This is a genomic window from Polaribacter sp. M10 (assembly GCF_054968445.1).
Window position 1 is genome coordinate 403,701 of record NZ_JBSSBG010000001.1, and the last position, 57,671, is coordinate 461,371.

62 protein-coding genes (2 of these 62 cut by a window edge) are annotated in these 57,671 nt (G+C 31.4%); 45 read left to right on the forward strand and 17 right to left on the reverse strand.

The annotated features are described in order from the left end of the window. From ACWYN7_RS01695 to trkA, 5 genes are all read right to left on the reverse strand, one after another. On the reverse strand, nt 1-729 hold the 5' portion of the coding sequence (locus tag ACWYN7_RS01695) for a phosphoenolpyruvate carboxykinase (ATP) (protein ID WP_462858118.1). It extends 399 nt beyond the left edge of the window; 729 of the gene's 1,128 nt are visible here — the first part of the coding sequence; it begins with the start codon at nt 727-729; the stop codon falls past the left edge of the window. Between the two features lie 95 nt (nt 730-824). Then, nucleotides 825-995, reverse strand: coding sequence for a hypothetical protein (locus tag ACWYN7_RS01700; RefSeq protein WP_462858119.1), 171 nt, complete (start codon nt 993-995; stop codon nt 825-827). Nucleotides 996-1,023: 28 nt separating this feature from the next. Then, nucleotides 1,024-4,350, reverse strand: coding sequence for a lamin tail domain-containing protein (locus ACWYN7_RS01705; protein ID WP_462858120.1), 3,327 nt, complete (start codon nt 4,348-4,350; stop codon nt 1,024-1,026). Nucleotides 4,351-4,551: 201 nt separating this feature from the next. Beyond that, nucleotides 4,552-6,051 (reverse strand): TrkH family potassium uptake protein, encoded by a 1,500-nt coding sequence (locus tag ACWYN7_RS01710; protein WP_462858121.1) that lies wholly within the window; start codon nt 6,049-6,051, stop codon nt 4,552-4,554. Nucleotides 6,052-6,053: 2 nt separating this feature from the next. After that, nucleotides 6,054-7,400: a Trk system potassium transporter TrkA gene (gene trkA / locus ACWYN7_RS01715; protein WP_462858122.1), complete on the reverse strand. Its 1,347-nt coding sequence runs from the start codon at nt 7,398-7,400 to the stop codon at nt 6,054-6,056. Nucleotides 7,401-7,622: 222 nt separating this feature from the next. On the opposite strand from trkA, the gene ACWYN7_RS01720 reads away from it, so the two are divergent. The 4 genes from ACWYN7_RS01720 to ACWYN7_RS01735 are packed head-to-tail and all read left to right on the forward strand — an operon-like array spanning nt 7,623 to nt 12,804. Beyond that, a complete protein-coding gene (locus ACWYN7_RS01720) occupies nt 7,623-9,809 on the forward strand; it encodes a tetratricopeptide repeat protein (RefSeq protein WP_462858123.1) in 2,187 nt (728 codons plus the stop codon). 38 nt (nt 9,810-9,847) lie between these two features. Continuing rightward, the gene (radC, locus tag ACWYN7_RS01725; protein ID WP_462858124.1) at nt 9,848-10,534 is read left to right on the forward strand and encodes a RadC family protein; all 687 of its coding nucleotides are present in this window, start codon (nt 9,848-9,850) and stop codon (nt 10,532-10,534) included. Between the two features lie 56 nt (nt 10,535-10,590). Further along, nucleotides 10,591-11,895, forward strand: coding sequence for a polysaccharide deacetylase family protein (locus tag ACWYN7_RS01730; RefSeq protein ID WP_462858125.1), 1,305 nt, complete (start codon nt 10,591-10,593; stop codon nt 11,893-11,895). Then, on the forward strand, nt 11,896-12,804 hold the full coding sequence (locus tag ACWYN7_RS01735) for a hypothetical protein (RefSeq protein WP_462858126.1): 909 nt from the start codon (nt 11,896-11,898) through the stop codon (nt 12,802-12,804). It abuts the gene before it with no gap. Here ACWYN7_RS01735 and ACWYN7_RS01740 read toward each other — a convergent pair. The 3 genes from ACWYN7_RS01740 to ACWYN7_RS01750 are packed head-to-tail and all read right to left on the reverse strand — an operon-like array spanning nt 12,794 to nt 16,268. Beyond that, nucleotides 12,794-13,405: an acyltransferase gene (locus tag ACWYN7_RS01740; RefSeq protein ID WP_462858127.1), complete on the reverse strand. Its 612-nt coding sequence runs from the start codon at nt 13,403-13,405 to the stop codon at nt 12,794-12,796. The two genes, ACWYN7_RS01735 and ACWYN7_RS01740, sit on opposite strands and share 11 nt — an antisense overlap. Next, entirely contained in the window at nt 13,406-14,989 is a 1,584-nt protein-coding gene (locus ACWYN7_RS01745; protein ID WP_462858128.1) for an asparagine synthase C-terminal domain-containing protein, read from the reverse strand. A 1-nt stretch (nt 14,990) separates the two neighbouring features. Then, on the reverse strand, nt 14,991-16,268 hold the full coding sequence (locus tag ACWYN7_RS01750; protein WP_462858129.1) for a lipopolysaccharide biosynthesis protein: 1,278 nt from the start codon (nt 16,266-16,268) through the stop codon (nt 14,991-14,993). A gap of 36 nt (nt 16,269-16,304) precedes the next feature. On the opposite strand from ACWYN7_RS01750, the gene ACWYN7_RS01755 reads away from it, so the two are divergent. The 4 genes from ACWYN7_RS01755 to ACWYN7_RS01770 all read left to right on the forward strand — a co-directional run bounded on the left by ACWYN7_RS01755 (nt 16,305) and on the right by ACWYN7_RS01770 (nt 19,784). Next, nucleotides 16,305-16,991 carry a YjjG family noncanonical pyrimidine nucleotidase gene (locus tag ACWYN7_RS01755; RefSeq protein WP_462858130.1) on the forward strand — a complete coding sequence of 229 codons (687 nt, stop codon included), beginning with the start codon at nt 16,305-16,307 and terminating at the stop codon, nt 16,989-16,991. Nucleotides 16,992-17,046: 55 nt separating this feature from the next. After that, nucleotides 17,047-17,595, forward strand: a complete 549-nt coding sequence (locus ACWYN7_RS01760) for a hypothetical protein (protein WP_462858131.1) — start codon at nt 17,047-17,049, stop codon at nt 17,593-17,595. 70 nt (nt 17,596-17,665) lie between these two features. After that, the gene (locus tag ACWYN7_RS01765; RefSeq protein WP_462858132.1) at nt 17,666-18,970 is read left to right on the forward strand and encodes a DUF5723 family protein; all 1,305 of its coding nucleotides are present in this window, start codon (nt 17,666-17,668) and stop codon (nt 18,968-18,970) included. 1 nt (nt 18,971) lies between these two features. Beyond that, a complete protein-coding gene (locus ACWYN7_RS01770) occupies nt 18,972-19,784 on the forward strand; it encodes a hypothetical protein (protein WP_462858134.1) in 813 nt (270 codons plus the stop codon). Here ACWYN7_RS01770 and ACWYN7_RS01775 read toward each other — a convergent pair. Next, the gene (locus ACWYN7_RS01775) at nt 19,781-21,052 is read right to left on the reverse strand and encodes a replication-associated recombination protein A (RefSeq protein ID WP_462858135.1); all 1,272 of its coding nucleotides are present in this window, start codon (nt 21,050-21,052) and stop codon (nt 19,781-19,783) included. The two genes, ACWYN7_RS01770 and ACWYN7_RS01775, sit on opposite strands and share 4 nt — an antisense overlap. Before the next feature lie 76 nt (nt 21,053-21,128). Between ACWYN7_RS01775 and ACWYN7_RS01780 the strand changes: the two genes are divergently transcribed. After that, complete coding sequence (locus ACWYN7_RS01780; RefSeq protein WP_462858136.1) at nt 21,129-21,803, forward strand: rhomboid family intramembrane serine protease; 675 nt, start codon at nt 21,129-21,131, stop codon at nt 21,801-21,803. A 56-nt stretch (nt 21,804-21,859) separates the two neighbouring features. Here the strand turns inward: ACWYN7_RS01780 and ACWYN7_RS01785 are convergent, their stop codons facing one another. From ACWYN7_RS01785 to ACWYN7_RS01820, 8 genes are all read right to left on the reverse strand, one after another. After that, nucleotides 21,860-22,498, reverse strand: coding sequence for a peroxiredoxin (locus tag ACWYN7_RS01785; RefSeq protein WP_462858137.1), 639 nt, complete (start codon nt 22,496-22,498; stop codon nt 21,860-21,862). A gap of 137 nt (nt 22,499-22,635) precedes the next feature. Continuing rightward, the gene (gene rlmB / locus ACWYN7_RS01790) at nt 22,636-23,379 is read right to left on the reverse strand and encodes a 23S rRNA (guanosine(2251)-2'-O)-methyltransferase RlmB (protein WP_462858138.1); all 744 of its coding nucleotides are present in this window, start codon (nt 23,377-23,379) and stop codon (nt 22,636-22,638) included. A 79-nt stretch (nt 23,380-23,458) separates the two neighbouring features. Continuing rightward, nucleotides 23,459-24,154 carry a hypothetical protein gene (locus tag ACWYN7_RS01795; protein ID WP_462858139.1) on the reverse strand — a complete coding sequence of 232 codons (696 nt, stop codon included), beginning with the start codon at nt 24,152-24,154 and terminating at the stop codon, nt 23,459-23,461. A gap of 23 nt (nt 24,155-24,177) precedes the next feature. Then, on the reverse strand, nt 24,178-25,635 hold the full coding sequence (locus ACWYN7_RS01800; RefSeq protein WP_462858140.1) for a RagB/SusD family nutrient uptake outer membrane protein: 1,458 nt from the start codon (nt 25,633-25,635) through the stop codon (nt 24,178-24,180). A gap of 12 nt (nt 25,636-25,647) precedes the next feature. Then, the gene (locus tag ACWYN7_RS01805) at nt 25,648-28,746 is read right to left on the reverse strand and encodes a SusC/RagA family TonB-linked outer membrane protein (RefSeq protein ID WP_462858141.1); all 3,099 of its coding nucleotides are present in this window, start codon (nt 28,744-28,746) and stop codon (nt 25,648-25,650) included. A gap of 260 nt (nt 28,747-29,006) precedes the next feature. Beyond that, the gene (locus tag ACWYN7_RS01810) at nt 29,007-30,461 is read right to left on the reverse strand and encodes a SusD/RagB family nutrient-binding outer membrane lipoprotein (RefSeq protein ID WP_462858142.1); all 1,455 of its coding nucleotides are present in this window, start codon (nt 30,459-30,461) and stop codon (nt 29,007-29,009) included. 11 nt (nt 30,462-30,472) lie between these two features. Continuing rightward, complete coding sequence (locus ACWYN7_RS01815; RefSeq protein WP_462858143.1) at nt 30,473-33,637, reverse strand: SusC/RagA family TonB-linked outer membrane protein; 3,165 nt, start codon at nt 33,635-33,637, stop codon at nt 30,473-30,475. A 137-nt stretch (nt 33,638-33,774) separates the two neighbouring features. Continuing rightward, nucleotides 33,775-35,427: a BamA/TamA family outer membrane protein gene (locus ACWYN7_RS01820; RefSeq protein ID WP_462858144.1), complete on the reverse strand. Its 1,653-nt coding sequence runs from the start codon at nt 35,425-35,427 to the stop codon at nt 33,775-33,777. 175 nt (nt 35,428-35,602) lie between these two features. Here ACWYN7_RS01820 and rpsL point away from each other — a divergent pair, with 175 nt between their 5' ends. The 36 genes from rpsL to ACWYN7_RS02000 form a co-directional block, all read left to right on the forward strand. Further along, nucleotides 35,603-35,977: a 30S ribosomal protein S12 gene (gene rpsL / locus ACWYN7_RS01825; RefSeq protein WP_018943587.1), complete on the forward strand. Its 375-nt coding sequence runs from the start codon at nt 35,603-35,605 to the stop codon at nt 35,975-35,977. 27 nt (nt 35,978-36,004) lie between these two features. Continuing rightward, nucleotides 36,005-36,484 (forward strand): 30S ribosomal protein S7, encoded by a 480-nt coding sequence (rpsG, locus tag ACWYN7_RS01830; RefSeq protein ID WP_459483800.1) that lies wholly within the window; start codon nt 36,005-36,007, stop codon nt 36,482-36,484. Between the two features lie 5 nt (nt 36,485-36,489). Beyond that, on the forward strand, nt 36,490-38,607 hold the full coding sequence (fusA, locus tag ACWYN7_RS01835) for an elongation factor G (RefSeq protein WP_462858145.1): 2,118 nt from the start codon (nt 36,490-36,492) through the stop codon (nt 38,605-38,607). 18 nt (nt 38,608-38,625) lie between these two features. Beyond that, complete coding sequence (rpsJ, locus tag ACWYN7_RS01840) at nt 38,626-38,931, forward strand: 30S ribosomal protein S10 (protein ID WP_068363283.1); 306 nt, start codon at nt 38,626-38,628, stop codon at nt 38,929-38,931. Nucleotides 38,932-39,300: 369 nt separating this feature from the next. Then, complete coding sequence (gene rplC / locus ACWYN7_RS01845) at nt 39,301-39,918, forward strand: 50S ribosomal protein L3 (RefSeq protein WP_215992970.1); 618 nt, start codon at nt 39,301-39,303, stop codon at nt 39,916-39,918. Next, nucleotides 39,918-40,547 (forward strand): 50S ribosomal protein L4, encoded by a 630-nt coding sequence (rplD, locus tag ACWYN7_RS01850; protein ID WP_462858146.1) that lies wholly within the window; start codon nt 39,918-39,920, stop codon nt 40,545-40,547. Before rplC ends, rplD begins: the two co-directional genes overlap by 1 nt. A 4-nt stretch (nt 40,548-40,551) precedes the next feature. Then, on the forward strand, nt 40,552-40,842 hold the full coding sequence (rplW, locus tag ACWYN7_RS01855) for a 50S ribosomal protein L23 (protein ID WP_459483796.1): 291 nt from the start codon (nt 40,552-40,554) through the stop codon (nt 40,840-40,842). Nucleotides 40,843-40,853: 11 nt separating this feature from the next. After that, the gene (gene rplB, locus ACWYN7_RS01860) at nt 40,854-41,678 is read left to right on the forward strand and encodes a 50S ribosomal protein L2 (protein WP_462858147.1); all 825 of its coding nucleotides are present in this window, start codon (nt 40,854-40,856) and stop codon (nt 41,676-41,678) included. Nucleotides 41,679-41,684: 6 nt separating this feature from the next. Next, the gene (gene rpsS, locus ACWYN7_RS01865) at nt 41,685-41,963 is read left to right on the forward strand and encodes a 30S ribosomal protein S19 (RefSeq protein ID WP_015482224.1); all 279 of its coding nucleotides are present in this window, start codon (nt 41,685-41,687) and stop codon (nt 41,961-41,963) included. A gap of 6 nt (nt 41,964-41,969) precedes the next feature. Then, on the forward strand, nt 41,970-42,374 hold the full coding sequence (gene rplV, locus ACWYN7_RS01870) for a 50S ribosomal protein L22 (protein ID WP_397447313.1): 405 nt from the start codon (nt 41,970-41,972) through the stop codon (nt 42,372-42,374). Nucleotides 42,375-42,385: 11 nt separating this feature from the next. Then, the gene (gene rpsC / locus ACWYN7_RS01875; RefSeq protein ID WP_462858148.1) at nt 42,386-43,102 is read left to right on the forward strand and encodes a 30S ribosomal protein S3; all 717 of its coding nucleotides are present in this window, start codon (nt 42,386-42,388) and stop codon (nt 43,100-43,102) included. Between the two features lie 22 nt (nt 43,103-43,124). Next, a complete protein-coding gene (rplP, locus tag ACWYN7_RS01880; protein ID WP_068363304.1) occupies nt 43,125-43,556 on the forward strand; it encodes a 50S ribosomal protein L16 in 432 nt (143 codons plus the stop codon). 11 nt (nt 43,557-43,567) lie between these two features. Beyond that, nucleotides 43,568-43,759, forward strand: a complete 192-nt coding sequence (rpmC, locus tag ACWYN7_RS01885) for a 50S ribosomal protein L29 (RefSeq protein WP_015482228.1) — start codon at nt 43,568-43,570, stop codon at nt 43,757-43,759. Between the two features lie 20 nt (nt 43,760-43,779). Beyond that, the gene (gene rpsQ, locus ACWYN7_RS01890; protein WP_015482229.1) at nt 43,780-44,037 is read left to right on the forward strand and encodes a 30S ribosomal protein S17; all 258 of its coding nucleotides are present in this window, start codon (nt 43,780-43,782) and stop codon (nt 44,035-44,037) included. 1 nt (nt 44,038) lies between these two features. Next, nucleotides 44,039-44,407 carry a 50S ribosomal protein L14 gene (rplN, locus tag ACWYN7_RS01895; RefSeq protein WP_068363309.1) on the forward strand — a complete coding sequence of 123 codons (369 nt, stop codon included), beginning with the start codon at nt 44,039-44,041 and terminating at the stop codon, nt 44,405-44,407. A gap of 13 nt (nt 44,408-44,420) precedes the next feature. Next, a complete protein-coding gene (gene rplX / locus ACWYN7_RS01900) occupies nt 44,421-44,723 on the forward strand; it encodes a 50S ribosomal protein L24 (RefSeq protein ID WP_462858149.1) in 303 nt (100 codons plus the stop codon). Nucleotides 44,724-44,731: 8 nt separating this feature from the next. Next, nucleotides 44,732-45,283: a 50S ribosomal protein L5 gene (gene rplE, locus ACWYN7_RS01905; RefSeq protein WP_462858150.1), complete on the forward strand. Its 552-nt coding sequence runs from the start codon at nt 44,732-44,734 to the stop codon at nt 45,281-45,283. A 3-nt stretch (nt 45,284-45,286) separates the two neighbouring features. Then, nucleotides 45,287-45,556: a 30S ribosomal protein S14 gene (gene rpsN / locus ACWYN7_RS01910; protein ID WP_462858151.1), complete on the forward strand. Its 270-nt coding sequence runs from the start codon at nt 45,287-45,289 to the stop codon at nt 45,554-45,556. Between the two features lie 162 nt (nt 45,557-45,718). Beyond that, on the forward strand, nt 45,719-46,117 hold the full coding sequence (gene rpsH, locus ACWYN7_RS01915; protein ID WP_462858152.1) for a 30S ribosomal protein S8: 399 nt from the start codon (nt 45,719-45,721) through the stop codon (nt 46,115-46,117). A 10-nt stretch (nt 46,118-46,127) separates the two neighbouring features. Then, complete coding sequence (gene rplF / locus ACWYN7_RS01920) at nt 46,128-46,673, forward strand: 50S ribosomal protein L6 (RefSeq protein ID WP_462858153.1); 546 nt, start codon at nt 46,128-46,130, stop codon at nt 46,671-46,673. Nucleotides 46,674-46,684: 11 nt separating this feature from the next. Further along, nucleotides 46,685-47,029 carry a 50S ribosomal protein L18 gene (gene rplR, locus ACWYN7_RS01925; protein ID WP_462858154.1) on the forward strand — a complete coding sequence of 115 codons (345 nt, stop codon included), beginning with the start codon at nt 46,685-46,687 and terminating at the stop codon, nt 47,027-47,029. 3 nt (nt 47,030-47,032) lie between these two features. After that, complete coding sequence (gene rpsE / locus ACWYN7_RS01930) at nt 47,033-47,557, forward strand: 30S ribosomal protein S5 (protein ID WP_076686301.1); 525 nt, start codon at nt 47,033-47,035, stop codon at nt 47,555-47,557. 11 nt (nt 47,558-47,568) lie between these two features. Next, nucleotides 47,569-47,751, forward strand: a complete 183-nt coding sequence (rpmD, locus tag ACWYN7_RS01935; protein WP_068363336.1) for a 50S ribosomal protein L30 — start codon at nt 47,569-47,571, stop codon at nt 47,749-47,751. Between the two features lie 10 nt (nt 47,752-47,761). After that, the gene (gene rplO, locus ACWYN7_RS01940) at nt 47,762-48,214 is read left to right on the forward strand and encodes a 50S ribosomal protein L15 (protein ID WP_462858155.1); all 453 of its coding nucleotides are present in this window, start codon (nt 47,762-47,764) and stop codon (nt 48,212-48,214) included. Between the two features lie 13 nt (nt 48,215-48,227). Beyond that, on the forward strand, nt 48,228-49,553 hold the full coding sequence (gene secY / locus ACWYN7_RS01945) for a preprotein translocase subunit SecY (RefSeq protein ID WP_462858156.1): 1,326 nt from the start codon (nt 48,228-48,230) through the stop codon (nt 49,551-49,553). Nucleotide 49,554: 1 nt separating this feature from the next. After that, nucleotides 49,555-49,770 (forward strand): translation initiation factor IF-1, encoded by a 216-nt coding sequence (infA, locus tag ACWYN7_RS01950; protein WP_068206835.1) that lies wholly within the window; start codon nt 49,555-49,557, stop codon nt 49,768-49,770. A 12-nt stretch (nt 49,771-49,782) separates the two neighbouring features. After that, complete coding sequence (gene ykgO, locus ACWYN7_RS01955) at nt 49,783-49,899, forward strand: type B 50S ribosomal protein L36 (protein WP_004568720.1); 117 nt, start codon at nt 49,783-49,785, stop codon at nt 49,897-49,899. Further along, nucleotides 49,899-50,264 (forward strand): 30S ribosomal protein S13, encoded by a 366-nt coding sequence (gene rpsM, locus ACWYN7_RS01960; protein WP_462858157.1) that lies wholly within the window; start codon nt 49,899-49,901, stop codon nt 50,262-50,264. The genes ykgO and rpsM overlap by 1 nt, the downstream gene beginning before the upstream one ends. Before the next feature lie 85 nt (nt 50,265-50,349). Next, nucleotides 50,350-50,733, forward strand: coding sequence for a 30S ribosomal protein S11 (rpsK, locus tag ACWYN7_RS01965; RefSeq protein ID WP_459483773.1), 384 nt, complete (start codon nt 50,350-50,352; stop codon nt 50,731-50,733). Between the two features lie 139 nt (nt 50,734-50,872). Then, nucleotides 50,873-51,478, forward strand: coding sequence for a 30S ribosomal protein S4 (gene rpsD, locus ACWYN7_RS01970; protein ID WP_462858158.1), 606 nt, complete (start codon nt 50,873-50,875; stop codon nt 51,476-51,478). A 97-nt stretch (nt 51,479-51,575) separates the two neighbouring features. Then, the gene (locus ACWYN7_RS01975) at nt 51,576-52,568 is read left to right on the forward strand and encodes a DNA-directed RNA polymerase subunit alpha (protein ID WP_462858159.1); all 993 of its coding nucleotides are present in this window, start codon (nt 51,576-51,578) and stop codon (nt 52,566-52,568) included. Nucleotides 52,569-52,631: 63 nt separating this feature from the next. After that, nucleotides 52,632-53,114 (forward strand): 50S ribosomal protein L17, encoded by a 483-nt coding sequence (gene rplQ, locus ACWYN7_RS01980; RefSeq protein ID WP_462858160.1) that lies wholly within the window; start codon nt 52,632-52,634, stop codon nt 53,112-53,114. Between the two features lie 151 nt (nt 53,115-53,265). Then, entirely contained in the window at nt 53,266-54,384 is a 1,119-nt protein-coding gene (gene carA / locus ACWYN7_RS01985; protein ID WP_462858161.1) for a glutamine-hydrolyzing carbamoyl-phosphate synthase small subunit, read from the forward strand. Between the two features lie 266 nt (nt 54,385-54,650). Then, a complete protein-coding gene (gene eno, locus ACWYN7_RS01990; protein WP_462858162.1) occupies nt 54,651-55,937 on the forward strand; it encodes a phosphopyruvate hydratase in 1,287 nt (428 codons plus the stop codon). 172 nt (nt 55,938-56,109) lie between these two features. After that, entirely contained in the window at nt 56,110-57,396 is a 1,287-nt protein-coding gene (locus ACWYN7_RS01995) for a citrate synthase (protein WP_462858163.1), read from the forward strand. 78 nt (nt 57,397-57,474) lie between these two features. Then, nucleotides 57,475-57,671, forward strand: the beginning of a protein-coding gene (locus ACWYN7_RS02000; protein WP_462858164.1) for a dimethylarginine dimethylaminohydrolase family protein. 718 nt of this gene lie beyond the right edge of the window; 197 of the gene's 915 nt are visible here — the first part of the coding sequence; its start codon is at nt 57,475-57,477; the stop codon falls past the right edge of the window.

Genomic DNA, 57,671 nt, shown 5'->3' on the forward strand with positions numbered 1-57,671 from the left:
TTCTTGTTTTTTTACATCAACAGGTACAAAATCATCTGCCAAACAGGTAAAACCATTGGCCTGTAAAAGTGCTAATGAGGTACTTTTTCCATTGCCAGAATCCCCTAAAAAAAGAATTGATTCTTTACCATTACTAACAGCAGATGCATGGAAAACACCTAACCATTCTTTTTCTTCTTTTTGATGAATTCTTTGAATGAATTCCATAGAAAACTTTCCTTGAAAATAATGAACATTTTGAGGACTCCAAGAACCTATATTTGCATTATTTACGAATAAAAAGATGAAGTTATTGTTTATAAAAACTTCAAATTCATTGTCGAAATTATCAGTTTCATCAACTACTAAATGACTAAATTTTGGATGTATTAAAGAGAGTTCAGTTTCACTTAAAAATGAAATTTTAAAAATTATATTATTTACTTTATAATATTTTATAAATTGATATTCTTGTGGTTTTTCAATGTCTCTATGGTCATTAATTATTTTAGTAATATCGTCATTGGTTTGCTCACTTATTTCCTTTTTTAGATTGATAATAAAATCTGCAGCTTTATCTACAGGAACATCTAATTTCTTAGATAATGAAACAGCAATTTCTTTAACCGGAATTCCGTTATTTACTCTTTTTAAAACATCTGCAGTAGTGTTTTCCAGCACTAAATATTCATTACGCTCTTTAAACCAAGTAATGGTTTTATCTTCAATTTTTTTGTATAGTGTTTTCATGAATTACAATATTGATAAAAATACTTATTTTATATGTATATCAAATAAAAAACGCCTCAATTATTGAGGCGTTTTTTTTATTTATTAAATTTTATTTAAAATCCAGTACCAGGATCAGAAGGTGCTGAAAAAGCTTGAGCTTTTTGTGGATTTAAAATCATATAGGTGCCAAGTGCAGTTAGAGCTGCATATTTACCGTAATTACCTATTTTTTTAATAGCTTCTTTACGAGTAATTTCTGGGTTGTTATTTTTATTATTTTTCATAATGTAGTATGTTTTAAAATTATCGTAATTATTCTAAAGTTATTTTTTTATTTAATTTTCCAGTTTCAGTTTCTAATTGAACAATGTATATTCCTTTAGCCAAAGAAGGTAAAGTTATATCTTGAACACCATTTGCTGTAAATGATGAGTTAAATACTTGTTTACCAATAATGTTGTATAATTTAATACTAGCTTTTCCTTCTGATAATCCAACAATTCTTAAATTAGAGTTATTGGTTTTATAGATATTTACATTATTTAAATCTAAACTTTCAATATTTAGAATAGAAGATTTGGTATGTAAGTAAAAACGACCAGTACCATCTAAAGCTACATCAGAAGTAAATTTATATTCACTATTAGCTTCATCTAACCTTGTAAAAGTATTAGTGAAACTATCTTCTAAAAACACTTTAATTCCTGAAGGTAAATTTAAAGCCTCAGCTGTAAACGTAATTTCTTTATTGGCTTCAGCAGTAATACCTATAGGGATAACCATGTTTTCATATTCTGAATTTGGTAAAGATTGTATTTGGTATTTTTTGCCTTCACTATCAGTAACTAGATGAGAATATAAAGCAAAAGTATGTTCTACACCTCCAAATAATTTTCCATCATATCCATTGTCAAAACCTGTAGTTGTACCTTCTATATAATAGATGTTTGCGTATTTACTATTTTTTCCATCGGTTAAGAATAGATGTATTTCAGTTCTATTATTTTTTTGAAATAAGTCAGCTGGTTGGTGAGAAACATCAGCAATGTCAAAAGTTAAATTTGTATCCGCAGCAGCTTCAACAAAAAAACCTTGTCCTGGAGCAATTTCATAAGATGCATGTAAAGCAGATGTTTTGGTGTCGTAATCAGACCCATTCCAGAAGTAAGCTTCGCTATTTTCTAAAACCGTTGATTCTGGGTTGTCAGAAAAGAAATTACCTAGATTTAAATGTGCTGTAAAAGGGTTTCCTACCATATTAAAGCTATTGGATGCACCTTGAGTAATACCTATGGTTTGACTTGTTGTATATACTCCCGTACCAATAAATGAAATTGTTGTTGGGCTAGATACAATAATACCATAACCTTGACTAACATTAAATGTAGTTGCATTACTATTATCAGATTGTAAGTAGCGCCAGTTTCCTGTTGCAGTATCTGAACCTTCAGCATCATTATCTGTATCTAATGAGGTGTTATCGTAAGTACTAATGCCAATATTGTTAGAGTTTAAGCTACTTTTTGGTATTGAATTTGAAATTGACCAATTCAAATCATAAGTTTCGCCTATTACAGGAGATGAGATTAAATACCATTGACCGGCATTGGTTAAGGCTCTTTTATAAATAACTGAACCAGTAACGCTATTTGTTGGAAGTAATGTAGCGCCAGATTCAATAATAATTGAATTTATGCTTATAGCAGTGCCAACTGTAGGATAGTTTGATAATTCAGCAGGAACAATTACATTATCTAAACTAGAAGGTACTTGTTCATCAATCCAATTAGAAGAAGTTGTCCAACTATTATCTGTAGCTCCCGTCCAAGTATTCATAAATACGGTATTATCTGTATTGTCTCTACCTGGTGAGAAAGTTACTGGATTTCCTGAAATTGTTGAATGATCAACAAAAGAGCCTGAGAAATCTTCATTTCGGGCTTCAGCTTCATCGTTATTACCAGAATAGGTTACTTGGGTAACTTGTGTGGTACCATCATTTTTAAGTATAGTTATTGTATCGCCTCCATTATTTAATGCCAACGTACCTGTACTAGCTACTTGTGTTAATGAAGGGATTCCAATTGGAGTACCACCACCAAAAACTACTATTACACCACCAGCTGGTAAAATAGTTCCATTAGAAAATATATGTCTTGTTGTGCCACCACCAGCTGCATCTTGTATAATATAACCACTGATATCTATATTAGTTCCAGAAGCATTATATATTTCTATAAATTCGTCTTGAATAGTACTTGCTATTGAATCTCCATTTGCATCTAAGCCACCAGTGGGAATATCAGCTAATATTTCATTTATTAACAGGCTTGGTAGACCAGTTTCATCGTCTGTTATAGTTAATGTATGTGTAGCTTGAGATATTACTAAACCACTAACAGCGCTTGTTTCTGTAATTGTAAAAATAATAGTTTCATTATCTGTGTCAACATCATCGTTAATATCAATAGTAATATTTTGAGTACTATCTGATGAGAAAGACAAAGATTGTGTGGTATAAGAATAGTCACTTGGTTCTGCTGTACCTCCAGTTATAGCAACGTCTATTTCAATTTGGTTTCCATCGTAGTTTGTAACACTAATAGGAATGTTAGCGCTTGTAAAAGTTGCATCTGTTTCTGTTTCAGAGCTTGTAGCAGCATCAAAACCAATAGAGGGTGGCGTATCGTTATCAATAATCGTAACAGTGTGCGTACTCGTACCTAAATCTGCGGTTCCAGAGCTAACTGTAAAATCTATGATTATTGTTTCATCTTCAAAATCAGCATCATCATTAATGCTTAAAGGAATATTAAGTGTTTCATTTGCAGTAAAAACTAATGGGGTTAAATCAATTGTATAATCTCCTGGTTCTGCTGTACTGCTTCCATTTACAGTTGCAGTAATGGTTACATCAGTATCATAGTTGGTTAATATAATAGGTATACCAGCCGTTGCAAAAGTTACGTCTGTTTCTGTTTCAGAGCTATTGGCTTCGTTAAAAGATACTATTGGGTTAGAAGAAGAAATAATTCCAATAATTTCAATGTGGTCAATTGCTATATCAGTATCACCGTCATCGAGTTTAAATTCTACAAGAATGTCCATTAAAGAGCCAGTACCAGGAATAACATCACTTGTAAATTGGATAAATTCATCAGTAATTTTTGTGCCATTTCCTAAGCCATCAAAGTTTGTGTCTATAGCAGGTTCAGTATTAGTTCCCCCTGTAGCTTCAATATTTAGCACATCAGTAAAGGTTGTGGAGTTGTCAATATCAACAGAAAAATGAACATAATCTGGAGCATCCCAATCTTGATTACTTCCATCATCATCTTCAGCTAAATATACTCTCAATTGAAGAGTTGTATAACCACTTATATTAATATCATCAATAGATAAAGTAACAGGGAGATTAGGCGAAGATGTGATGCCATCTATATCTTGAGCACCGAAGTAATAATTACCTTGAAGATTTGTAAAAGTTGGATTAGGTGTATCAACTCCATATTGGATTCTTCCAAAATAGTCATTAGTTTCATCAATGTCTTCAGATATATTAGTTGTATATCCTCCACTTGATTCGAAATCTAGGGTAAAAATTGTGGTCTGTGCTTTGGCGTTAACAATTACGAACATTGTTAACAGACTGAAAATTGTTATTTTCAGAAAGTTTTTCTCTTTCATATTTTTGTAATTTTTTTATAAAACTACAAAATAAATTAAATTAAAAAAGAATTTTATGCTAAAAAAATGATATTAATTAGTTTTTATAGTTAAATTAATGGATTATCTTTTAGAAATTAACTATTATTAGTCTAATATCGTATATGTTGTTATTTAATTCTTCCTCCAAAAGAAAGGCGTAAAAAGTATTAAAACCGTAAACAATTCTAGCCTACCAATTAGCATTAAAAAAGAGCAAAACCATTTTGCACCAGCAGAAAGGTGTGCAAAACTATCAACAGGACTTACAGAACCTACTGCAGGCCCAATATTACCTAATGAGGATGCAGCTGCACCTAAAGCAGATAAAAAATCTAATCCTAATAGTGTTAATATTACAGAAGAGATTATAAAAATTAACATGTAAATGATAAAAAAGGAAAGTATGTTAAAAACAATGTTTTTGCTTACCGATTTTCCATCATATCGAACAGGAATAATTGCATTTGGGTGCAAGGCTTTTTTAAATTCTAAAAAGCTGTTTTTTAGCATTACAATATGCCTTACTACTTTAACACCACCACTTGTAGAACCCGCAGAACCTCCCGTAAAAAATAAAGCAAAGAAAATTCCGGTTGCAAAGAAACTCCACATGGTAAAATCTGCGGTTACAAAACCAGTTGTGGTAACTACAGAAGTAACCATAAAAAGAGCATGCCTAATGGCACTTTCTGCTTCTCCATATACTTTAGGATGAGCAATGGTGGTTTGTAAGTTTGGATCTTGAAAAAAGTAAATGATAATTACGATGATGGATGACACTCCAATAATTCCGAATAAATAATATTTAAATTCCTCGCTCTGAAAAACTTTTTGAATTTTTCCTTTTAAAGCAAAATAGGTAAGTACAAAGTTGGTACCTGCAACCAACATAAAAAAGATAATAATATATTGTACAAATGGTAAATTGTTATAAAAAGCGACACTATTATTTTTGGTAGAAAAACCACCTGTGCTAACAGTTGCCATTGCATGGTTTATAGCGTCAAACCAGGTCATACCTGCAACTTTTAACAGAAAAAATTGAGCAAATGTTAACACCACATAAATTAAATACAAACGTTTTGCGGTATCTGTAATTCTTGGGTGTAATTTATCTGCAGAGGGTCCTGGAGCCTCTGCTAAAAAAAGCTGCATACCTCCAATCCCTAATAAAGGTAAAATGGCAATGGTAAGTACAATGATTCCCATTCCTCCAATCCAATGTGTGGCAGACCTCCAGAAAAGGATTCCTTTTGGCATGGCTTCAATATCTGTTAAAATGGAAGAACCAGTGGTAGAATACCCAGAAATGGTTTCGAAAAAAGCATCAGAAACATTAGGTATGGCACCAGAAAGTAAATACGGTAACATCCCAGTAATAGAAAGTATTAACCAGCCTAAACTTACAATTAAATAACCTTCTTTTTTCTGAATGTTTTTGTTTTTTGTCTTGTTAAAGAAAAATAAAATGAGACCAAAAAATATAGTAATTACACCCGCATTTAATATTCCCCAGGCTTCATCTTCATCAGAAAAAAAACTAAAAGGAAAAGCGATAAACATAAAAATACCGTTTAGAATGGCTGTTATGCCTAAAAAACGATAAATTATTTTTAAGTTTAAATTTCCCATTCTTATTTAAAAAATCTTTCTACAGTAGATATGGCTTCTGGTAAACAAAACACAATAACTTTATCTCCATCTTGTATTTGCATATCACCAAAAGGCATCAAAGCTTTTCCGTTTCTAATGACTCCGCCAAAAACGGCTTCTCTTGGAAAACGTAAATCTTTAATTTGTTTTTCTGTTACTTTAGCATTAGGTTGTACTTCGTATTCAAAAACTTCTGCATCAATATTATGTAAATTGGCCAATTCTAAAATTTCACCTTTTCTAATATGTTTAAAAATATTACTGGCTGCAATTAGTTTTTTGTTGATGAGCGATTGAATTCCAATAGTTTGTGAAATATCGATATAATCCATATTCTCTACCAAAGCAATTGTTTTTTTAACTCCTTTAGATTTTGCAACCAAACAAGACATAATATTCGTCTCAGAATTACCAGTAACCGCTATAAAAGCATCAGTTTCTCTAATATTTTCTTCTTCTAATAACTCCAAATCTCTACCATCTCCATTAATTACAAGAGTATTGCATAATGTTTCTGCCAAAGATTCTGCTTTTTCTCTATTTTTTTCGATTAACTTTACCTTAAAATTATCTTCACAGAGGTTTCTTGCTGTTTTTTCGCCAATGCTACTACCACCAAGAATCATTACATTTTTAATAAAAAATTGCTTTTTACCAATAATAGGATACAAATCTGCCATACTATAATTGGGTACAGAAAAATATACCTGATCGTCTATTTGATATACAGAATCTCCTCTTGGTATTATTGTTTGCGATACATTTTCTCGTTTTATGGCTATGGTTGTAAAATCTACATTAGAAAATTTCTGATTGGCTTCCATAACAGTTAAATCTACCAAAGGAGATTTGTAAGTTAAAGTTGTACCCATCACATTAAATAACCCGCTTTCAAACTCAACAGTATCGTTAAAAGAAGATTGATTTAGCAGCATTTTAATTTCATTAGCTGCCAATTCTTGTGGTGAAATCATAAAATCTAAACCAAATTTAGAAAAATCGACCTCACATTCATTTAAAAACTCCGGATTATCTATTCTGGCAATTGTTTTTTTAACCCCTAAAGATTTACCAATTACAGAAATTGTAAAATTGGTGTTTTGGCTGTCTGTAACTGCAATTAATAAATCTGCAGAAGCAATACCAACTTCTTTTAATAATTTAATTGATGTGGCATCACCTTTTTTTGTGATAACATCTAAATGATTATTAAGGTAATCTAACTTATCACCATCAAAATCGATAATGTAAGTATCTTGAGATTCGTAAGAGAGCAGCTTGGCTAAATGAAAACCAACATCTCCAGCACCAGCAATAATAATCTTCATATCAAAAAAATATAGTATGCAAAGATATGAAGAGTTTTACTTGAAATACAAATTATTAATTTTTTTCGGTTGATTGTAAATGTGCTTTTTATGACAATTGTCTTCTTTTTAAATGAATAGAAATTTTAATTTTACTCATTAATTAACTTTAAGACTCAAATTTTGCTAATAAATCAAAAAAGATTGCCAATAATCTTTAATTGCGTTTTTTTTATTTTGATAATGTTTTCTTGTCAGAAAAAAGAAAAATATAAAGAAGTTGATACTAAGAAGAACGTATTTTTAACAGGAGAAGTAATACCTGATAGTCATTTTTTAGGAGATCAAAAATGCAAAGAATGTCACGAAAATCAATTTAAAGATTGGCAAGGTTCTCATCATGATAAAGCCATGCAAATTGCAGATAGCACTTCTGTTTTGGCAGATTTTAACAATCAGAAATTTACAAGTCAGGGGGTTACTTCAACGTTTTACAAAAAAGGAAAAGATTTTTATGTAAACACAGAAGGGCCAGATGGTAAAAATCACGACTATAAAATAGTATATACTTTTGGCATAACGCCTTTACAGCAATATATTGTTCAGTTTCCAGATGGTCATTATCAATGTTTAAGAACAGCTTGGGATTCTGTTAAAAATAAATGGTTCGATTTATATCCAGATTTTAAAGTAGTGCATTCAGAATGGTTGCATTGGTCTAGAGGAGGTTTAAATTGGAACAATATGTGCGCAGATTGCCATTCTACAAATGTTCGTAAAAATTACGATGTAAAAACACACAGTTATAATACCAAATTTGCCATTATAAATGTGAATTGCGAAGCCTGTCATGGACCAGGAAAACAACATGTTGCAGATGTAGCAAATTTTGGAGATAAATATGAGGCAACTGCTACTTTACAAATGACTACTGAAACTGCGCCTAAAGAATTGGTAGATCAATGTGCACGCTGTCATATGCGTAGAGAGCAATTTTCTAAAGACTTCAATTTTGAAGGTACAATGTTAGATCATTATTACCCGCAATTGTTACAAGACAGAATTTACGAAGCAGATGGTCAGATTTTAGATGAGGTTTATGTTTACGGTTCTTTTACACAGAGTAAAATGTATCAGAATGATGTTACTTGTACCAATTGTCATAATCCTCATTCTTTAAAACTAAAGTTTGATGGTAATAAATTGTGTGCTCAATGTCATGTTCCAGAAAAATACGATACTCCTAAACATCATTTTCATCAACCTAATACAGCATCATCAAAATGTATCAATTGCCACATGACAGGTAAATATTATATGGGTAACGATTTTAGACGCGATCATAGTTTTAGAGTACCAAGACCAGATTTAAGTGTAAAATACGGAACACCAAATGCTTGTTCTGGTTGTCATAAAGACAAAGATGATGTTTGGGCAGCTGCAAGTTTTACAAAATTATTTGGAGCTGTAGACTCTGTACATTATTCAGAAAAATTGGCTCCAGGAATAACTATGGCACCAAATGGACATTTAGGGTTAATTGAGTTGATGCATCAAAAAAAACAACCAGAAATTGTAAGAGCATCTGCTACAAAAGCTTTGTCTAATTACGATGTAGATGCTTTTATTGATGAATTTACAAAACTTTTAAAAGACGAATCTGCCATTGTTAGAGGTGCAAGTGTAGATGTTTTAAGTTTGATAAATAATACAGATTATACAGCCTATTTTTTACCACTTTTAGAAGATCCAAAAAGAAGTATTAGAATTAAAGCATTTTTTGGTTTAGGTACTTTAGATGCAGCATCAATTCCAAAAGCCTATCAAGAAAGTTATCAAAAAGTACAAAATGAATTCTGGACACATATTAATGCAAATTCAGATTTTGTGGGTACAAGAGTTAAAAAGGGCGATTATTTAATTAAACAAGGCAAACTTTTCGAAGCAATAAAAAGCTACGAAAGCGCATTAGCTATTGATGATATTAATAATCAAATTCGAGTAAATTTAGCCACTTTATATTACAATACGCAACAGTTTGATAAAGCCGAAATTACCTATAAAGACATTATAAAACTGCAACCAGATTACGGCCCTGTTTATTATTCTATAGCACTTTTATATGCTGAGCTGAATAGAGTGGATGAAGCTATTGAGCAATTACTAAAAGCCAAAAAAATAATGCCAGAAAATATAAGAGTTTATTATAATTTAGGATTGTTGTATGATAAAAAGCAAGATTTTAAACAAGCAGAAAAAACCATTATTTCTGGTTTAAAAGTAGATCATAATAACGAAAGTTTATTATACGTTTTGGCTTATATGTATAATAAAACCAATCAAAAAGAAAAAGCAAAAAATATTGTGCAAAGGTTGATAGACATTGATCCTAACAACCCACAATACAGAAGTTTTTTAAATCAATTATAGTTTCTTTTCGTTTTTGTATTTTTATAAAAATTGTTTTTATGGAAAAATTAACGATTAAATCTTGGGCTTTAGATGATAGACCTCGCGAAAAATTATTAGCAAAAGGTAAAGCAGCATTGTCTGATGCAGAATTAATTGCCATTTTAATTGGTTCTGGTAATAGAAAAGAAAGCGCAGTAGCTTTGTCTAAAAGAATTTTACAATCTGTAGAAGGTAATATTAATGCTTTGGCAAAATTATCCGTAGAAAAATTAACTGAGTTTAATGGAATTGGAGAGGCAAAAGCCATTGCTATAATTACAGCTTTAGAGTTGGGGAAAAGAAGGCAATTAGAAGCGGCTTTAGAGATCCCAAAAATTACCTGTAGTAAAGATGTTTTTAACATTATGCAACCCGTTATTGGCGATTTTGAACACGAAGAATTTTGGGTGTTATTTTTAAATAATTCTAACAAAGTAATTGCCAAATCTCAAATAAGTAAAGGTGGTTTAACTGCTACAATTGTAGATGTTCGTTTGTTGTTTAAAAGAGCGTTAGAGTTGGCTTGTGTGGGTTTAATTGTTTGTCATAATCACCCCTCAGGTAAATTAGAACCCAGTATTGCAGATAAAAATATGACTCAAAAAATAAAAGAAGCTGGGGTTACTTTAGATATAAAATTGCTAGATCATTTAATAATTACTCAAAAAGCGTATTTTAGCTTTGCAGATGAAGGGATACTTTAAAATTTTAAATAGTATGCAAACTTTATTGCTTTGCAGCATTGCAACTATACCAAAAAATGATATTAGTTTATACACATAAAATTACACCTAGAGTTCGCTATATTTTTAAGCATATTCTTACCAGAACTCTATTGTTTTCTTTAGATTTTACAACTAAAATCGAAGAATTTGTAGCACATAGTGGACCAAAATTATCCTATACAAAAACTCCTTTAGGGGCTGAATTTTTTATTAAAAGCAACGATTTGTTGTTTGAGCAAGGTTTAAATGATGTAGAAATATCGATGAACAAATGGGAAGAAGTTCCTTGTTTTTTTACTACCAATGCAAAATCTTCTATTCCTTTTGATATTTTTGCAGCCAGTTTTTACTTAATTACACGTTACGAAGAATATTTACCACATGTAAAAGATATTCACGGACGTTACACTGCAGAACAAAGTTTGGCGTTTAAAAAAGGTTTTTTAGAAAAACCTGTGGTAGATATTTGGGCGTATAAATTTTTAAAATTATTACAAGAAAAATTTCCTGATTACGATTATAAAACAAGAACGTATAACTTTATTTCTACAGTAGATATAGACAATGCATTTGCATACAAACACAAAAGCTTGGTAAGAAGTGTAGGTGGATTTTTAAATGATTTTTTTCATTTTAAATTGTTAAATGTTTGGACACGATTTGCAGTTACGTTTAATATAAAAGCAGATCCTTTTAATACGTTTGCTAAACTGCTTAGGTTTAAAAAAGATTATAATGTAAAGACGATATTCTTTTTCTTAATAGGCGATTATTCTACTTTTGATACTAATGTTTCTGCATCAAAAGAAAAATATAGATTACTAATTAAAGAAATGGTAGATTATGCAAAAGTTGGTTTGCATCCCTCTTATTTTTCCATGCAAAATGCGGTTAAATTAAAGAAAGAAAAAGAACGATTAGAAAGCATTACAAACACACCTGTAAAAAGGTCTAGACAACATTATTTACGCTTTAGTTTGCCAGAAACGTATCAAAATTTAATAGATTTAGAAATAGAAGAAGATTATTCTATGGGCTATGCCAGTAACGTTGGTTTTAGAGCAAGTACATGTACGCCTTTTTATTTTTACGATTTAGATTTCGAGATTCAAACTCCGTTAAAAATCTTTCCATTTGCTGTTATGGATACTACTTTAAACGATTATATGAAGCTGACTCCAAAGCAATCTTTAGGAAGAATTAGAGATTTAAAAAACGAAGTAAAAGCGGTAAACGGAACTTTTATCACCTTGTTTCATAACGAAAGTTTAAGCGATTATTTACGCTGGAAAGGGTGGAAACGTTTGTACGAATCTATGCTTAAAATTGCCACTTCTTAAATGATAAAATACATTAAAAGAAAGGATTTAGAAGATGATAAATATAATACTTGTATAGAAAATTCAATACAAAGTAGAATCTACGCTTTTTCTTGGTATTTAGATATTGTTTCTGACAATTGGGATGTTTTAGTTTTAGATGATTATAAAGCAGTAATGCCAATTCCTTGGCGTAAAAAAAGAGGAATTAAATATGTGTATCCACCTTTTTGGTTACTAGAATTGGGTGTTTTTACTTCAGATGATTTCATAGATATTTCTAGTTTTTTTAGTGTCCTTTTTACAAAATTTAAGTTTGTAGAATCTAGATTAAATACCGACAATTATAAAAAAGAAAAAGAACCTTTTTTGCTGGATAAGCAAATGCAATTATTACCATTAGAAGATAATTACGAAACTATTTTTAAGAACTTTAGAAAAGATAGACGTAAGGATTTACAGAAAGCAAAAAAAGCAGATTTAATAGAAAACTGGAACGATGATCCTGTTAAATTAATTCAATTATTTAAAGATAATGTTGGTAAAAGAACACCTTATATTGTGGAGAAAGATTATATAACATTACTAAAATTGATTGAAACTTGTATAAGTAAAAGAGTGGGTGAAGTTCTATCGATTTACAATAAAGAGAATAAATTGGTGGCGTCTGGTTTTTTTCTGAAACATAAAAAAAGAATAACTATTTTAGTTTCTTCAACTGACTTTAATAACAGAAAAAACGGAGAAAATACTTTTTTAATAGATAGAGCAATTTATAAATATCAAAAGAAATATAACCTATTTCATTTTGGTGGGTCATCAATGCCTACTATTGCAAAATACTTTTTAAGTTTTGGTGCAGAAACTAAAGAATATCAGCAGATAAAAAATAATAATCTTCCTTTTTTATTAAAATTATTTAAACGTTAGAATTCAAAAAATCTTTAAATGTTTCAGGTATTTTTCGGTTAAAAATTATTTCTGATAAATCTTCAGAATACAGTTTTTTTTGTTTGATTACTTTACAAGGATTACCAACAGCAATAGCATTGCTAGGGATGTTTTTATTTACAAGAGAATTTGCACCAATTATTACATTATTTCCTATAACTACTTCTGGTAAAACAGTGCTATTTGCACCAATCCAAACATTATTGCCTATTTCTATAGGTTTGCCTAAAGTATGTTTTCTTAAATTATCTGACTTATGATTCGATGAAATTATAGCAACTCCAGGGCCAAGTTCAATATTAGATCCAAAAATAATTCCGTTGTTTGCTTGTATATAATTGTTTAAATTATCACCTGGATCACAAAGAATTCCTTTGGTTATTTTTTCTGGAGACAACACTTTAGAGGTAAAATGAACTGGCCATTTTACTTTAGGATTTAATCTAAATAATTTTTGCGGAATTAGATAATGAAAAAACAAAATATAATAAGGTTGATACCCGTATTTTGGCCTATAATATTCAGGATAAAATAAGTTTATAAGCCAACCAAAAAAGAGAAAATCTAGTTTTTTAAACATTTATTTTATCATATTTTTCGAGTTGTAAATATACCATTGTGTAATTATTTCATTATAGTCTTTGTATTTTCTAGCTACTTTTAAATCATTTTTTTTCATAGCCAAAAGCATCTGATTTGTAATTGGCTGATAATTGTTCCAATCGTTTTTTTGCAAAATTTTCTTCTTTATAAAATTAGGCAAAAAAGGTTTTATAATATCTTTTATTTTCTGCGTTTTAATTTTTAGTTCAGTGGGTTGTAATTCACTTTCAAAATATACGTTGTATTTTTTAAAATACTCGTTGATTAAAACGTCATCAAAAAATGTTTTCATCAATTTTAATTCTGCAGGAACCTTTTTAAAGAAATCTAATACTTCTTTATCCCAAAAAGGGAATCTAAATTCATATCCAAAGAAATCATAGAAACTTGCTGAATTAAAAATATATTTTGCAATTTTTTCTTTAATATCAAAATCTTCAAAAACGGAAGCAGGTTTTTTGTCTAAATAATTGGCATCAAAACTCAATAAACCTTGATGTATGTTTTTTTTCAATTCCTTTTTATGACCAACTGATATTAATGAATTAATGATTTTTTTTGATATTATTAAATCTACAATATCATTGTGTTTCAGTTTTTTAGGAATTACTTTAAGATACTGACTACCACCTAACAAATCGCCTGCATAACCAGAAATAAAAACAGCATTAGTTGGTATTAATTGCTGTTCTGTTAAATATTTTACGGCAAAATATTCTTGTAAATTGGGCATAGAAGATAATTTGCCCGAAAATTTAGAAAACTCCTTAAAGTCATCAGAATGCAAATAGTTGTCAATTAAAGCAGCATTATACTCTATAAAATACCATTTAAAACCTAAAGCAGTTGCTGTTCTTTTAGAATTTTTAATTTCGAAACTATCTTTTCTACCATAAGTGTAACAAATTACATTTTTATGTTGGTGTTTTTTTAGCATAGTAGCAATTAATCTCGAGTCAAAGCCGCCACTTAATGGAATTACAATTGTTTTTTGATCTAAAGACTTTACAAGTCTTTTAAAGCTATTTTCGATTGATGAAATTGCTTCTTCTTTTAGCTCAACTAAAGAAGAATTACTTTCTTTTTTTATGCTGTAATTGTAGTAAAATGTTTGTTCTTTAAGTTCATTATTATCAAAAATAAGATATTCACTAGATTGTGTTTGATACACATTTTTTACTAATGTTTTAGTGCCATAAACGTGATTAGAGGCTTTAAGCTCTATTTCTGAAAATGGATCAAATTCAATAGTTTCTAGTTGGGTTTGTAGAAAATAGATGTCATCAGAAAAAAAATATTCTTTTTTATTTTTAGCATAAAATATAGGAAAGCTCCGAGTTATATCATTAATAATTATAAGACTATTATTATCCTTTTTTAAGATGGTAAAAACTCCTGTAACTTTTTTTAAAAACTGCTTAAAACATTTAATGTTTAAGAGGTAATTAAGTGCATTATCTTTTTCGTAAAACAGATCATCAACATAAAAATATCCTTTAAAAGAGATTGTGTTTTTTGTTTGCCATTTAAAGCCACTGTTATGTTTTAAAAAAATATTCATTTTACAAATAGGCTATCTTATTTTCTTTAGATTTATTTAAAAGATAGATAAAAATAAGGATATTAAAAAATATGCCTATACCAGAAAAAAATATTAAAGAAATAATGATATCTTTATAGTAATAGTATCCTAAAAATAAAGCCAAAAACCTAAAAGTTAACAGTAAAGCATCGAAAACTACAATTGTTTTTTGCTTATTTAAAACAATTATTAAAGAGGTTATGGGATTGCTTAAAAAAGCAACAAATAACCAAGGAATTAAAATTCTAGAATACAAACCAACATTTTCCCATTCTGCTCCAAAAAGAGTATCTAAATAAAATGAAACTACTAAAAGTGGTGTAAAAATCAGGAAACTTAGAGGCACTAAATGTTTTGTAGTTTTAAGTACCAAATCGTATAAATTACCATCGCTATTATAAACTTTACTAGCTTTATTATAAAAAACCTGACTTATAGATTGCTGAAAAATACCAACAGGAGCTTTGCAAAATTTCATAGCCAAACCATAAATTCCTGAATTGGCAAGTCCGAAATATTTTGTAATTAAAAACACAGGTAATTCATTAGAAAGGTTGTTGGTTAAATTGATTATGGTGTTAAAAATTGGGATGTCTTTGTACTTTTTTGCTAAAAAAAACATTCTTTTAATAGAAACTTCTTTCAGTAAATTTTTGGAAGTTTTTAAAGATACCTTTATCAAAAAAAAGTTTTGTAACAAATACCCTAACATCATACCTGGTATTAAGCCAATTGAATTTAAACTGCTAAAACCTGTGGCAATTTGTGTGGTACTCATTGCTGAAGACTTTACCAATAATCCTTTAGAAATATTTTTAAACTGATTGGTTCTATTGTTCCAAAAATCAAAAACAGAAACACAACCAAATAAAAATACATTTAAGGGCAAAAAGTAAATAAAATAAGAAAGTTCTACAATGTTAAAAAATGTAGTAATAGCATCTTTAAAAAAAAAGACAATTAAAAATAAAAAACAACAATAACAAGTTAATATTATCAACGAAAAAACCAATAAATTTATAGCATTCTTATCTTTTTTTGGCAAAACTATAGAGTGCTCAAATTGTAATGTGGCTATAGGTTTAAGAATAAGTGTGGTAGAAGAAAATAAGATATAAACTCCAAAAACTTCTGTAGAAAATAATCTTGTTAGTAATAAAATAGACAAGTAAATTATTCCCTGGCTAATAGTAGAACCCGTTATTAACGTTAAAACGTTTTTAACAAACTCTTTTTTTAAAAAAGAAAATAGTTGCATATTACTAACCCATTAGTCTATTCAAATATAAAGTAAATGAAACAGATAAAACACATCTTTTTCGATTTAGATCATACCCTTTGGGATTTCGAAAAAAACTCAGAATTAGCACTACAAAAAGTGTTTAAAAAACAGCAGATTAATATTGATTTAGATGTTTTTTTAGAAGTTTACAAACCCATAAATTTTGATTTTTGGCGATTGTTTAGAAACGAAAAAGTAACCAAAAGCGAACTGAGATATGGTAGACTAAAAAATACTTTTGACGCTCTAAATTATTTTATTTCTGATGATTTGATAAACACAATTGCAAAGGAATACATAGAATTTTTACCAGATTTTAATTATTTGTTTGATGGGACTTTCGAAATTTTAGACTATTTAAAAGACAAATACAAATTACATATTATTACCAATGGTTTTGAAGAAGTGCAATTAAAAAAAATGCAAAGTTCAAAAATTATCAATTATTTTGATGCTATAATAACTTCAGAATCTGTAGGAGCTAAAAAACCAAATCCTAAGGTTTTTAATTATGCATTAGAACGTGCAAAAGCAAAAAAAGAAAACTCTTTAATGATTGGAGATAGTGTAGAAGCAGACATTTTAGGAGCTTTGCATATAGGTATGCACGCCCTTCATTGTAACTTCGAAAACAAAGAAATTGAAAATCAGAAGTTTAAAAGTGTAACTTCTTTATTAGAATTAAAGCAATATCTTTAACTTTAAGTTCGTTATATTGTAGCCTAATATTTTCGAAATTTTCCTAAAGAACTTCATGAAGACTCCTAAAATAATCTATTTTCTATTTACTTTTTTCATTTGTTTATCTTGTGTAGAAAGTTTAGATTTTGATCAATTAGACGATTATGTTGTAGAACCAATTTACACTTCTGCTTTAACATACTTTAAAGTTACGCCTATACAATTTTTTGATGAAAATGGTGTGCAGCAAAACAATAAAGAAGACATTACAGATTTTGTTGCTTTCGAAAATTCTTACTTTAGAAATAATGTAGTTAAAATGGTTTTTAATGCAGAATTTAAAAATGAACTTGATAGAGATGCTCTAATTCAAGTAGATTTTTTAGATGAAAACAACAGAACTGTGTATGATTTTTCTCCAATATTTGTAACCCAAGGTAATACAGATCCACTACCTTATGAAGAAGAAATTGTTATTACTCAGCATCCTAATATATTAAATGCAACTCAAGTTCGGTTTAGAGCTTCTTTAGAAGATACAGGAACCCAAATGAATCCACAAGATACAAGTGAATTTGTGTTTAAGTCTTCTGTAACTTTATATATAGTGTCTGATTTGTAATATGAAACACCTTTTTTCTTTTTTTCTAATTTTATGTTGCTATAAAGCAATAGCGCAAAACAAACAAATCTTGTATAATTTTGCAGAGTTGCCACAAACGCAGTTGTTAAATCCTGCAGCAGAAACCAATTATAAATATTTTGTAGGCATACCTTTACTTTCGGGATTTTCTGCGGATATTGGTAGTACAGGTTTTGTATTAACTGATGTTTTTGCCAAGGATAATCTTAATATTAACGATAAAATTTCATCAACTTTAAATGCTTTAACAACAGAAGATTTTGTAAAAATAAATACTCAGATAGAGGTTTTTAGTGGTGGTTATCGTTTAAATGATAAAATAAACCTGAGTTTTGGTTTTTACGAAGAATTAGATGGAATAGGGTATTATGCCAAAGATGTTTATGATTTGTATAGCCAAGGGAATAGCGCATATTTAAACAGAAGTTTTAGTCTTTCGCAAATTCGATACAAATTAGATGTTTTGGGCGTTTTACATTTTGGAATATCAAAAAAAGTTGATGAAAAATTAACTATTGGTGGTCGTTTTAAAATTTATTCATCAGCATTAAATTTAGAATCGAACAACAATACAGGAACCTTTACAACAGTGGCTGGCACAAATAATTTATACACTCACTACTTTAATAATGTAAATGCTAGTTTTAGAACAGCAGGCCTTATAAATACTGAAACCAACAAATACAATAGAGAAGTAGGCGATTACGTAAAAAATACTTTTTTAGGAGGTAATTTAGGACTAGGTATAGATGTTGGTTTTACGTACAAAACATCTCCTCAATTAGAATTTTCTGGTAGTATTTTAGATTTAGGGTTTATTTCTTACTCTAAAAATGTAAAAACGACTACTGCAGAAGGCGATTTTGTTTTTGACGGTGTTAATTTTCTTTTTGGTGATGATGATGTAAATTATTGGGGAGAAATTGATGAACGTTTTGATGAAGAATTGCCAAGATCAGATAATTACGATGCTTACATTTCTTGGAGACCGACTAAAATAAATGCTGCAGTAAAATATAGTTTTGGGCAGAGAAGAAGCAAAGAGTGTTATGATAATCAGTATAAAGATTTTTATACAGATGCTTTTGGGGTTCAGCTTTTTAGTGTATTTAGGCCTCTTAGACCTCAATTGGCACTTACTGCATTTTACGAAAAATCGTTATCAAACAATATTCACACAAAATTTACGTATACTATAGATGATATTTCTTTTGCTAATTTAGGAGCAGGACTTTCTATGCAATTTGGTAAAGTTAATTTTAACGGAATGTTCGATAATATTTTATCTTACAAAAACCTCTCATCTGCAAATAGCGTATCTTTACAACTAGGTATAAATTTAATATTTAATTAAAATGATAAAAAAAATAAGCTTCACTGTTCTATTATTTATAAGTATTTCTATTTATAGTCAAGATTATAATTTTGACCAATATCAATACATTATTGTTGATGATAAGTTCGAAAATTTAAAACAAGTAGACGAATATCAAACCAGTTCATTAACCAAATTTTTGTTAAAGAAAAAAGGATTTAAAGTTTTTTTAAGTAATGAAACTATTCCTGCAGAAGTTAGTCAAAATAGATGTTTGGCATTGTTTGCAACTGTAAAAGACGTGTCTAATATGCTTTCTACCAAAAGTTATATAGAAATTAAAGATTGCACCAATAAAGTGGTTTATACATCTAAAGTTGGTAGGAGTAAGTTAAAAGATTACAAAAAAGGACATCAAGATGCCATAAGAAAGGCTTACGAATCTATGGAAGATTTTGTATATACGTATAATCCAAATTCAATTTTAACACCTAAAGTAATTCAACCAGCTCAACATTCTGTAAAAGAAGCATCAAAGCCAGTAACAGTTGTGCCTAAAGTTGTTATAACACCGAAAGAAGAAAAAATAATTAAAGTTGATAAACCTGCAAAAGTAGAAATTGTAAAAGCTACTAAACCAGCACCAGTTTTATATGCTCAGCCAAAAAATAACGGATTTCAATTGGTTAATATGAAACCAGAAGTTGTTTTTATTATCTTAAAAACCAATAAAAGTGATGTTTTTATCATTAAAGGTAAAGATGGTACACTTACTAAAAAAGGTGATAATTGGGTTGCAGAATATTATAAAAACGATCAATTAGTAAAAGAAGAATACCTGGTTAAATTCTAATAATTATATTTCGTTTTCCATCTATTTTTTAAAGTTTCTCTAAATTGATTTTCTCGAGAATTGTTACCTGGTTCGTAAATTTTTGTTCCAGAAATTTCATCAGGTAAGAATTCTTGAGCTACAAAGTTATTAGGATAATCGTGCGAATATTTATAGTTTTTGCCATAATCTAAATCCTTCATCAATTTTGTAGGTGCATTTCTTAAATGTAAAGGGATAGATAAATCACCTGTACTTTTAACTAAATTTAAAGCATTGTCTATAGCAAGGTAAGATGCGTTACTTTTTGGTGAGTTTGCCAAATACACAGCACACTGACTTAAAATTATTCTAGATTCTGGATTACCAATAACAGAAACAGCCTGAAAGGTATTTGTTGCTAAAATTAAAGCGGTTGGGTTTGCATTACCAATATCTTCGGATGCAGAAATTAATAACCTTCTTGCAATAAATTTTACATCTTCACCACCTTCAATCATCCTTGCTAACCAATACACAGCCCCATTAGGATCGCTACCACGTATCGATTTTATAAATGCAGAAATAATATCATAATGCTGTTCTCCAGTTTTGTCGTATCGAACTGTATTTTTCTGTATTTTTTCTAAAACGAGTTTGTTGGTAATTTCAATTTCATCATCACTAGAAACTAACAATTCGAAAATATTTAGCAGTTTTCGAGCATCGCCACTAGAAACTTGTAAAAGTGCATCTGTTTCTAAAAGTGTAATTTTTTTGGTTGATAAAATTTCGTCTTTTTCCATTGCTCTATGCAACAAAGCAACCAAGTCATTTTTATCAAAAGAATTTAAAATGTAAACCTGACAGCGAGAAAGTAGGGCAGGAATCACCTCGAAACTCGGATTTTCTGTGGTAGCCCCAATTAACGTAACCCAACCTTTTTCTACTGCTCCTAAAAGCGAATCTTGTTGCGATTTGCTAAATCTATGAATCTCATCAATAAATAATATAGGATTTTTTGTGGTAAACAATCCTCCACTTTTTTTTGCTTTTTCTATAACTTCTCTTACATCTTTTACGCCAGAACTTATGGCGCTTAAAGTGTAAAAAGGTCTGTTAGATTCTTTAGCAATAATGTTTGCAAGGGTGGTTTTTCCAATTCCTGGAGGCCCCCATAATATTAAAGAAGGTATAATGCCTTGTTTAATTAAATTGGTTAAAACACCATTTTTACCTACCAAATGCTGTTGACTAATATAATCATCGAGCATTTTAGGTCTTATTCTTTCTGCCAAAGGTTCATTCATGGTGTAAAAATAATAAAGAATTCTGACAGAATTTGCAAAATTAGTATTTGGTTAGATTATTGTTATTTTTATTTTGATGAAAGAAGAGAATCAACTTAAAATATCAAAATCAATTTTTCTAGTGCCAGTTGTATATGTGGTGACTATTTGGTTTATTTATTGGGTAGAAATTCAATTTAATTTCAATTTTAATAAATTAGGTGTTTATCCTAGAAGTTTGTCTGGTTTTAAAGGTGTTTTTCTAACGCATTTTATACATAGCAATGCCAGTCATCTGTTTAATAATTCCATTCCATTGTTCGTGCTTTTAACCAGTCTTTTTTATTTTTATAAAGAAGTTGCACTTCGAGTTTTGCTTTTTGGAGGATTTTTTACAGGGTTTTTAACTTGGTGTATTGCTCGAGAATCTTATCATATAGGTGCAAGCGGAATTGTGTATTTGTTGTTTAGTTTTGTATTTTTTAGTGGAATGATAAAAAAACATTTTAGGTTGGTAGCACTGTCTTTAATTATAATTTTTCTCTATGGAAGTATGATTTGGTATGTTTTGCCAATAAAAGAAGGCATGTCTTGGGAAGGGCATTTATCAGGTTTTCTTGTAGGATTAGTTTTTGCTTTTTTATTTAAAAATAAAGGAATTGTTAAACAAGAACATCAATTTACAGAAACTGAGTTTGATACTATGTTTGATGAAAATGGAAATTTTGTTCCGCCAGTTTTAGAGGAGGAAAACGAAAAAATAGAAGAGTAGTACTAAAAAAAGGACATCTTAATTGATGTCCTTTCTGTTTTTTGTACCAATACTATTTACAAATTCGGTTGAGGTGTTAACCTTAAATATGGTTTTATTTCTTTGTGTCCTTTAGGAAACATTTCTGGAATTTGTTCATTACTTACTGCAGGAGAAATTACACAATCTTCACCATTTTTCCAGTTTGCTGGTGTAGCAACTTTATGGTAAGCTGTTAATTGTAAAGAATCTATTACTCTTAATAATTCTTCGAAATTTCTACCTGTAGATGCAGGATAAACAATAATTAATTTTACTTTTTTATCAGGATCTATGATAAACACAGATCTAACTGTTAAATTATTATCTGCATTGGGATGAATCATATCATACAAAGTAGAAACTTTTTTATCTTCATCTGCAATAATAGGAAAATCTACTTCTGTATTTTGTGTTTCGTTGATGTCCTTAATCCAACCTTGGTGAGAAGAAACACCATCTACACTTAATGCAATTGTTTTTACATTTCGTTTTTCAAACTCAGATTTATATTTAGCTACAGTTCCTAATTCTGTTGTACAAACAGGGGTATAATCTGCAGGATGAGAAAATAATATTCCCCAACTATTACCTAACCAATCATGAAAATTTATTTCTCCTAAAGAAGATTGTGCTGTAAAGTTCGGTGCTGTATCACCTAATCTAATAACGCTCATATTTTTTATTTTTTAAGATTAAAATCTACTATAAAACTACAACTTATAGATTCACTTAATCAATTCTAGGCGCTAAATAGCTGTTAAAAAATAAATAAAGGATTGTTAATGCTTAGATATAAATAGATGTTATTGAGCTATTGTAATCTTTGCCTTACAGTTTCGTACAAAAAGGCACCACAGGCAACAGAAACATTTAAAGAAGCTATTTCGCCTAACAGCGGAAGTTTAGCTTTATAATCGACCATTTTTAATATGGATGGATTTACACCTCTGTGTTCAGAACCCATAACAATAGCTATTGGTTGCTTAAAGTTAATATCAAATATTGAATCTTCTGTTTTTTCAGTTGCTGCTACAGTTTTAATATCTGAAGCTTGTAATAAAAATAATGCGTCTTTTATATGATCTACTTTACATATTGGCATTTTAAAAGCGGCACCTGCAGAAGTTTTAATAGTTTCTGCGTTTACAGGTGCACTTCCATTTTTTTGAATAATAATTCCATTTACACCTGTACATTCTGCAGTTCTAATAATTGCTCCAAAGTTTCTGACATCTGAAAGTTGGTCTAATAATAAAAATAGGGGAGTGCTTCCTTTTTCTAAGGTAGTTTCTATTAGTTTTTCTAATTCGTAAAATTCAATAGGAGATATTTGAGCTACTGCTCCTTGATGATTACTGTTTTTAGATAAACGATTTAATTTTTCTACAGGAACTGTACTTGTAGCAATTTTATGTTGCTTAATTAGTTTGTCTAACTCATAAAATAAGTTTCCTCTTAAGCCTTTTTGTAAATATACTTTGTTAATTGTTGATCCACTTTCTATTGCTTCTATGATGGCTCTGATACCAAATATGTTCGTCGTTTCTGTATTCATGTTGCAAATGTATAACATTATGAGATAAAAAAACCACCTCTAATAGAGGTGGTTTTAAATTATTTAATTCTTAAGTGTCTTATGGACAATCAACAGTTGTAGCATAAACCTCACCTGCTGGTGGAATAATTGTGTAAGTATTATCACCTACAGAATATACTTCGTTTCCAGATGCATCAAAAATTGTATAATAAATTTCTTCATCATAGTCACCAGAAACAAATTTAATACTCATATCATAACCTGTTGGTGCAGAAAATGATTCAAGTTTATAACCTGCATCATCAGCAGATAAAGTTAAAATAACTGGATCTAAATCTACAGCACCATCAAAAGATACTTCAAGGTATGCACCATTCCAGCTATCACCCCAAGTATCATTCATTTCAACACTCCAGCTACAAAGTTGTAATACATCTACATTTTGAGAAGAAACTTCAGAAGTTTTTCCACTAGCTGTCATTTCGTAAACAGAAACTGTTGCAGCACCAATTTGATTGTAGTTTACATTTATTTTATGAGTAGTACCTTCAATAGCTTGCATTTCTGCTCCAGTAACTTCCCATACAAAAGTAGATCCTGCTCTAGGTGTTACAGAAAATTCAACTACATCATCTAAACTTACTAATGTTGGTCCTGTAAAATCGAATATTTTAGGAATAACTTTATCAGCGTCAGCTCCAAAATCATCATCATCATTACAAGCAATAAATACTACTAAACTTAAGGCTAATATTGCTAATGATTTTATATTTAAAATTTTATTAATCTTCATAATTTTATTTATTTAATTTTTTATTATCTCCAACCACCAGTTGAATAATCTTCACCAGCTACACCTGTAGTACCTCCAAAAGTGTAAATTTCCATATTACCAGATTGTAATACATCTCCAGGAACTGGAAAATGTAAAGGAGTACCTGCTTGTAATAAATCTTTACCTCTCATTTCAAAAAATTGTAATCCCATTCCAGAGTTCATTAATTCAATAATTCTTTCATAATGAATAGCTTCTTCAATTTCTGAAGCGGTAGCACCAATTGCAGGTAAATTACCTCTTAAAGATCTACTACCAGCATTAATTGTTGCTGCAGCACCAGCTAGGTCACCTGTTCTGTATTGAGCTTCTGCTTTATAAAGATCATTTTCAGCCTTTAACATTTCTGGTGTAGCTCCTGTCCAGTTAGAGCCATGTGCTTGTGCGTCAAATCTAGAGTGTCTATAAGTTGAGTAATGGTAAACCCCTCTTGAAGCAATAAAGTCTTGACTTGTTAAGTATTCAAAATCTGAAGCTAATCTGCTATCATCACTAGAACTTTCTGGGTAAACCCCTGAAGCTTCTGTAAAGTAATCTGGAGTATTTGGGTCTAGCATGTTAATAACTCTCATGTCAGTTCTACCCCAACCTGGATAGATTTGATAGTACATCCATTCTGTATACCATGTGGTCCAACTATCAGAAGTAACATTTAAATCATATGTTAAACCTTTATTTGCATAAGCTAATACTTTAGACCAATCTACAGCGGCTCTTTGGGTAGCGTTTCTTGGTATATTTACCATTAAACGGGCAGCAAAAGTATTTAAAAATTGAGCCCATTGAGCGCTTGTTAAAGTTTGTCCGTTAATAAATTGAGTTGTAATCTCGAAACTATTACTTTCTGCGATAGCTATAGCTAAATCGATTTTTTCTAGACAGAACTCTAATGCCACTGCTGGTGTTACAGATTCACCGTCATTTAGTGGGCCAGTTTCATCTTTTAACCAAACTTGATCAAAAACTAAAGCAACAGAGCCTATGGTAGCTGCTTGGGCAAATCTTGTAATAGATTCAGTTCTTCTTGGAGAAGGATCATCTGGATCATCTCCATCAGCTATCATTTTAGCCATTAATGCATTAATATCATTAATATTGTTGTAAAGTGCATTAAAATAGTTAAGTGTAGCTGATTTATTTCCGTAAGTAGTTTCATTGTTCCATTCTACCCTAGGCTCGCTAGAAGTATCTCTCATACCAACATTACCCCAAGAACATGTTCCTGCATCTGCCATACCAGCTAAAGCTAAACCTGGTCCATTATATGCGTTAACAGTATTATACCAATTCTGAAAAAAGGTATTTGCAGCTCCGTAAGTTGCAAGTTCTGCAGAAGTTGGATTTTCTGTATACTCAACTTCTACATCTGTGCTCAAATCTTCACAACTTGTAAAAACAATTGCGAAAACTAGCATTATATAAATATTTATTTTTTTCATTTTTCTAAAAATTTAAAATTTTAATGTTACTGATAATGTATAAGATGTACTTACAGGATATACACCATAGTCAACTGCATAGTATTGGAAAGTATCTCCATCGTATAATTGTACTTCAGGATCCCAACCAGAATAATTTGTGAAAGTTAAAAGATTATTACCTGTTAAACCAATTCTTAAAGAGTCGAAGAATCCGTTAGCAACATTCTTTAATTTATCTGAATCTAACGTATAGAAAATAGAAGCTTCTCTTAGTTTAACAAAACTTGCATCTTCTACCCAAAAACCGTTATTTTGATTTACATCATATAAACTTTGATAATAGTTTACTGTTTTTTGTTCACCAGGTGCTTTACCACTTTGGTCTATCATAGCATGTCTGTTATCTCTAGTTAACCACTGACCATTTCTGTTGTATAAATCTCCACCTTGTTTCCAATCCCAAAGCATATAGAAATCAAAACCTTTATATGATATCGTGTTTCTTAAACCTAAATTGAAATCTGGAGTAGAGTTACCTACGTCTCCTACCCAAGTAGAACCGTCTGCATTTTCTTTAAGAATTGCACTTTCATAAACTGTACCAATGTTTGCTGCTTCTACAACAACACCATCTGCATTTACAACATAATCGCTAATAGATTTACCCGTAGGTAATTGGTTTGCCATTTGATCTAATGATCTAACGAAATCTCTACCATACATTGTACCGAATTCAACTCCTTCTTCTAATCTAAAAATTTCACCATCAGTAGGTCCTTCAATTCTTGGGCTAATGTCTAATTGAGTAACCTCATTAGTTGTTGTAGAGAATACTACACCTGTGTTCCATTTAAGATCTGCATTATTGATGATTTTTGCATCTAAAACAAGTTCTATTGTATTAAATTCTACTGTACCAATGTTTTGAAATTGATTAGAACCTTCGTTAGCTGGAGCAAATAGATCTACTAACATAAACTGATCTTCAGTTTTTGCATTAGAGTAAACTCCTTCAAAAGAGAATCTATCTAAAAAGTCAACATTTAAACCAAATTCTTTTTCGGTTGTTGTTGATGGCCTTAATTCAGGGTTTCCTACTGTTTGTGATGTAGAAGGTATACCACTACTAATAGTTCTTCTTGTGTATTGCCAGTTGTATTGCGGTCTTTGACCAGCTGTACCATATGCAGCATGTATTTTTAATTCTTGAATTCCAGGAATATCTACATCTTTAGAAATACGATAAGCAGCAGATGCTCTAAAGTAATCATTTGTTCTATGGTTTTCACCAAACAAAGAAGATTGGTCAATACGATACATTCCGTCAAAAATATATCTATCCTTATAATCTAGACCAAGAATAGCAAAATAGTTATTCGTTACAGCATTGTTTTCATCAGAACCAATAAAAGTATCTGTGTAGTTGTCTAATGAAATAGTTCTACCACCTGCAACAGCATTGTTACCTTGTGCATAGTAATATTCATAGTCAGAATTTTCTAATAAATAACTTAATTTACCAGTAACTGTTAAATCTTCACCAAAGTTTTCTTTAAAATTAAGCGTTGTTTGTAATTTTTGTGAAGTATTTCTGTAAGAGCTAATAAAATAACTACCTACTGAGTAAGTTGCAAACAAATCTGCTCTAGATCCACCACCAGTCCAAGTAGTTGTTGGTGTGTAATCTTTTAATCTGCTATCAGAAGATTCAATCGCATATTCAACATCTAAATTTAACCAATCAGCAAACTTAATGTTTGTTAATAATGCACTAGAAAACTTCACATCGTTTCTGTTTTCTGGGTTAGCATATAATGGATATAAAGGGTTTGTAACAGTAGATGCCCATGTGTTAGGTGCATATAAGTATGGTTGACCATCAGGGTTTGGAGCGTTTAAGTTTACATCTGGATCCATTACAGATACATCAAAGAAAACTCCGGTTCCACCACCAGGTGTATTGTCAAAAGAACGTACAAATTGGTTTCTAGAACTAATTTTTAACCATTCGTTTACTCTAAATTCTCCATTCAGTCTTACCCCATTTCTTTCGTATCCACCAGTGTTTTTTAAGATACCACCTACGTTATTTTTTTCAATAGATAAGAATAAGTTAGCATTCTCGCTTGCAGTAGAAACAGAAGCGTATAAGTTTTTGTTAATACCTGCATCAAAAAATTGATCTTGATTATTGTAGTATATACCATAAGGATTATCTGCAATGTAGTCTTCTTCTTCTTGTCTTGCACCAGAAACATTTTGATAGTTAGATCCATTATAATCACTTGGGTAAGTTACACCAGCATATTTTGTGTATACGCCTTGAGCACTTTGCCAATCTGAAGCTAATTGATAGTGGTGAGAATTATTTAATTCTATAAAGCTATTTAATTTAGAAATACCTACCTCACTTTTTAAAGTAACCTGCATTTTACCAACTTTACCTTTTTTAGTTGTAATTACAATTACCCCATTACCAGCTCTAGATCCATACAATGCAGATGCAGAAGCTCCTTTTACAACTTCGTAAGATGCAATATCATCTGAGTTAATGTCTTGAAGACCATTCTCTACAATTACACCATCTACAATTACTAATGGAGATTGACTACCAAAAATGTTTGTAGCCCCTCTTAATTGGATAGTTGCTCCTTGACCAGGCTGACCAAAGTTAGTTACTGTAACCCCAGCTACTTTTCCTTGTAAAGCATTAGCTGCAGAAGTAGTTGGAATGTTCTCTAAATCTTTTTCGCTAATTTTATTTACGGTTACAGAAAGTTTTTTTCTGCTAGTTGCACCTGCAACCCCCGTAATTACAATCTCATCTAAAATTTCACCACCTTCTGCAAGAGTTACATTAATAGTGCTTTTAGATCCAACTTTTTTCTCTACAGTTTCATAGCCAAGATAACTAAAAACTAAAACATCGCCTGTGTTAGCTTTAATAGTATACTTACCGTCAAAATCTGTGTCAGTACCTTTATTGGTACCTTTAATTAAAATACTTACCCCTGGTAAAGCACCTGATTCATCAGAAACAGTTCCAGAAATAGTTTTTTCTTGCGCAAAAGAAATTTGCACCACCAACGCTAAAAAAAGCGTTAAAATTCCATTAAACTTTGTCTTCATTTGTATAATTATTTGAATTAATTAGTGCCAAAAGTCTTAAATTAAACTTAAAAAAACAATTTTTTAACAGAAAAAAACCTTAATTATGTTAATTAATGTTAATCTATCAATAAACTTATGTTAATAATATCGATTTAATTTTTAAGCCTTATTAAAAAGAATTTTTCTCTTTTTTTTAACTTTTCTCGATTATTTTTTGAAATGTCTGCATAAAAAAAGCACTTCATTTAGAAGTGCTTTTTATTAAAGTTTTATGAGTTTTAATTTATATCCCACCATAATTTTGTATGGTTTGTATCAGGTCCTTGCTCAGCAACAGCAGTTGCATAATTTTCTGCGTTGTTGTCTTGTATAGAAGTGTCATAACCATGTCTTACAGGGATTCTTTGATCGGTAGCGTAAATTGATGGAGTTAAAGTAGGGGTGTCTAATCTTCTCCATTCTGCCCATGCCTCAGGTCCGTTTAAAAATAAAGCTACCCATTTTTCATAAGCAATGTCAGTGATTGTAGCGCTTGTATGAGTGGAGGTGTAATCTGTAATATCTGCAGTGTCAACTTCCCATTGTTCCATAGAGGCTTCAATACCTTCTTTGAATAACGATTCTGGTGTTCCTCCTCCATAATTCCAGCTTGGAAATCTTAATGCTACTTCTGCTAGAGAGAATTTTACTTGTGCTAATGTTAACATCGGAATTTGGTAAGTTTGATCATCAATCACTGTTCCTGTAATAAAAGAATAATCTGGTACATTACCGTTAACTTTTCCATTTGGTCCTCCAACATATTTTTCATCTATATCTCCAGGAAATGCTGGACTGTCTGTAGATCCTGTTCTTGAGGGTTGAGAATATTTAAATAATCTTGGGTCTAATTCTGAACGTAAGCTCTCTACTAAAGTTTCTGACATAATATAATCTTCTCTACTTTCAAACCTATCTTCCCAAGGGTTATCGCTATTATCGTCAGAACCAAAAGTAAATACTATATTATCTGCATTGCTCGAAACAACCATGCCTGAAGCAATTGCTGATTCGAAATTTGTTTTGGCTAAATCTGCATCTGCATCAGAAATTCTTAAGGCAAGTACTAATTTAAGAGTGTTGGCAAAAGTGGCCCACTTGTCCATGTCTCCATTAAACATAACATCTCCAGAAGGTCCTGTTCCAGTATTTATTCTTGCTAAAGCATCATTCAATTCATCAAAAATATAGTTGTATAAAAATTCTTGAGAGTCAAAGGCTGGTTGTGTTCCTTGAACTCCTTGAAAAGCTTCTGTCCAAGGTAAATACCCCCAACGATCTGTCATATAGTTTAAGATGTAAGCTCTTAAGATTTTAGAAGCTGCTATTTGGTTGTCATTGTTACCATATGCACCTACAGATTCAGCTTGTTCAGGATCTTGGTTTACTTCGATAATTTTATTTAAGTTTTGTATTGGTCCTACATACCAGCTATCGTAAGAAAATTGTGTAGTGGTGTATCTTGATGGGCCTGGGTATTGTCCTTCTGTGATGTGCTGTACATAACAGATTCCTGTTACATCAGTAATTAAAGAAGCTACAGAGGATTGAGCTGAAGTTAATAGCTGTGATGTAATTGGAGATGTTGGTCCGTTTGGATTATCGTTGATATTACCAAAGTCAACAGTTTCACAGGATTTAAAAATAGCTATAGAGGCTATAAATACTGCTAATATTTTTATTGTTTTTTTCATTTTGTTAATTTTTAAAATGTTAGTTTAAGATTTAAACCGATATTTCTTGTGCTAGGTAAAGTACCGTTTTCAGCCCAGTTGTAACCTGATCTTTTTTCTAATTCAGATGGGTCTACCCAAGGTAAGTCTGAGTAAATTAACCAAACGTTATTTGCAAATACACTTATAGAAGCTGCGTCTAATTTTAATTTTTCTACAAAAGTTTTTTCGAAATTATAATTAAGTCTGATGGTTCTTAATTTTGCATAAGAAGCATCGTATAAATTGTTTTCATATACTAAACCTATGTTACCTAATCCATACCAGCTTTGTGCATCGTAATAAGTATCTACAACTGTACCATCTGAAATAGGGTTTCCTTCTGCATCTGTGCCTGTTTGTAGCACTCCTACAATATGTACACCTCCACCATCAGCAACAGCGTCTCTTTTAGGGTTTCCTTTATCATTTAAACCTGCAGTTTCTGGAGATAATCCTGAGTGTACATAATACCTGTCTGTTCTAGAGTAATATTGACCACCAACTTGAAAATCGAAACCTAAGCTAAGGTTAAAGTTTTTGTAAGTAAAGTTTGTTGTTAAACCTCCTGTAAAATCTGGAAGTAATGATCCTAATTTTTTATTATTTTGTAGTGCATAAGAGTAGCTACCATTACTTTCGTTAATAATTTTATTACCATTTTCGTCTAAAGCAAACCCTGTTCCGTAAAACACACCCCATTCTTCACCAACTCTTTCTTGTAGTCTCATGCTGGTAGTATATGTGCTAAGGTCTCTAGTTTGAATATCTCCATAAATAGCGTCTACAGTTTTCTTTAATGTTGCAAAATTTACACCTAGTTCAAAAACAAAATCTTCTTTTTTAATAATATCTCCAAATAAAGCTAATTCGATACCTTTAGATGAAGTTTGGCCTGCATTAACAAACGTGTTAGAATAGCCGGTTGCACCATCTAAATCTACGCTTACAGGGATTTCTTTATCTTTTCTGTTAAAATATGTGAAGTCTAACGAAATTCTGTTATTGAAAAAGTTTAATTCTGTACCAATCTCTAATTCTTCTCTTAAACCTCCTGTTAACTCAGGGTTTGCTTGTGTGTTGTCTACAACCATTGTTCCTTCTCCTTGATAAAGTGGGTCTGATACATCATATACAGCCGAAATTTGATAAACGGAAGGAAATAAAGGAGATGTTGACATCCCTACTCTTGCTTTGGCAAAAGTTAATACATCGTTTTTAGGTATAACTTTATGAGCTAAGAAGCTACCAGAAACTCCATAAGTTTCTACTCTATTGTTGTCTGGGTTAGCTGTTGATCTCCAATCAAATCTATAAGAACCGTCTAAGTAAGCTAAGTCTTTATAACCTATAGAAACTTTTGAGAAAAGACCTCTAGATTTCCATTCAGAAATATAAGGCGTAGTAATAACAGCATCTTTAGAACCTGCTAAATTATAAAAGTTAGGAATTGTTAATCCACCAGATGTAGAAGCGTCTACACTTCTAAAAAAGTAATTTGTGCTTTCAGCTCCAACATTAGCGGTAATGTCAATATCGCCATTTAAATATTCATCAGTATAGGTAATCATACTAAACACTTCATTTCGTTTTCTTCTAGAAGTATATTCTGTGTAAAATGGGGTAACAAGTTGACTTTTTGTAGTTCCTCTATCATCACTAAAATAAGAATTGAAAGTTCTTCGAGCTTCAACTAAAACACTTAATTTATCGTTAAAGGAATAGGTACCTCCAATTTTTCCAAAGAATGATGTTTTGTCATCGTTTCTGATGTTTTCATAAGATTCGAAATAAGGCATGTCCCAATATAATGGGGCAGTATCTCTAACACCTTTAATGTTCCAAGAATATACTTGACCATTTAATTCGTATTCTCTAAGTTTACTAAAATCTAATTGTCTTTGCCACCATTGGTTAAAGTTAGAGCCTAAATTACCGTAGTTTTGATCTGGGTTATTTAAACGAGTTCTGTCTTCATAATTCAAGTTTGCAAAAACTTCAAATTTGTCGTTTATTTTATAGCTAGCATTTATTAATGCTCTTGTAGTTTCTTGGTTTGAGTTTGGTACAACACCTTCTTGATCTATGTAGGTTAAAGAGGTTCTAATACTGTAATCTTCATCTGCTTTAGAAAAAGAAAAAGTTGTATTGTTGGTTATACCTGTAGTGAAAAATTGATCAACATCGTTAGTTGTAGGGCTCCAGGCTCTTAATTGGCCAAATTCAGGGCTGCCTTCTATCCAAGAATCCCAATGACGAACTAAAGTTCCGTCTAATTTTGGACCCCAACTTTCATCAGCATAATATTCAACAATTTTTTGACCGTCAAAAGCTGCCCATGAAGCTGGGTCTACAGCTGGATCGTAAGAAAAGGTGTTAAAAGTTTGAGAGTAACCACCTCCATATTCATTTTGATATTCTGGTAAATTAGTAACAGAGTTAAAGGATGTTGCATGGTTTATTTGAAAAGTTGCTTTACCTTTTTCTCCTTTTTTAGTTGTAATTACAACAACTCCATTTACTCCATCAGGGCCATATAAAGCAGTTGCAGATCCACCTTTTAAAACAGACATTGAAGCTACATTGTCTGGATTAATATCGGTAATATCTGTAATTCTAATACCATCTACTACATAAAGTACGTTGTCTTCACCACGAAGTTTAATTTCTGAAGTACCAAATGTAGAACTATTGTTACCTACAATTTGTACACCAGATATTTTACCAGCAATTGCATTCGAAATATCCATTTCTCTTGCTTTGCCAATTGCATCTCCTTTAACAGATTGTTGAGCGTAACCAATAGATTTTTTCTCTCTTTTAATACCGTAAGCTGTTACTACAATTTCTTCTAAAATACTAGAATCTTCTTCCATGCTAACATTAATTATAGAAGAGCTGCCAACAATCTTTTCTACTGTTTTATAGCCTACGTAGCTAAAACTTATGATTTCTCCCGGCTTTGCTTTAATGGAGTATTTACCATCAAAATCTGTCTCAGTACCCTTAGAAGTTCCTTTAATAGAGATACTTACACTTGGTAGAGGTCCTGATGCTTCAGATACAGTCCCAGAAACTGTTTTTTCTTGTGCAAAAGTAGATAAATGCACAACTAACACTAAAAGAAGTGTTAAAATTCCTTTAAACGTTGTTTTCATTATTTAATTTATTTGAATTAGTTAATTCAAATATTAAAAATATAATTTAAATACTCACAAAAAATTACGAAAAAAATGTTAAAATTGGTAAATTGATAAAAATAAAATGTTAAAATTATTAAAATAATAAATAAAATCTAAAAAAATGTACTCCATTTTAAATTTAATTGAGGATAATTCAATTTAAAGTTTTCTTCTGTATTATTTCCGAAAACTGTGTTAATGTTAAAGGAAGAATTGTTTTTTATGAAATGGTATCCAATACCTATTCCCATTAAATTTTTAACGTTTAAAAAAGCGTAATCTGTTATACTATAAAAGTAAGAAGTCTTAGAGGTTAGGTATCTGTATTCTAAATTAAAGTAGGTAAAGTTTTTTGTAAATATACTTTGTTCGTTAAAACCTCTTAATGAATTTGCGCCACCAAGCCTAAAAATTTCATTGTCTAAATAACTGTTAGAGCTTAATAATCCTGATGTGTTTTTAATGTAAAAGCTGTTTCTCTGATTTAAATCCCAAATGTAAGATACTGATGATTGAATTTTTATTTGATTGGTAGTGTTGTTCTCGAGTTTTCTAACTCCAAAAGCAGGATTAATATCAAAAGAAAATTTATCATTATTAAAAATATCGTTTTTTGGTTTGTTATAGTTGAATTGAAAACCAAAGAAGTAATTGTTAAATGTTTCAGTATTGTCATTTATCAATGCTTCTAATTTTTCTGATGATTCAGAGTTGTAAGTGGCTGCAATTTTTATTCTAGTGTTAATGTTGTAAGAGAGTTTAGTGTCAAATTTCGTGTTTAAAAAAGTTGAATCCTGTTTGTAAATAGAGAATGACACACCTGCGCTAAATCTTGAGTTAAAAATGTAAGGTATTTCAGTATTAATTTTAAACTCTTGTCTTTCGTTTCCAATGCTGTTCCAAAATAATCCGAATTTTTCACCTGTATTTAAAACGTTGTTTAAGGTTAAATCTAAATTTCCATTAAATAATACTTTACCTTCTTCATCTGATGCAAAATTTACAATTCCATCGAAACTGTTGTTTTGGACTTTTTTAAGATACATATATATTAATGTAGAATCTTTTGTAAATAAAACTTCAGGAGGTTTTATCTCCTTTATAAATTCTAGATCCTTAGTTGCGTTCGAAATATCATTTATTTTTTTTTGATTAAATAGCGTATTCTTTTTAATAGTGTAATAGTTTTTTAAAAATGATTTTGGGAAACCCTCATATCCTTTAACAATAATTTTGTTGATGATTCTTTTTTTAGATGGATGAATATCTAAATCGGCATACAATACGTCTTTTTTTATTTGAATATTTTTTAACTGAACTTTAGAAAATGATTTTCCATTTGTATCTAAAACATCAGAGATATTTAAAAGAGTAGACTTTAAATTATCAATGGATATAAAAATTGAATCTCCTATAATATTAAAGTCTTTTAATATTAACGAAGTTGTTTTTTCAATTTTAATAACGGCTTGTTTTATTTTAGTGTTTAGAGTTAAGTATGCAGTGTAATGGTTGTTTTTTTTAGAAACACTGTCTATTGTGTTTGTAAAATATCCGATTTCTTTTAAATACTCAGAAATTGTTTTTATTTCATTAAAGATAGCTGTAGTGTCTTTATGTGTTTTTTGGTATTCAATTTTACCAATAGTTTTTAAATCTTCTTTTTGGGTTGATGTTGTTTTGAGTGATAAATCTTGTGCTTTAAAACAATACGTTGCGTGTAGTAGAAAAAATGCGAGGAGGTAGAATGTTTTTGTTTGCTTCAAAATTGATGGAGTCAGAGTATCAAAAGTAAAATAAAATCGTAAAATTGCACGATTAAAAAATGATTATTAAAAAATAACTCACTGATATTTGAATAATTAGAATTTAATCGTACATTTGCGCACTCTTAAAAAAGAGCAAAGTTTAATAATAAACGAAAAACAGTAATAATTTAGTATGCCAACTATTCAACAATTAGTTCGTAAAGGAAGAACCAAAATAACTAAGAAGAGTAAATCGGCTGCTTTGTCGTCTTGTCCTCAAAGACGTGGAGTTTGTACTCGTGTTTATACTACAACACCAAAGAAACCTAATTCAGCAATGCGTAAAGTTGCCAGAGTTAGATTAACAAATGGTAATGAGATAAACGCATACATTCCAGGTGAAGGACATAACTTACAAGAGCACTCGATAGTATTAGTTAGAGGTGGAAGGGTAAAAGATTTACCAGGTGTTAAATATCACGTGGTACGTGGAGCATTAGATACAGCAGGTGTTGAGGGTAGAACCCAACGTAGGTCTAAGTATGGTGCAAAACGCCCAAAAAAGTAAAATTAGTAACTTTTTTAATGTAAAGACATGAGAAAAAGAGCAGCAAAAAAAAGAGTCTTATTACCAGATCCAAAGTTTAATGATCAGTTAGTAACACGTTTTGTGAATAACTTGATGTGGAGTGGTAAAAAGTCAGTAGCGTTTAAAGTATTTTATGATGCAATGGATATCGTAGAAGAAAGAAAAGGTGAAGGAGAAGAAAGAACAGCCTTAGAAATTTGGAAAGAAGGTTTGTCTAATGTAATGCCACACGTAGAAGTAAGATCTCGTAGAGTAGGTGGTGCAACATTTCAGATTCCAATGCAGATTAGACCAGATCGTAAAGTGTCTATGGCTATTAAATGGATGATTTTATACACTCGTAAGAGAAATGAAAAAACCATGGCACAGCGTTTAGCTGCTGAAATTTTAGCTGCGGCTAAAGAAGAAGGAGCTGCTGTTAAGAAAAGAGTAGATACTCATAAAATGGCAGAAGCCAATAAAGCATTCTCACACTTTAGATTTTAATAATAATGGCTAGAAATTTAAAATTTACTCGTAATATTGGAATTGCAGCACACATTGATGCTGGTAAAACAACAACAACAGAACGTATTTTGTATTACACTGGTGTTTCTCATAAAATTGGAGAAGTACATGATGGTGCAGCAACTATGGACTGGATGGAACAAGAGCAAGAAAGAGGTATTACAATTACTTCTGCAGCTACAACTTGTACATGGCAATTTCCGTTAGAAAATGCGCAACCAACTCCAGAAACAAAAGGATACCATTTTAATATTATTGATACTCCTGGTCACGTAGATTTTACTGTAGAGGTAAATAGATCATTACGTGTATTAGACGGTTTGGTGTTTTTGTTTTCAGCAGTTGATGGTGTTGAGCCACAATCTGAAACAAACTGGAGGTTAGCAGATAACTATAAAGTGCCGAGAATCGGTTTCGTTAATAAAATGGATCGTCAAGGATCAGACTTTTTAGGTGTTTGTCAACAAGTAAAAGATATGTTAAAGTCAAACGCGGTGCCAATCGTTTTAAACATTGGTGACGAAGATGAGTTTAAAGGTATCATAGATTTAGTTAAAAACCGTGCTATTGTATGGCATGATGAAACTCAGGGAGCAACTTTCGATGTTATCGAAATTCCTGAGGATATGAAAGAAGAAGCTCGTAAATACCGTGCACTTTTAATTGAAGAAGTAGCAAGTTATGATGAGGATCTTTTAGAAAAATTCATGGAAGATGAAGATTCAATTACAGAAGAAGAAGTGCATAATGCATTAAGAGCTGCTGTTATGGATATGGCTATCATTCCTATGATTTGTGGATCTGCGTTTAAAAACAAAGGTGTTCAATTTTTATTAGATGCTGTTTGTCGTTATTTACCTTCTCCTATAGATAAAGAAGGTATTACAGGTACAAACCCTGATACAGGTTTAGAAGAATTGCGTAAACCAGATGTTAAAGAGCCATTTGCTGCTTTAGCGTTTAAAATTGCTACAGATCCTTTTGTTGGTCGTTTGGCATTTTTTAGAGCGTATTCAGGACGTTTAGATGCAGGTTCTTACGTGTTAAACAATCGTTCAGCTAAAAAAGAACGTATTTCTCGTATTTATCAAATGCACGCTAATAAGCAAAACGCAATTGATTTTATCGAAGCTGGAGATATTGGTGCTGCTGTAGGTTTTAAATCTATTAAAACAGGAGATACTTTAACAGATGAAAAACACCCAATTGTTTTAGAATCTATGGATTTCCCAGATCCAGTAATTGGTATTGCTGTTGAGCCTAAAACTAAAGCTGATGTAGATCGATTAGGTATTGGTTTAGGAAAGTTAGCTGAAGAAGATCCTACTTTTACAGTAAGAACTGATGAGGCTTCAGGTCAGACAATTATTTCTGGTATGGGTGAGTTACACTTAGATGTAATTGTAGATCGTTTAAAACGTGAATTCAAAGTTGAAGTTAACCAAGGTCAGCCTCAAGTAGAATATAAAGAAGCTATTACAGCTGCTGCAGATCATAGAGAAGTTTACAAGAAACAATCTGGTGGTCGTGGTAAATTTGCTGATATTGTATTTACAATGGAGCCAGCAGATGAAGGTGTTCAAGGATTACAATTTGAATCTATAATCAAAGGTGGTAACGTTCCTAAAGAATTTGTACCTTCTGTAGAAAAAGGATTCAAAGAAGCAATGAAGAATGGTCCTTTAGCGGGTTATGAAATGGATTCAATGAAAGTAACTTTAAAAGATGGATCTTTCCACGCAGTGGATTCTGATCAATTATCTTTTGAGTTAGCTGCAAAATTAGGTTTTAAAGCTGCTGCTAAAGCTGCTAAAGCTAAAATTATGGAGCCGTTGATGAAATTAGAGGTTTTAACTCCTGAAGAAAACATGGGTGATATTGTTGGAGATTTAAATAGAAGAAGAGGTCAAGTAAACGACATGAGTGATAGAGCAGGGTCTAAAGTTGTTAAAGCATTAGTTCCTTTATCAGAAATGTTTGGTTATGTTACTGCTTTAAGAACAATGTCTTCTGGTAGAGCAACTTCTACAATGGAATTTTCACACTATGCAGAAACTCCTTCAAATGTATCTGAAGAGGTAATTGCAAAATCTAAAGGTTAATCGACTAAATAATATAAGATGAGTCAAAAAATTAGAATAAAATTAAAGTCTTACGATTATAATTTAGTAGATAAATCTGCTGAAAAAATCGTAAAGACAGTAAAAAGTACTGGTGCTGTTGTAAACGGACCAATACCTTTACCAACACATAAGAAGATTTTTACAGTTTTACGTTCACCACACGTAAATAAAAAATCTAGAGAGCAATTTCAATTAGCTGCTTACAAAAGATTATTAGACATTTATAGTTCTTCTTCGAAAACTATTGATGCTTTAATGAAGCTTGAGTTACCAAGTGGTGTTGAAGTTGAGATTAAAGTGTAATGAAACTTAACTTTTCTTCAGAAAAGTTTGTAGTTGAATACATTCCGAACTAGATTCGGAATCTATTTCAAAATTAAAAAGTGTCTAACTTTCGGTTTAATTTTGTTAAACCGAAAGTTTTTTATACTTTTGCAACCCGAAATAGAGTAGGGTAAACTATTTTTTGATGTAAAAATCAATAATAGTCACATGTCCAGAGCGTTTCGCGAAGGAAAAACGGAAAAACAAAATCAGCGTTGAATTTGTTTGCGCTGTTTTTTTTTTAAGTGAAATTTGAAGGATTAAAAGTGAAACAACTGTTTCAAAACAAATAATTATTAATAATAGACGCGCTGGATAAATATATCTATCGTCTAAAATTTTAACTAAATGTCTGGGTTAATAGGTAGAAAAATTGGAATGACCAGCTTATTCGACGAAAATGGGAAGAATATTCCTTGTACAGTAATCGAAGCAGGTCCTTGCGTTGTTACCCAAGTCAGAACCGAAGAGGTTGACGGATACAATGCGTTGCAACTTGGTTTCGATGACAAAAAGGCGAAGAGTTCTAACAAAGCGTTAGATGGTCACTTTAAAAAAGCTGGCACCACTGCTAAGAAAAAAGTCGTTGAATTCCAAGGGTTTGAAGAAGAGTATAAATTAGGAGATGCTATTACTGTAGAGCATTTTGAAGAAGGCGAATTCGTTGATGTATCAGGTGTGTCTAAAGGTAAGGGTTTTCAAGGTGTTGTAAAACGTCACGGTTTTGGTGGTGTTGGTCAAGCAACTCACGGTCAGCATAACCGTTTAAGAGCTCCTGGTTCAATTGGTGCTGCATCTTATCCTGCAAGAGTATTCAAAGGAATGCGTATGGCAGGAAGAATGGGTGGAGAAAAAGTGAAAGTACAAAACTTAAAGGTATTAAAAGTAGTTGCTGAAAAGAACTTACTTGTTGTTAAAGGAGCTATTCCTGGACACAAAAATGCTTTTGTAACTATTCAGAAATAATGGAATTAGCAGTTTTAGATATTACAGGAAAAGATACAGGTAGAAAGGTTGAGCTTTCTAGTGATGTATTTGGTATAGAGCCTAATGATCATGCAATTTATTTAGATGTTAAACAGTACTTGGCTAACCAACGTCAAGGTACTCACAAGTCTAAGGAAAGAGCAGAAATTACTGGTTCTACAAGAAAGATAAAAAAACAAAAAGGAACTGGTACTGCAAGAGCAGGTTCTATCAAGTCTGGTGTTTTTAGAGGTGGAGGTCGTATGTTCGGTCCAAGACCAAGAAATTATTCTTTTAAATTAAACAAGAACTTAAAGCGTTTAGCACGTAAGTCTGCTTTAAGTATTCAAGCAAATGATAATAATTTAGTAGTAATCGAAGATTTAAACTTCGATACTCCAAAGACTAAAAACTTTGTAGAAGTTTTAAAAGCTTTAGAATTAGATGCTAAAAAATCATTATTTGTTTTAGGTAATGATAATGCAAATGTGTATTTATCATCACGTAATTTAAAAAATTCTAAAGTGGTAAAAGCTTCAGAAATTAATACTTATGGTGTTTTAAATGCTAATAAAGTGGTAATTACTGAAAGTTCTTTAGAGGGAATTAATTCAAATTTAAGCAAATAGGGATATGAGTATTTTAATTAAACCTATTATTACGGAAAAAGCAACAAACGATAGCGAATTATATAATCGTTATGCATTTGTTGTAGATAAAAAAGCTAATAAAATAGAAATTAAAGATGCTGTAGAAGCAACTTATGGAGTTTCTATTTCAAGCGTAAAAACTTTAAATTATCCAATTCAAAGAAATACTAAGTTTACTAAAAAAGGTTTAGTAACTGGTGTTAAAAGTGGATATAAAAAAGCGATTGTGCAGTTAGCAGATGGAGAAAGTATTGATTTTTATAACAATCTTTAAGAAAAGACAGAATGTCAGTTAGAAAATTAAAACCAATAACACCAGGTCAGCGTTTTAGAGTTGTAAATGGGTTCGACACCATAACAACTGATAAGCCGGAAAAGTCATTATTGGCACCGAAAAAAAGATCTGGAGGTCGAAACAATCAAGGTAGAATGACAACTCGTAATATTGGAGGTGGTCATAAACAAAGATATCGTATTATCGATTTTAAAAGAGATAAGAATGATATGCCTGCAACAGTAAAAACTATTGAGTACGATCCAAATCGTACTGCATTTATTGCTTTACTTAGTTATGCTGATGGTGAAAAACGTTATGTAATTGCTCAAAACGGTTTAAAAGTAGGTCAAACTATTGTATCAGGTAGTGGTGTAGCTCCAGAAATTGGAAATGCTATGCCTTTAAGTGAAATTCCTTTAGGAACAACTATTTCTTGTATAGAATTGCACCCAGGTCAAGGAGCTGTTATGGCTCGTTCTGCTGGTTCTTTTGCTCAATTAATGGCAAGAGATGGTAAATATGCAACAGTTAAATTACCTTCAGGAGAAACAAGATTAATTCTTTTAACTTGTTCTGCTACTATTGGAGTTGTTTCTAATTCTGATCATCAATTATTAGTATCTGGTAAAGCAGGTAGAAGAAGATGGTTAGGTAGAAGACCTAGAGTAAATGCTGTAAGAATGAATCCAGTTGATCACCCAATGGGTGGTGGTGAAGGTCGTTCTTCAGGAGGTCATCCAAGATCTAGAAATGGTATACCTGCTAAAGGTTATAAAACTAGATCTAAGACTAAAGCTAGTAATAAGTATATTATAGAACGTAGAAAGAAATAATAAGTTATGGCAAGATCATTAAAAAAAGGACCTTACGTTCACTATAAATTAGAGAAAAAAGTGTTAGCTAATGTAGAAGCTGGTAACAAAACTGTAATTAAAACTTGGTCTAGAGCAAGTATGATTACTCCAGATTTTGTAGGACAAACGATTGCTGTTCATAATGGACGTCAGTTTGTACCAGTTTATGTTACAGAAAACATGGTAGGGCATAAATTAGGCGAATTTTCACCAACTCGTTCTTTTAGAGGACACGCTGGTGCAAAAAATAAAGGAAAAAAATAGTAGGAAATGGGAGTTCGTAAAAAAAATATGGCAGATCAGTTAAAAGCAGATAGAAAGCAACGTGCTTTCGCTAAGCTTACTAACTGTCCTACATCACCAAGAAAAATGCGTTTAGTAGCAGATCAGGTAAGAGGAGTAGAAGTTGAAAAAGCTTTACAAATCTTAAAGTTTAGCCCTAAAGAAGCATCTATCAACTTAGAGAAATTGTTATTGTCTGCAATTGCAAACTGGCAAGCTAAAAATGAAGATGCATCTATAGAAGACGCAGGTTTATATGTTAAGTCTATTTGTGTAGACAGCGCAGGAATGTTAAAAAGGTTAAGACCAGCTCCACAAGGACGTGCTCATAGAATTCGTAAGCGTTCTAATCACGTTACTTTAGAGTTAGGTAGCAAAAATTTAAGTAATTAATCAAAGTAGAAATGGGACAAAAAACTAATCCAATAGGAAATCGTTTAGGAATCATCAGAGGTTGGGAATCTAACTGGTATGGTGGAAATGACTACGGAGATAAAATTGCTGAAGATGATAAGATAAGAAAGTATATTAATGCTAGATTATCTAAAGCAAGTGTTTCTAGAGTAATTATTGAGCGTACGCTTAAACTTGTAACTGTAACTATTACTACTGCACGTCCAGGTATCATTATCGGTAAAGGTGGTCAAGAAGTAGATAAGTTAAAAGAAGAACTTAAAAAAATTACAGGTAAAGAAGTTCAAATTAATATTTTCGAAATAAAACGTCCTGAATTAGATGCAAAATTAGTTGCAACTAGTGTAGCACGTCAAATAGAAAATAGAATTTCTTATAAGAGAGCTATCAAAATGGCTATTCAAGCAACTATGAGAATGAATGCTGAAGGAATTAAAATCCAAATTTCAGGTCGTTTAAATGGTGCAGAAATGGCACGTTCAGAGCATTTTAAAGAAGGTAGAATTCCGCTATCTACTTTTAGAGCTGATATTGATTATGCACTTGTAGAGGCTCATACTACTTATGGAAGATTAGGTGTAAAAGTATGGATCATGAAGGGTGAAGTTTATGGTAAAAGAGAATTATCTCCATTAGTTGGCTTGTCTAAAAAGCAAGGTGGTAAAGGTGGTGAAAGATCTAAACGTGGACCTCGTAGAAGAAAATAATTTTTAAAATTAGAAATTAAAAATGTTACAGCCAAAAAGAGTAAAATACCGTAAGGTACAGAAGGGCAAGGGAAATATGTCTGGTAATTCTCAAAGAGGAAATCAACTTTCTAATGGGATGTTTGGTATTAAATCCATAGATCAGAACTTATTAACTTCTCGTCAAATAGAGGCAGCTCGTATTGCAGCAACGCGTCATATGAAAAGAGAAGGTCAATTATGGATTAAAATATTTCCAGATAAACCTATTACCAAAAAACCTTTAGAGGTACGTATGGGTAAGGGTAAAGGAGCACCAGATCATTTTGTTGCAGTTATTAAACCAGGTAGAATTTTGTTTGAAGTTGGTGGTGTACCAATGCACGTAGCAAAAGAAGCTTTACGTTTAGCAGCTCAAAAACTTCCAGTAAAAACGAAGTTTGTAATAGCAAGAGATTTTGATATTAACGCATAATTCTAAATACAATGAAACAATCAGAAATAAAAGAATTATCTACAGCAGATCTTAATGAGAAGTTGGTAGCGTTGCAAAAGAATTATACCGATCTTAAGATGGCTCACGCAATAACTCCTATGGAGAATCCATTGCAGTTGAGAAGCTTAAGAAGAACTGTAGCAAGAATTGCAACAGAATTAACAAAAAGAGAATTACAATAATTCTATAGTCAGTTTTAAAGATGGAAAAAAGAAATCTTAGAAAAGAGAGAATTGGTGTTGTTTCTAGTAGCAAAATGGAGAAATCTATTGTTGTATCAGAAACGAAGAGAGTAAAGCACCCAATGTACGGTAAATTCGTTTTAAAAACGAAAAAGTATGTTGCACACGACGAACAGAATGATTGCAACGAAGGAGATACTGTAAGGATAATGGAAACTAGACCTATGAGTAAATCTAAACGTTGGAGATTAGTAGAAATCCTAGAAAGAGCTAAATAATATGTTACAGACAGAATCAAGATTAAAAGTAGCAGATAATACTGGAGCTAAAGAAGTTTTGGTAATTAGAGTTTTAGGAGGAACAAAAAAACGTTACGCAAGTATTGGAGACAAGATTGTGGTATCTGTTAAAGCTGCAACTCCTAACGGAACTGTAAAAAAAGGTCAAGTATCTAGAGCAGTTGTTGTAAGAACAAAAAAAGAAGTTAGACGTAAAGACGGATCATACATTAGATTTGATGATAACGCTTGTGTACTTTTAAATCCTACAGAGGAAATGAGAGGAACTCGTGTATTTGGTCCTGTAGCTCGTGAACTTCGTGAGAAACAATTCATGAAAATAGTATCATTAGCACCTGAAGTGCTTTAAATCGTTATATAAGATGAAGAAGTTCAAATTAAAATCAGGAGATACTGTAAAAGTAATTGCAGGTGACAACAAAGGATCTGAAGGTAAAGTTTTACAAATTATCAAGGATAAAGATAGAGTAATAGTAGAAGGTGTAAACTTAGTATCTAAGCATACAAAACCTAGTGCTCAAAATCCTCAAGGTGGTATTGTAAAAAAAGAAGCATCATTACACATTTCTAATGTTATGTTAGTAGAAGATGGTGTTGCTGTAAGAGTTGGTTATAATGTTGATGGAGATACTAAAACTAGAATCTCTAAAAAAACTAAAAAATAGTAGTAATCATGAGTTACGTACCAAGATTAAAAGCAGAATACAAAGAAAGAGTTATAAAAACTCTTACTGAAGAATTCAGTTATAAGAATGTAATGCAAGTACCTAAATTAGAAAAAATAGTGGTTTCTAAAGGAGTTGGTGCTGCAATAGCAGATAAGAAATTAATAGATTATGCTGTAGAAGAATTGACTAAAATTACAGGTCAAAAAGCAATTTCTACAATGTCTAAGAAAGATGTTGCATCATTTAAATTACGTAAAGGAATGCCAATTGGTGTAAAAGTTACGTTAAGAGGTGATAAAATGTACGAATTCTTAGATAGATTAGTTACTGCATCTTTACCACGTGTTAGAGATTTTAACGGTATAAAAGCTAATGGATTTGACGGAAGAGGTAATTACAACTTAGGTATTACTGAACAAATTATCTTTCCAGAGATTAATATTGACCAAGTGAAAAAAATTAACGGTATGGATATTACATTTGTAACATCTGCAAATACTGATAAAGAAGCTAAGTCATTATTAGGAGAATTAGGTTTACCATTCAAAAAAAATTAAGAAATGGCTAAAGAATCAATGAAAGCTCGCGAACGTAAAAGAGCAAAAACAGTTGCAAAATATGCAGAAAAGAGAAAAGCTTTAAAAGAAGCTGGAGACTATGAAGCATTGCAAAGATTACCAAAAAACGCTTCACCAATTAGAATGCACAACAGATGTAAACTAACAGGTCGTCCAAAAGGATATATGAGACAATTTGGTATTTCTCGTGTAACATTTAGAGAAATGGCAAATCAAGGATTAATACCAGGTGTTAAAAAAGCTAGTTGGTAGAAATCTAATTAAAACCTCAATTATAAAAATAGAATGTGTATCTTTGCACGCTCTATTTTTTTGAGTAAAAAGAATTTTAACTGATTATAGGTTCATTTATCACAGAGAAATCTGTAGCATAAATAGAGGTATTTGAAAACCGTAATCGCAATTTAAATAAATATGTATACAGATCCAATCGCGGATTTTCTTACTAGAGTAAGAAATGCAATCGCAGCAGGACACAGAGTAGTAGAAGTGCCAGCTTCGAACTTGAAGAAGGCAATGACTAAGATTTTGTTTGATCAAGGGTATATTTTAAGTTACCAGTTCAATGACAATAAAGTGCAAGGAACTATCAAGATAGCTTTAAAATATGACAAAGACACAAAAGAGTCAGTAATTAGAAAAATTCAACGAATCAGTACACCTGGTTTACGTAAATACGTTGGTTCTACAGAGATGCCAAGAGTATTAAACGGACTTGGTATTGCTATTGTTTCTACATCTAAAGGTGTAATGACAAACAAAAAAGCACGTCAAGAAAATGTTGGAGGAGAAGTTTTATGTTACGTTTATTAAATCTTGAAAGATGAGTAGAATTGGAAAAAACCCAGTTAGCATCGCACAAGGTGTAGATGTAAACATTAAAGAAAACGTAATCACTGTTAAAGGGAAATTAGGAGAATTATCTCAAACAATTTCAGAAGGAATTTCAGTGAAAATAGAAGATGCAACTATTACTTTAGATAGAGCATCAGAAAGTAAAGACCATAAAGCACAACATGGTTTAATGAGAGCTTTAATCGCTAATATGATTGAAGGTGTTTCTAAAGGATGGACGAAAGAATTGGAATTGGTAGGTGTAGGTTATAGAGCATCAAACCAAGGTCAAAAATTAGACTTAGCTTTAGGTTTCTCTCATAATATTGTTTTAAACTTAGCTCCAGAAGTAAAAGTTGAAACTGTATCAGAGAAAGGGAAAAACCCAATCATTAAATTAACTTCTTTTGATAAACAATTAGTTGGTCAAGTAGCTGCAAAGATTCGTTCTTTCAGAACTCCAGAGCCATATAAAGGTAAAGGTGTTAAGTTTGTTGGTGAAGTATTAAGAAGAAAAGCAGGTAAATCTGCATAAGATATAGCATTATGGCATTATCAAAATTACAGAGAAGAGCTAGAATTAAGCGTAGAATCAGAAAGATTATTTCTGGTACTCCTACTAAACCAAGATTATCGGTTTATAGAAGTAATAAAGAAATTTACGCTCAGTTAGTAGATGATATAAACGGAGTTACATTAGCTTCTGTATCATCTAGAGATATAAAAGCAGCTACAAAAGCAGAAGCAGCATTAGCTGTAGGTAAAGGAATTGCTGAAAAAGCAATTAAAGCAGGAGTAGAAACAGTTGCTTTCGATAGAAATGGTTATTTATACCATGGTAGAGTTAAAGTATTAGCAGACGCTGCAAGAGAAGCTGGTTTAAAATTTTAAGAAATTATGCAAGGTTATAAAAACGTAGAAAGAGTTAAGCCAAGTGGATTAGAGCTTGTAGATAGATTAGTTGGTGTACAACGTGTAACTAAAGTAACAAAAGGTGGTAGAGCATTCGGTTTTTCTGCTATTGTTGTTGTTGGTGATGGTAATGGAGTTGTTGGTCACGGATTAGGAAAATCTAAAGATGTGTCATCGGCTATTGCAAAAGCAGTAGAAGATGCTAAGAAAAATTTAGTAAGAATACCAATTTTAGAAGGTACTTTACCTCACGAACAAAAAGGTAAATTTGGTGGTGCAAAAGTATTCATCAAACCAGCTTCTCCTGGTACAGGGGTTATTGCTGGTGGTGCAGTTCGTGCAGTATTAGAGTCTGTGGGTGTACACGATGTATTATCTAAATCTCAAGGATCTTCTAACCCTCACAATGCAGTAAAAGCAACTTTCGATGCTTTATTACAATTACGTAGTGCTGCTGCAATTGCGAAACAAAGAGGTGTTTCTTTAGAAAAAGTATTTAACGGATAAATCTAAGAACGATGGCAAAAATTAAAGTTACACAAGTAAAAAGTCAAATCGGGCGTCTTAAGAATCAAAAAAGAACTTTAGAGGCATTAGGTTTACGTAGATTAAACCAAACAGTTGAGCACGAGGCAACTCCTTCGATTGTTGGTATGGTAAATAAAGTTTCACATTTAGTTTCTGTAGAGGAATTAAAATAAGATATTTAAAATGAGTAGTTTACATAACTTAACACCAGCAGAAGGATCTGTTAAAAAAGAGAAAAGAATCGCACGTGGTGAAGGTTCTGGTCATGGAGGTACTTCTACAAGAGGTCACAAAGGGGCAAAATCTCGTTCAGGTTATTCTAGAAAAATCGGTTTTGAAGGTGGGCAAATGCCACTTCAAAGACGTGTGCCAAAATTTGGTTTCACAAACATTAACCGTAAAGAATATCAAGGAATCAACTTAGATAAGTTACAAGCTTTAGTTGATAGTGGAAAGATAACTGATACAGTAAATTTAGATATTTTAGTTGCTAATAGATTAGCAGGTAAAAACGACCTAGTTAAAATTTTAGGTGGTGGAGAATTAAAAGCTAAATTAAACATAACTGTACATAAATATACAGCATCAGCAAAGGCAGCTATTGAAGCAGCTGGAGGAGAAGCTGTAACTTTATAACATCCCGAAAAAGATGAATTTAATTAATAAATTAAAAGAGATTTTTAGTATTGAAGAATTAAAAAATAAAATTCTTCTAACTATCGGTTTAATTGCTGTTTATCGTTTTATGGCTTCAGTTCCGTTACCAGGAATTGATCCATTACAATTAGCAGCGTTAAAAGATAGTACTTCAGGTGGTCTTTTAGGATTATTGAATGCATTTACAGGGGGGGCATTTGCTAGAGCGTCTGTAATGGCACTTGGTATTATGCCTTATATTTCTGCATCTATTGTAGTTCAATTAATGGGAATTGCTGTTCCTTATTTACAGAAATTACAAAAAGATGGAGAAAGTGGACGTAAGAAAATTACACAAATTACAAGATGGTTAACAATCGGTATTACTTTGGTACAAGCACCAACGTATATTACTGCTATTAAAACTCAATTCGGTTTAGGTCCAGAAGCTTTTTTAGTGCCTGGCGTTACTTTTTGGGTTTCATCAATCATCATCCTTACAGCAGGTACAATTTTTGCAATGTGGTTAGGAGAGCGTATTACAGATAAAGGAGTTGGTAATGGTATATCATTATTAATTACTGTTGGTATTATCGCTAATTTTCCAGCTGCATTTTTACAAGAATTTGTTGCAAAAACAACAAATGCTGGTGCAGGAGGTATAATGATGATCTTAATAGAAATCATTGTATGGTTTGTAGTAATTTTATTATCTGTATTATTAGTAACTGCGGTTCGTAAGATTGCAGTACAATATGCTAGAAGAACAGTTGCAGGTAACATACAAAATGTTGCAGGTGGTTCAAGAGATTATATTCCTCTTAAATTAAACGCAGCAGGTGTTATGCCAATTATTTTTGCACAAGCAATTATGTTTTTACCAGTTGCTTTGGCACAAAGGTTTCCGTTTATGGAAAGTTTACAAGACATAAATGGATTTGGTTACAACCTTATCTTTGCTTTATTAATTATCATTTTTAGTTATTTCTATACCGCTATTACTATTCCTACGAATAAAATGGCAGATGATTTAAAAAGAAGTGGTGGTTTTATACCAGGAATTAGACCAGGTAAAGACACTGCAGATCGATTAGATTCTGTATTATCTAGAATTACATTCCCAGGATCTATCTTTTTGGCAGCATTATCAATTTTGCCAGCTGTTGTAGTTCAGTTTGGTGTACAACAGAGTTGGGCAATGTTTTATGGTGGTACATCATTAATCATTATGGTTGGTGTTGCAATTGATACATTACAACAAATAAATTCATATTTATTAAATCGTCATTATGATGGTTTAATGAAACCAGGAAATAGTAACAGAAAATCGAATAAGTAAAATGGCTAAACAACCCGCAATTCAACAAGATGGAACAATAACAGAAGCATTATCTAATGCAATGTTTCGTGTAGAATTAGAAAACGGACATATTGTAACGGCTCACATTTCAGGAAAAATGCGTATGCATTATATAAAATTATTACCAGGTGATAAGGTAAAATTAGAAATGAGTCCTTACGATTTAACAAAAGCAAGAATTACTTACAGATACTAAAAAAATACACAGATGAAAGTTAGAGCATCAGTTAAAAAAAGAAGTGCCGACTGCAAAATAGTACGCAGAAAAGGTAGATTATATGTAATTAATAAACAAAATCCTAGATTTAAACAAAGACAAGGGTAATGGCAAGAATAGCAGGTATTGATATTCCAAAGAATAAAAGAGGAGTTATTGCTTTAACTTACATCTTTGGTATAGGAAACAGTAGAGCTAAAGAAATTTTAGCAAACGCAAAAGTTGACGAAAGTATTAAAGTTCAAGATTGGACTGATGATCAAATCGCAGCAATTAGAGAGCAAGTAGGAACTTTTACTATTGAAGGTGAATTACGTTCAGAAGTTCAAATAAACATCAAACGTTTGATGGATATTGGATGTCAAAGAGGAATCCGTCACAGAATGGGATTACCTTTAAGAGGTCAAAGAACAAAAAACAACTCTCGTACTAGAAAAGGTAAGAGAAAAACAGTAGCTAACAAGAAAAAATAAGTTAGTTGATTAACCTAGTTATGGTTTAGTGTGCCGTTTTTATAAAAAACAATTTACTAAACAGATTAACTAAACATTTATTATTATGGCAAAAGCAAGTTCAAAAAAACGTAAAGTAATTATTGATGCAATTGGAGAAGCGCACGTAACAGCATCTTTCAATAACATCATTATATCTTTAACAAATAAAAGAGGAGACGTAATTTCATGGTCATCTGCAGGTAAAATGGGTTTTAGAGGTTCTAAAAAGAATACTCCTTATGCAGCTCAATTAGCAGCAGAAGATTGTGCAGCAGTAGCTAAAGAAGCAGGTTTACGTAAAGTAAAAGTTTATGTAAAAGGACCAGGTAATGGTAGAGAATCTGCAATTAGATCTATTCATAATGCAGGTATCGAAGTTACAGAAATTATTGATGTAACTCCTATTCCTCACAATGGATGTCGTCCACCTAAAAGAAGAAGAGTATAATTTGAATTTTATTCAAATTAGATGCTGAACTAGTTTCAGCATCTTCTTATTACAATAAATATTATATTTTAACTTGATAGGATTCAGATTAGCGAAGGATAAGCCTTAATTCATAATCCCTATTTATAACACAAACAAAATGGCAAGATATACAGGACCAAAAACTAAAATTGCTCGTAAATTTGGTGAAGCAATTTTTGGCGAAGACAAAAACTTCGAAAAAAGAAATTTTCCTCCAGGACAGCATGGTAATGCTAGAAGAAGAGGGAAAAAATCTGAATATGCTACTCAATTAATGGAGAAGCAAAAAGCTAAATATACCTACGGTATTTTAGAGCGTCAATTCAGTAACTTATTTAAAAAAGCGTCAGCATCTCAAGGAATTACTGGTGAAATCCTTTTACAATTATGTGAATCTCGTTTAGATAACGTTGTTTACAGAATGGGAATTTCTAATTCTAGAAGTGGAGCTCGTCAATTAGTTTCTCACAGACACATTACTGTTAACGGAGAAATCGTTAACATACCTTCTTATAGCTTAAAAGATGGTGATGTTGTTGCTGTAAGAGAAAAATCGAAGTCTTTAGTAGCTATCGAAGATGCATTAGCATCTAATAACAATGTTTACGAATGGTTAACTTGGAATAACGACACTAAATCTGGAACTTTTGTAAAAGCACCAGAAAGATTACAGATTCCAGAAAACATCAAAGAACAATTAATAGTAGAATTATATTCTAAATAATAATTTAATCATATTGGTATTTGGCCAAAGGGTTTATTCGTATTTCTTCACACTTATAAACCGCGCAACCAACTAACAATTAAAACGAAGAAAAACAATGGCAATTTTAAATTTTCAGAAACCAGATAAAGTAATTATGATTGAATCTACCGATTTTAAAGGTAGATTTGAATTCAGACCATTAGAGCCAGGTTTTGGTTTAACTGTGGGTAATGCTTTAAGAAGAGTATTATTATCATCTTTAGAAGGTTTTGCAATTACATCATTAAGAGTAGATGGTGTAGAGCACGAGTTTTCTACAGTTCCTGGAATTGTAGAAGATGTTACAGAAATTATCTTAAACTTAAAACAAGTTCGTTTTAAGAAACAAATAGATGAAACTGATAGAGAAACTGTTTCTGTTTCAGTATCTGGTCAAGAGCAGTTTACTGCTGGCGATTTACAGAAATTTATTTCTGGTTTTCAAGTATTAAACCCAGATTTAGTAATTTGTAACATGGATAAATCTGTAAAATTAAATGCAGAAATTACCATAGAAAAAGGTAGAGGATTTGTACCTGCAGAAGAAAACAAAAAAGCTTCTGCACCAATTGGTACAATCTTTACAGATTCTATCTACACACCAATTAAGAATGTAAAATATGCAATTGAAAATTTTCGTGTAGAGCAAAAAACGGATTATGAAAAATTAGTTTTCGATATCGATACTGATGGATCAATCAATCCAAAAGACGCATTAACTGAAGCTGCAAAAATATTAATCCACCACTTTATGTTATTCTCTGATGAGCGTATCACTTTAGAGGCAGATGAAATTGCACAAACAGAAACATATGATGAAGAATCATTACATATGCGTCAATTATTAAAAACTAGATTAATCGATATGGATTTATCTGTTAGAGCTTTAAATTGTTTAAAAGCTGCAGAAGTAGATACATTAGGAGATTTAGTTTCTTTTAACAAAAGCGATTTAATGAAGTTTAGAAACTTTGGTAAAAAATCATTAACAGAACTAGAAGAACTAGTAATTGTTAAAGGTTTAAGTTTCGGAATGGATTTAACAAAATACAAATTAGATAGAGATTAACCTTTCATATTTTGCTCCTCAAAAAGGGTAGATGCAAGATGAAAGCCTAAAACAAACGTCACAATGAGACACGGAAAAAAACACAATCATTTAGGTAGAAAAACAGCGCACAGAAAAGCGATGTTAGCTAATATGGCTTGTTCTTTAATAGAACACAAACGTATTAACACTACAGTTGCTAAAGCAAAAGCTTTAAGAGTTTTTGTAGAGCCATTAATTACTAAATCTAAGTCAGATACAACTCACAATAGACGTGTTGTATTCTCTTATCTACGTGATAAATATGCGGTTACTGAACTTTTTAGAGAAGTATCTGTAAAAGTAGCAGACAGACCAGGTGGTTATGTACGTATAATCAAATTAGGAAATCGTCAAGGTGATAACGCACCAATGGCAATGGTAGAATTAGTTGATTATAACGAAATTTACAATCCTAAAGGTAAAAAAGCTAAGAAAACTACTCGTAGAAGTAGAAGAGGAGGTTCTAAAACAGAAGCTACTGCTCAAGTAGAAGAAACTTCAACTGAAGAAAAATCAGAAGAATAAAAAATGAAAATTTTTTAGTTTAAATATTTTAAAAGGGATAGGCATTTATGTTTATCCCTTTTTTATTGTCAACAAAAACTAATAACTCTTTGACTTTTAAAAAGACCATAATTCTTATTTTTGCAAAGTCAGAAAAATTATCTTAACAAGAATGAAATATCAACAAAGAAAGAAAGCACTAGTATTATTAGCAGACGGAACAATTTTCTATGGAAAATCTGTTGGAATAGAAGGGACTTCAACTGGAGAAATCTGTTTTAATACAGGTATGACAGGTTACCAAGAAATATTTACAGATCCATCTTATTTTGGTCAACTAATGGTGGCAACAAATGCACACATTGGTAACTATGGTGTAAATAATGAAGAAGTAGAATCTGATGGAATTAAAATTGCAGGTTTAATTTGTAGAAATTTTAGCTTTACCCATTCACGTGTAGATTCTGATGGTAATCTAAAAGATTGGTTTGCAAAACATAACTTAGTTGCAATTTCTGATGTAGATACTAGAGCTTTGGTATCTTACATAAGAGATAATGGAGCAATGAATGCAATTATTTCTACTGAGGTTGATAATATTGATGCTCTTAAAGAACAATTAGCAGCTGTACCAAGTATGGAAGGTTTAGAATTAGCATCTAAAGTATCTACAAAAGAGCCATATTTTATTGGTGATGAAAATGCAGATCTTAAAATATCTGCTTTAGATATTGGTATTAAAAAGAACATTTTAAGAAATTTAGCAAAAAGAGGAGCCTACATAAAAGTATTCCCTTATAATTCTAGCTTTTCAGATTTAGAAGCATTTAATCCTGATGGATATTTTATTTCTAACGGACCTGGAGATCCAGAGCCTTTAGTAGAAGCGCAAGAAGTAGCTAAAGAAATTATCCAAAGAAACTTACCATTATTTGGTATCTGTTTAGGGCATCAAGTAATTGCCTTATCACAAAATATTTCTACCTACAAAATGCACAATGGTCATAGAGGTATTAATCATCCAGTTAAAAATTTATTAACTGGTAAAGGAGAAATTACATCCCAAAACCATGGTTTTGCTATTAATAGAGAAGAAACTGAAGAAAATGAGAATGTAGAAATTACACATGTTCATTTAAACGATCATACAGTTGCAGGTATTCGTATAAAAGATAAGAACGCTTTTTCAGTGCAATATCACCCAGAAGCAAGTCCTGGACCACATGATTCTGAATATTTATTCGACCAATTTATAGAGAACATTAAAGCCTCTAAAAAAGTTTTGTCGTAACTTTTGTGCAGATGGTCTATTGTTAACAGTTATTTATCTATATTATGATTGTTAAAACAAACATTTGAATTATATTTGAACCGTGGTTGAGAAATCACATTCTTTTTCATAGCAATTTTCCCACTCAGTTTTCTGAGTGGGTTTTTTATTTTAATAATAGCAAACGTTTTCGTAATTAATCAAAATCATTTTATAATTAACTTGTTACATTTTCGTAAATTAGCACTATAATAAAAGTTTTAATTAATTAAACAAACATCATAAAAATGAGCATTATTATTAGCGTTCACGCACGTCAAATTTTTGATTCAAGAGGTAACCCAACTGTAGAAGTAGATGTAACTACTGAAAATGGGATTTTAGGTAGAGCTGCAGTACCATCTGGAGCATCTACAGGAGAACATGAAGCAGTAGAATTAAGAGATGGAGGAAAAGATTATATGGGTAAAGGAGTCTTAAAAGCTGTAGATAATGTAAATAACATTATTGCAGAAGAACTTTTAGGAGTTTCTGTTTTTGAACAAAATGCAATAGATCAATTAATGATTGATTTAGATGGTACTCCAAATAAATCTAAATTAGGTGCTAACGCTATTTTAGGTGTTTCATTAGCTGCTGCAAAGGCTGCTGCAAACGAATTAGGAATGCCTTTATACAGATACGTAGGTGGTGTTTCTGCAAATACTTTACCAGTACCAATGATGAACATCATTAACGGTGGTTCTCATTCAGATGCTCCAATTGCTTTTCAAGAATTTATGGTAATGCCAGTAAAAGCAGAAACTTTTACAGAAGCTATGAAAATGGGTTCTGAAATTTTCCATAATTTAAAGAAAGTTTTACACGATAGAAATTTATCTACTGCTGTAGGTGATGAAGGAGGTTTTGCACCAACTTTAGAAGGTACAGAAGATGCAATCGAAACTATTGCTTTAGCTGTAGAAAATGCAGGATATTCTTTTGGAGACGAAGTTAAAATTGCTTTAGATTGTGCTGCAGCTGAGTTTTATGTTGATGGAGCTTATGATTACACTAAATTTGAAGGTAGCAAAGGAATGGTTAGAACTAGCCAAGAACAAGCAGATTATTTAGCAGAATTAGCAGCCAAATATCCTATTATTTCTATCGAAGATGGTATGGATGAAAATGACTGGGAAGGATGGAAATATTTAACCGAAAAAATTGGAGATAAAGTACAATTAGTTGGTGATGATTTATTTGTTACTAATGTAGAGCGTTTGTCTAGAGGAATCGAAAACGGAATAGCAAACTCTATCTTAATTAAAGTAAACCAAATAGGTTCTTTAACAGAAACAATTGCTGCTGTAAATATGGCTAAAAATGCAGGTTTTACATCTGTAATGTCTCACAGATCAGGAGAAACTGAAGATAATACAATTGCAGATTTAGCAGTTGCGTTAAATTGTGGACAAATAAAAACAGGTTCTGCTTCACGTTCAGATAGAATGGCTAAATACAATCAATTGTTAAGAATTGAAGAAGAATTAGCAGAAACAGCTTATTTTCCAAAAGAAAAAGCGTTTAAAATTTAAGAAGATTTATTTCTTTATGATAAAAAACCTTACTTTTTTAGTAAGGTTTTTGTTTTTTTAGTACATCTGCTTAATCGATTAACCTTATTTGTTAATATCAAAAATCTATAAAGTTCATTCTTAAAAATCCTTATTAATTTGGTATATTCGCAAAAACAAAAATCATTACTAAATGTCAGATACTGCTAAATTACAAATAGCCAATAATACGTACGAGTTTCCTTTAGTAAAAGGAACAGAAAATGAAGTAGCCATCAATATTAAAACATTAAGAGCTGCAACAAATGGAGTTATTACAATAGATCCAGGTTATAAAAACACAGGTTCTTGTGAAAGTGCTATTACTTTTTTAGATGGTGAAAAAGGTATTTTAAGATACAGAGGATACCCAATTGAAGAATTAGCTGAAAAAGCAGATTTCTTAGAAGTATCTTATGCTTTAATTTTTGGTGATTTACCAAACAAAGAACAATTAGAAAAATTTCATGCAGACATTAGAGAACATTCTTTAGTAGATGATGATGTTAGAAAGATTTTAGAAGCATTTCCAAAGAATGCGCATCCAATGGGGGTTTTGTCTTCTTTAACAAGTGCATTAACTGCGTTTAATCCAGTTTCTGTAAACATAGAATCTAGAGAAGATATGTACAAAGCTATTGTTAGAATTATGGGTAAATTCCCTGTTTTAGTAGGTTGGACAATGCGTAAGAGTAAAGGGATGCACCTAAACTATGGTAAAAAATCTTTAGGTTATGTAGAAAACATCATGTATTTGATGTTTAAACAACCAAATGAGGATTTTAAATTGAATCCAATTATTAAAAATGCATTAGATAAATTATTAATCTTACACGCAGATCATGAGCAAAACTGTTCTACATCCACAGTAAGAATAGTAGGTTCTTCTCATGCAGGATTATTTGCATCATTATCCGCAGGAATTTCTGCACTTTGGGGTCCTTTACATGGTGGAGCAAACCAAGCTGTTTTAGAAATGTTAGAAGCAATTAAAGCAGATGGTGGAGATACTAAAAAATATATGGCAAAAGCCAAAGATAAAAACGATCCTTTTCGTTTAATGGGCTTTGGGCATAGAGTATATAAAAACTTCGATCCAAGAGCAAAAATTATTAAATCTGCTGCAGATGAAGTTTTAAATGATTTAGGTGTAAATGATCCTATTTTAGACATTGCTAGAAGTTTAGAACAAGAAGCATTAAACGATCCTTATTTTGTAGAAAGAAAATTATATCCAAACGTAGATTTCTATTCAGGTATAATTTACAGAGCTATGGGTATTCCTGTAGAAATGTTTACGGTAATGTTTGCCTTAGGACGTTTACCAGGATGGATTGCACAATGGAAAGAAATGCGTCTTAAAAAAGAACCAATAGGTAGACCACGTCAAATCTATACAGGAGAAACAGAAAGACCTTTTGTAGAGTGTAAAAATAGATAATAGTTAATAGTATTATTTTATATAAAATTTAAAAGCTTCATAATGTAAATTATGAAGCTTTTTTTATAGATTTGATGTATGATAAAACTAAATGTAAATAACGAAACTTCTAGACTAAGAGCAGTTGTTTTAGGAACAGCAGTAAGTAATGGAGGTGTTCCGAATGTTAAAGATTGTTACGATCCTAAAAGTATAGAACATGTTATAGCTGGTACTTATCCTAAAGAAGAGGATATGATTAGAGAAATGGAAGAAGTTGCCAACGTTTTAGAAAA

Bases quoted from the DNA above. Each gene is read 5' to 3' on its own strand.
- ACWYN7_RS01700 (WP_462858119.1), bottom strand. From the start codon at position 995: ATGAAAAATAATAAAAATAACAACCCAGAAATTACTCGTAAAGAAGCT.
- ACWYN7_RS01705 (WP_462858120.1), bottom strand. From the start codon at position 4,350: ATGTTCGTAATTGTTAACGCCAAAGCACAGACCACAATTTTTACCCTA.
- ACWYN7_RS01710 (WP_462858121.1), bottom strand. From the start codon at position 6,051: ATGGGAAATTTAAACTTAAAAATAATTTATCGTTTTTTAGGCATAACA.
- trkA (WP_462858122.1), bottom strand. From the start codon at position 7,400: ATGAAGATTATTATTGCTGGTGCTGGAGATGTTGGTTTTCATTTAGCC.
- ACWYN7_RS01720 (WP_462858123.1), top strand. From the start codon at position 7,623: ATGTTTTCTTGTCAGAAAAAAGAAAAATATAAAGAAGTTGATACTAAG.
- radC (WP_462858124.1), top strand. From the start codon at position 9,848: ATGGAAAAATTAACGATTAAATCTTGGGCTTTAGATGATAGACCTCGC.
- ACWYN7_RS01730 (WP_462858125.1), top strand. From the start codon at position 10,591: ATGATATTAGTTTATACACATAAAATTACACCTAGAGTTCGCTATATT.
- ACWYN7_RS01735 (WP_462858126.1), top strand. From the start codon at position 11,896: ATGATAAAATACATTAAAAGAAAGGATTTAGAAGATGATAAATATAAT.
- ACWYN7_RS01740 (WP_462858127.1), bottom strand. From the start codon at position 13,405: ATGTTTAAAAAACTAGATTTTCTCTTTTTTGGTTGGCTTATAAACTTA.
- ACWYN7_RS01745 (WP_462858128.1), bottom strand. From the start codon at position 14,989: ATGAATATTTTTTTAAAACATAACAGTGGCTTTAAATGGCAAACAAAA.
- ACWYN7_RS01750 (WP_462858129.1), bottom strand. From the start codon at position 16,268: ATGCAACTATTTTCTTTTTTAAAAAAAGAGTTTGTTAAAAACGTTTTA.
- ACWYN7_RS01755 (WP_462858130.1), top strand. From the start codon at position 16,305: ATGAAACAGATAAAACACATCTTTTTCGATTTAGATCATACCCTTTGG.
- ACWYN7_RS01760 (WP_462858131.1), top strand. From the start codon at position 17,047: ATGAAGACTCCTAAAATAATCTATTTTCTATTTACTTTTTTCATTTGT.
- ACWYN7_RS01770 (WP_462858134.1), top strand. From the start codon at position 18,972: ATGATAAAAAAAATAAGCTTCACTGTTCTATTATTTATAAGTATTTCT.
- ACWYN7_RS01775 (WP_462858135.1), bottom strand. From the start codon at position 21,052: ATGAATGAACCTTTGGCAGAAAGAATAAGACCTAAAATGCTCGATGAT.
- ACWYN7_RS01780 (WP_462858136.1), top strand. From the start codon at position 21,129: ATGAAAGAAGAGAATCAACTTAAAATATCAAAATCAATTTTTCTAGTG.
- ACWYN7_RS01785 (WP_462858137.1), bottom strand. From the start codon at position 22,498: ATGAGCGTTATTAGATTAGGTGATACAGCACCGAACTTTACAGCACAA.
- rlmB (WP_462858138.1), bottom strand. From the start codon at position 23,379: ATGAATACAGAAACGACGAACATATTTGGTATCAGAGCCATCATAGAA.
- ACWYN7_RS01795 (WP_462858139.1), bottom strand. From the start codon at position 24,154: ATGAAGATTAATAAAATTTTAAATATAAAATCATTAGCAATATTAGCC.
- ACWYN7_RS01800 (WP_462858140.1), bottom strand. From the start codon at position 25,635: ATGAAAAAAATAAATATTTATATAATGCTAGTTTTCGCAATTGTTTTT.
- ACWYN7_RS01805 (WP_462858141.1), bottom strand. From the start codon at position 28,746: ATGAAGACAAAGTTTAATGGAATTTTAACGCTTTTTTTAGCGTTGGTG.
- ACWYN7_RS01810 (WP_462858142.1), bottom strand. From the start codon at position 30,461: ATGAAAAAAACAATAAAAATATTAGCAGTATTTATAGCCTCTATAGCT.
- ACWYN7_RS01815 (WP_462858143.1), bottom strand. From the start codon at position 33,637: ATGAAAACAACGTTTAAAGGAATTTTAACACTTCTTTTAGTGTTAGTT.
- rpsL (WP_018943587.1), top strand. From the start codon at position 35,603: ATGCCAACTATTCAACAATTAGTTCGTAAAGGAAGAACCAAAATAACT.
- rpsG (WP_459483800.1), top strand. From the start codon at position 36,005: ATGAGAAAAAGAGCAGCAAAAAAAAGAGTCTTATTACCAGATCCAAAG.
- fusA (WP_462858145.1), top strand. From the start codon at position 36,490: ATGGCTAGAAATTTAAAATTTACTCGTAATATTGGAATTGCAGCACAC.
- rpsJ (WP_068363283.1), top strand. From the start codon at position 38,626: ATGAGTCAAAAAATTAGAATAAAATTAAAGTCTTACGATTATAATTTA.
- rplC (WP_215992970.1), top strand. From the start codon at position 39,301: ATGTCTGGGTTAATAGGTAGAAAAATTGGAATGACCAGCTTATTCGAC.
- rplD (WP_462858146.1), top strand. From the start codon at position 39,918: ATGGAATTAGCAGTTTTAGATATTACAGGAAAAGATACAGGTAGAAAG.
- rplW (WP_459483796.1), top strand. From the start codon at position 40,552: ATGAGTATTTTAATTAAACCTATTATTACGGAAAAAGCAACAAACGAT.
- rplB (WP_462858147.1), top strand. From the start codon at position 40,854: ATGTCAGTTAGAAAATTAAAACCAATAACACCAGGTCAGCGTTTTAGA.
- rpsS (WP_015482224.1), top strand. From the start codon at position 41,685: ATGGCAAGATCATTAAAAAAAGGACCTTACGTTCACTATAAATTAGAG.
- rplV (WP_397447313.1), top strand. From the start codon at position 41,970: ATGGGAGTTCGTAAAAAAAATATGGCAGATCAGTTAAAAGCAGATAGA.
- rpsC (WP_462858148.1), top strand. From the start codon at position 42,386: ATGGGACAAAAAACTAATCCAATAGGAAATCGTTTAGGAATCATCAGA.
- rplP (WP_068363304.1), top strand. From the start codon at position 43,125: ATGTTACAGCCAAAAAGAGTAAAATACCGTAAGGTACAGAAGGGCAAG.
- rpmC (WP_015482228.1), top strand. From the start codon at position 43,568: ATGAAACAATCAGAAATAAAAGAATTATCTACAGCAGATCTTAATGAG.
- rpsQ (WP_015482229.1), top strand. From the start codon at position 43,780: ATGGAAAAAAGAAATCTTAGAAAAGAGAGAATTGGTGTTGTTTCTAGT.
- rplN (WP_068363309.1), top strand. From the start codon at position 44,039: ATGTTACAGACAGAATCAAGATTAAAAGTAGCAGATAATACTGGAGCT.
- rplX (WP_462858149.1), top strand. From the start codon at position 44,421: ATGAAGAAGTTCAAATTAAAATCAGGAGATACTGTAAAAGTAATTGCA.
- rplE (WP_462858150.1), top strand. From the start codon at position 44,732: ATGAGTTACGTACCAAGATTAAAAGCAGAATACAAAGAAAGAGTTATA.
- rpsN (WP_462858151.1), top strand. From the start codon at position 45,287: ATGGCTAAAGAATCAATGAAAGCTCGCGAACGTAAAAGAGCAAAAACA.
- rpsH (WP_462858152.1), top strand. From the start codon at position 45,719: ATGTATACAGATCCAATCGCGGATTTTCTTACTAGAGTAAGAAATGCA.
- rplF (WP_462858153.1), top strand. From the start codon at position 46,128: ATGAGTAGAATTGGAAAAAACCCAGTTAGCATCGCACAAGGTGTAGAT.
- rplR (WP_462858154.1), top strand. From the start codon at position 46,685: ATGGCATTATCAAAATTACAGAGAAGAGCTAGAATTAAGCGTAGAATC.
- rpmD (WP_068363336.1), top strand. From the start codon at position 47,569: ATGGCAAAAATTAAAGTTACACAAGTAAAAAGTCAAATCGGGCGTCTT.
- rplO (WP_462858155.1), top strand. From the start codon at position 47,762: ATGAGTAGTTTACATAACTTAACACCAGCAGAAGGATCTGTTAAAAAA.
- secY (WP_462858156.1), top strand. From the start codon at position 48,228: ATGAATTTAATTAATAAATTAAAAGAGATTTTTAGTATTGAAGAATTA.
- infA (WP_068206835.1), top strand. From the start codon at position 49,555: ATGGCTAAACAACCCGCAATTCAACAAGATGGAACAATAACAGAAGCA.
- ykgO (WP_004568720.1), top strand. From the start codon at position 49,783: ATGAAAGTTAGAGCATCAGTTAAAAAAAGAAGTGCCGACTGCAAAATA.
- rpsM (WP_462858157.1), top strand. From the start codon at position 49,899: ATGGCAAGAATAGCAGGTATTGATATTCCAAAGAATAAAAGAGGAGTT.
- rpsK (WP_459483773.1), top strand. From the start codon at position 50,350: ATGGCAAAAGCAAGTTCAAAAAAACGTAAAGTAATTATTGATGCAATT.
- rpsD (WP_462858158.1), top strand. From the start codon at position 50,873: ATGGCAAGATATACAGGACCAAAAACTAAAATTGCTCGTAAATTTGGT.
- ACWYN7_RS01975 (WP_462858159.1), top strand. From the start codon at position 51,576: ATGGCAATTTTAAATTTTCAGAAACCAGATAAAGTAATTATGATTGAA.
- rplQ (WP_462858160.1), top strand. From the start codon at position 52,632: ATGAGACACGGAAAAAAACACAATCATTTAGGTAGAAAAACAGCGCAC.
- carA (WP_462858161.1), top strand. From the start codon at position 53,266: ATGAAATATCAACAAAGAAAGAAAGCACTAGTATTATTAGCAGACGGA.
- eno (WP_462858162.1), top strand. From the start codon at position 54,651: ATGAGCATTATTATTAGCGTTCACGCACGTCAAATTTTTGATTCAAGA.
- ACWYN7_RS01995 (WP_462858163.1), top strand. From the start codon at position 56,110: ATGTCAGATACTGCTAAATTACAAATAGCCAATAATACGTACGAGTTT.